39 protein-coding genes and 1 pseudogene (1 of these 40 running past the window's edge) are annotated in these 47090 nt (G+C 69.8%); 22 read left to right on the top strand and 18 right to left on the bottom strand.

Annotated elements, in window-relative coordinates; translation table 11 throughout:
* Positions 1-274, bottom strand: the 5' end (the start) of a protein-coding gene (locus AB0H42_RS12185) for an SDR family NAD(P)-dependent oxidoreductase (protein ID WP_357053809.1). 554 nt of this gene lie to the left of the window's left edge; 274 of the gene's 828 nt are visible here — the first part of the coding sequence; the start codon lies at positions 272-274; its stop codon lies off the left edge, out of view.
* Positions 275-316: 42 nt separating this feature from the next.
* A complete protein-coding gene (locus AB0H42_RS12190; protein WP_357053812.1) occupies positions 317-1888 on the bottom strand; it encodes a succinic semialdehyde dehydrogenase in 1572 nt (523 codons plus the stop codon).
* 180 nt (positions 1889-2068) lie between these two features.
* Between AB0H42_RS12190 and AB0H42_RS12195 the strand changes: the two genes are divergently transcribed.
* Entirely contained in the window at positions 2069-2776 is a 708-nt protein-coding gene (locus tag AB0H42_RS12195; RefSeq protein WP_357053815.1) for a TetR/AcrR family transcriptional regulator, read from the top strand.
* Positions 2777-2831: 55 nt separating this feature from the next.
* On the opposite strand, the gene recD is transcribed toward AB0H42_RS12195, so the two are convergent.
* Genes recD through recC form a run of 3 tightly spaced genes read right to left on the bottom strand, consistent with a single transcriptional unit; the run spans position 2832 to position 11594 of the window.
* Entirely contained in the window at positions 2832-4772 is a 1941-nt protein-coding gene (gene recD / locus AB0H42_RS12200) for an exodeoxyribonuclease V subunit alpha (RefSeq protein ID WP_357053818.1), read from the bottom strand.
* Positions 4769-8125: a UvrD-helicase domain-containing protein gene (locus AB0H42_RS12205; RefSeq protein ID WP_357053821.1), complete on the bottom strand. Its 3357-nt coding sequence runs from the start codon at positions 8123-8125 to the stop codon at positions 4769-4771. Before AB0H42_RS12205 ends, recD begins: the two co-directional genes overlap by 4 nt.
* 37 nt (positions 8126-8162) lie before the next feature.
* Positions 8163-11594: an exodeoxyribonuclease V subunit gamma gene (recC, locus tag AB0H42_RS12210; RefSeq protein ID WP_357053824.1), complete on the bottom strand. Its 3432-nt coding sequence runs from the start codon at positions 11592-11594 to the stop codon at positions 8163-8165.
* A 324-nt stretch (positions 11595-11918) separates the two neighbouring features.
* Between recC and AB0H42_RS12215 the strand changes: the two genes are divergently transcribed.
* Complete coding sequence (locus AB0H42_RS12215) at positions 11919-12131, top strand: hypothetical protein (RefSeq protein WP_357053827.1); 213 nt, start codon at positions 11919-11921, stop codon at positions 12129-12131.
* 76 nt (positions 12132-12207) lie between these two features.
* Positions 12208-13086 (top strand): serine hydrolase, encoded by an 879-nt coding sequence (locus tag AB0H42_RS12220; protein ID WP_357053830.1) that lies wholly within the window; start codon positions 12208-12210, stop codon positions 13084-13086.
* A 69-nt stretch (positions 13087-13155) separates the two neighbouring features.
* On the opposite strand, the gene AB0H42_RS12225 is transcribed toward AB0H42_RS12220, so the two are convergent.
* Positions 13156-14640 carry a cytochrome P450 gene (locus AB0H42_RS12225; protein ID WP_357053833.1) on the bottom strand — a complete coding sequence of 495 codons (1485 nt, stop codon included), beginning with the start codon at positions 14638-14640 and terminating at the stop codon, positions 13156-13158.
* A gap of 250 nt (positions 14641-14890) precedes the next feature.
* Between AB0H42_RS12225 and AB0H42_RS12230 the strand changes: the two genes are divergently transcribed.
* The 3 genes from AB0H42_RS12230 to AB0H42_RS12240 all read left to right on the top strand — a co-directional run bounded on the left by AB0H42_RS12230 (position 14891) and on the right by AB0H42_RS12240 (position 18373).
* Positions 14891-16369, top strand: a complete 1479-nt coding sequence (locus AB0H42_RS12230; RefSeq protein WP_357053836.1) for an NAD(P)/FAD-dependent oxidoreductase — start codon at positions 14891-14893, stop codon at positions 16367-16369.
* 77 nt (positions 16370-16446) lie between these two features.
* On the top strand, positions 16447-17307 hold the full coding sequence (locus tag AB0H42_RS12235) for a hypothetical protein (protein WP_357053839.1): 861 nt from the start codon (positions 16447-16449) through the stop codon (positions 17305-17307).
* Between the two features lie 178 nt (positions 17308-17485).
* Complete coding sequence (locus AB0H42_RS12240) at positions 17486-18373, top strand: hypothetical protein (RefSeq protein WP_357053842.1); 888 nt, start codon at positions 17486-17488, stop codon at positions 18371-18373.
* A 41-nt stretch (positions 18374-18414) separates the two neighbouring features.
* Here AB0H42_RS12240 and AB0H42_RS12245 read toward each other — a convergent pair whose 3' ends face one another.
* Entirely contained in the window at positions 18415-19914 is a 1500-nt protein-coding gene (locus AB0H42_RS12245) for an MFS transporter (RefSeq protein ID WP_357053845.1), read from the bottom strand.
* A 140-nt stretch (positions 19915-20054) separates the two neighbouring features.
* On the opposite strand from AB0H42_RS12245, the gene AB0H42_RS12250 reads away from it, so the two are divergent.
* Both AB0H42_RS12250 and AB0H42_RS12255 read left to right on the top strand, forming a co-directional pair.
* A complete protein-coding gene (locus tag AB0H42_RS12250; RefSeq protein ID WP_357053848.1) occupies positions 20055-21161 on the top strand; it encodes a lycopene cyclase family protein in 1107 nt (368 codons plus the stop codon).
* On the top strand, positions 21161-22072 hold the full coding sequence (locus AB0H42_RS12255) for a Ku protein (protein ID WP_357053851.1): 912 nt from the start codon (positions 21161-21163) through the stop codon (positions 22070-22072). Before AB0H42_RS12250 ends, AB0H42_RS12255 begins: the two co-directional genes overlap by 1 nt.
* A gap of 6 nt (positions 22073-22078) precedes the next feature.
* Here the strand turns inward: AB0H42_RS12255 and AB0H42_RS12260 are convergent, their stop codons facing one another.
* Positions 22079-22576, bottom strand: a complete 498-nt coding sequence (locus AB0H42_RS12260; protein WP_357053855.1) for a GNAT family protein — start codon at positions 22574-22576, stop codon at positions 22079-22081.
* Between the two features lie 174 nt (positions 22577-22750).
* Here AB0H42_RS12260 and AB0H42_RS12265 point away from each other — a divergent pair, with 174 nt between their 5' ends.
* Positions 22751-23656, top strand: a complete 906-nt coding sequence (locus AB0H42_RS12265; RefSeq protein WP_357053858.1) for a universal stress protein — start codon at positions 22751-22753, stop codon at positions 23654-23656.
* Positions 23657-23683: 27 nt separating this feature from the next.
* Here AB0H42_RS12265 and AB0H42_RS12270 read toward each other — a convergent pair whose 3' ends face one another.
* Positions 23684-24595: an LLM class F420-dependent oxidoreductase gene (locus AB0H42_RS12270; protein ID WP_357053861.1), complete on the bottom strand. Its 912-nt coding sequence runs from the start codon at positions 24593-24595 to the stop codon at positions 23684-23686.
* 168 nt (positions 24596-24763) lie between these two features.
* Between AB0H42_RS12270 and AB0H42_RS12275 the strand changes: the two genes are divergently transcribed.
* Complete coding sequence (locus AB0H42_RS12275) at positions 24764-25654, top strand: alpha/beta hydrolase (RefSeq protein WP_357053864.1); 891 nt, start codon at positions 24764-24766, stop codon at positions 25652-25654.
* A gap of 230 nt (positions 25655-25884) precedes the next feature.
* On the opposite strand, the gene AB0H42_RS12280 is transcribed toward AB0H42_RS12275, so the two are convergent.
* Positions 25885-26853, bottom strand: a complete 969-nt coding sequence (locus tag AB0H42_RS12280; protein WP_357053866.1) for an MsnO8 family LLM class oxidoreductase — start codon at positions 26851-26853, stop codon at positions 25885-25887.
* A 129-nt stretch (positions 26854-26982) separates the two neighbouring features.
* On the opposite strand from AB0H42_RS12280, the gene AB0H42_RS12285 reads away from it, so the two are divergent.
* Complete coding sequence (locus AB0H42_RS12285) at positions 26983-27315, top strand: Lsr2 family protein (RefSeq protein WP_357053869.1); 333 nt, start codon at positions 26983-26985, stop codon at positions 27313-27315.
* A gap of 287 nt (positions 27316-27602) precedes the next feature.
* On the opposite strand, the gene AB0H42_RS12290 is transcribed toward AB0H42_RS12285, so the two are convergent.
* A complete protein-coding gene (locus AB0H42_RS12290; protein WP_357053872.1) occupies positions 27603-28493 on the bottom strand; it encodes a GntR family transcriptional regulator in 891 nt (296 codons plus the stop codon).
* A 19-nt stretch (positions 28494-28512) separates the two neighbouring features.
* Entirely contained in the window at positions 28513-29772 is a 1260-nt protein-coding gene (locus AB0H42_RS12295; protein ID WP_357053875.1) for a carotenoid oxygenase family protein, read from the bottom strand.
* An 862-nt stretch (positions 29773-30634) separates the two neighbouring features.
* Between AB0H42_RS12295 and AB0H42_RS12300 the strand changes: the two genes are divergently transcribed.
* The 3 genes from AB0H42_RS12300 (at position 30635) to AB0H42_RS12310 (ending at position 33436) form a co-directional block, all read left to right on the top strand.
* The gene (locus tag AB0H42_RS12300) at positions 30635-31708 is read left to right on the top strand and encodes an alpha/beta hydrolase family protein (protein ID WP_357053878.1); all 1074 of its coding nucleotides are present in this window, start codon (positions 30635-30637) and stop codon (positions 31706-31708) included.
* A gap of 117 nt (positions 31709-31825) precedes the next feature.
* Positions 31826-32890 (top strand): fused (3R)-hydroxyacyl-ACP dehydratase subunits HadA/HadB, encoded by a 1065-nt coding sequence (locus AB0H42_RS12305; RefSeq protein WP_357053882.1) that lies wholly within the window; start codon positions 31826-31828, stop codon positions 32888-32890.
* A gap of 102 nt (positions 32891-32992) precedes the next feature.
* Positions 32993-33436 carry an SgcJ/EcaC family oxidoreductase gene (locus AB0H42_RS12310; RefSeq protein ID WP_357053885.1) on the top strand — a complete coding sequence of 148 codons (444 nt, stop codon included), beginning with the start codon at positions 32993-32995 and terminating at the stop codon, positions 33434-33436.
* 80 nt (positions 33437-33516) lie between these two features.
* On the opposite strand, the gene AB0H42_RS12315 is transcribed toward AB0H42_RS12310, so the two are convergent.
* Positions 33517-34425, bottom strand: coding sequence for a hypothetical protein (locus AB0H42_RS12315; RefSeq protein ID WP_357053888.1), 909 nt, complete (start codon positions 34423-34425; stop codon positions 33517-33519).
* 386 nt (positions 34426-34811) lie between these two features.
* On the opposite strand from AB0H42_RS12315, the gene AB0H42_RS12320 reads away from it, so the two are divergent.
* Entirely contained in the window at positions 34812-34997 is a 186-nt protein-coding gene (locus AB0H42_RS12320; RefSeq protein WP_357053891.1) for a hypothetical protein, read from the top strand.
* Here AB0H42_RS12320 and AB0H42_RS12325 read toward each other — a convergent pair.
* On the bottom strand, positions 34994-35782 hold the full coding sequence (locus tag AB0H42_RS12325) for a crotonase/enoyl-CoA hydratase family protein (protein ID WP_357053894.1): 789 nt from the start codon (positions 35780-35782) through the stop codon (positions 34994-34996). The genes AB0H42_RS12320 and AB0H42_RS12325 overlap by 4 nt on opposite strands.
* A 195-nt stretch (positions 35783-35977) precedes the next feature.
* Positions 35978-37201: a helix-turn-helix domain-containing protein gene (locus AB0H42_RS12330; protein ID WP_357053897.1), complete on the bottom strand. Its 1224-nt coding sequence runs from the start codon at positions 37199-37201 to the stop codon at positions 35978-35980.
* 168 nt (positions 37202-37369) lie between these two features.
* Here AB0H42_RS12330 and AB0H42_RS12335 point away from each other — a divergent pair, with 168 nt between their 5' ends.
* The gene (locus AB0H42_RS12335) at positions 37370-39085 is read left to right on the top strand and encodes an aldehyde dehydrogenase family protein (RefSeq protein ID WP_357053900.1); all 1716 of its coding nucleotides are present in this window, start codon (positions 37370-37372) and stop codon (positions 39083-39085) included.
* A 297-nt stretch (positions 39086-39382) separates the two neighbouring features.
* Here the strand turns inward: AB0H42_RS12335 and AB0H42_RS12340 are convergent, their stop codons facing one another.
* A complete protein-coding gene (locus AB0H42_RS12340) occupies positions 39383-39910 on the bottom strand; it encodes a MarR family winged helix-turn-helix transcriptional regulator (RefSeq protein WP_357053903.1) in 528 nt (175 codons plus the stop codon).
* Positions 39911-39952: 42 nt separating this feature from the next.
* Between AB0H42_RS12340 and AB0H42_RS12345 the strand changes: the two genes are divergently transcribed.
* A complete protein-coding gene (locus AB0H42_RS12345; RefSeq protein ID WP_357053906.1) occupies positions 39953-40459 on the top strand; it encodes a carboxymuconolactone decarboxylase family protein in 507 nt (168 codons plus the stop codon).
* Positions 40460-40681: 222 nt separating this feature from the next.
* Positions 40682-41296, top strand: coding sequence for a hypothetical protein (locus AB0H42_RS12350; RefSeq protein ID WP_357053909.1), 615 nt, complete (start codon positions 40682-40684; stop codon positions 41294-41296).
* Between the two features lie 108 nt (positions 41297-41404).
* On the opposite strand, the gene AB0H42_RS12355 is transcribed toward AB0H42_RS12350, so the two are convergent.
* Positions 41405-42103: a class I SAM-dependent methyltransferase gene (locus tag AB0H42_RS12355; protein WP_357053912.1), complete on the bottom strand. Its 699-nt coding sequence runs from the start codon at positions 42101-42103 to the stop codon at positions 41405-41407.
* A gap of 710 nt (positions 42104-42813) precedes the next feature.
* Here AB0H42_RS12355 and AB0H42_RS12360 point away from each other — a divergent pair.
* Together AB0H42_RS12360 and AB0H42_RS12365 are read left to right on the top strand one after the other, a co-directional pair.
* Positions 42814-44055, top strand: a complete 1242-nt coding sequence (locus AB0H42_RS12360) for an oxygenase MpaB family protein (RefSeq protein ID WP_357053916.1) — start codon at positions 42814-42816, stop codon at positions 44053-44055.
* Positions 44056-44229: 174 nt separating this feature from the next.
* The gene (locus AB0H42_RS12365) at positions 44230-45144 is read left to right on the top strand and encodes a cutinase family protein (protein ID WP_357053920.1); all 915 of its coding nucleotides are present in this window, start codon (positions 44230-44232) and stop codon (positions 45142-45144) included.
* Here the strand turns inward: AB0H42_RS12365 and AB0H42_RS12370 are convergent.
* Positions 45138-45263: pseudogene (locus AB0H42_RS12370) on the bottom strand (peptide deformylase); the annotation flags it as partial. The gene AB0H42_RS12365 and the pseudogene AB0H42_RS12370 overlap by 7 nt on opposite strands.
* A 513-nt stretch (positions 45264-45776) precedes the next feature.
* On the opposite strand from AB0H42_RS12370, the gene AB0H42_RS12375 reads away from it, so the two are divergent.
* On the top strand, positions 45777-46508 hold the full coding sequence (locus AB0H42_RS12375) for an alpha/beta hydrolase (RefSeq protein ID WP_357053922.1): 732 nt from the start codon (positions 45777-45779) through the stop codon (positions 46506-46508).
* 338 nt (positions 46509-46846) lie between these two features.
* A partial coding sequence (locus AB0H42_RS12380) for a hypothetical protein (RefSeq protein WP_357053925.1) occupies positions 46847-47090 on the top strand: 244 nt, incomplete at its 3' end.

Here is a 47090-nt window from a genome sequence, read left to right on the forward strand (position 1 = left end):
TCACCAGGACATCGATATCACCGGCATCGACCCGCACCGCGGCGGCGGCCGTGGCGACCGCGTCGCTGTCGGAGACGTCGACCGTGTAGGTGTGCACGGTGCCACCGGCCGCGGTCAGTTCGGCCGCGGTCTCGCGCAGCGCGGTGTCGTTGATATCCCAGAGCACCACGGCGGCGGCGCCCTCGCGCACCGCCCGGGCGGCGAAGAGTTTGCCCAGGCCCATGGCGGCCCCGGTGATCAGCACCTTCTTACCGGCCACCGTATCCAGTTTCATCGGTTTCGGATCCTTGTCGTCGCAGTGAGCTGAGGAAGTGGCCTACTTCTGGCGCAGCGTCTTCATAACTCGGAAGTAGAGTGTCATGGTCTTGGCCCACATCGCCTCCGACATCCCCGGCAACGGCGCGATCGGCAGCATCCGCTGCACCGCGATGGTCTGGGTGTCGACGTACTTCAGCAGCCCCTCCGGGCCGTGCCGGCGGCCGGTTCCGGAGATGCCCATCCCGCCCGACGGTGCGTCGGCACTGCCCCACGCGGCGATGAAACCCTCGTTCACGTTCACCGAGCCCGCGTTGATCCGCGCGGCGAATTCCCGGCCGCGGGCGGCGCTGCGGGTCCAGACACTGGCATTGAGCCCGTAGGGTGTGTCGTTGGCCTGGGTCACGGCTTCGTCGTCGGTGGCCACCTTGTAGATCGAGACGACCGGGCCGAAGGTCTCCTCGCGGTAGACCGTCATCTCGGCGGTGACATCGGTGAGCACGGTGGGTTCGTAGAAGTACGGGCCGAGGTCGGGGCGGTGGACGCCGCCGGCGAGCACCGTCGCGCCCTTGCCGACGGCGTCGTCGACGTGGGCACGGACCGTATCGAGTTGCCGCGGGAAGGTCAGCGATCCCATATCGGTGGAGTAGTCCAGCGGCGAGCCCAGCTTCAATGCTTTGACCGCCGTGACGAATTCGTCTACGAAGCGATCGTGAACGGCCTCGTGGACATAGATGCGTTCCATGGATTCGCAGAGCTGACCGGCGGAGGCGAAACTGGCCCGGACCGCGGTGCGGGCGGCCGCGACGGGGTCGGCGTCCGATAGCACCAGCAGCGGGTTCTTACCGCCCAGCTCGAGCGAGCAGCCGATGAGACGTTCGCCGGCCTGCCGGCCGATGGTACGGCCGGTGGCGCTGGAACCGGTGTAGTCGACGTAGTCGGCCCGATCGATCACCTCACCGCCGATCACCGAGCCGCGGCCCAGCACGATCTGCCAGAGGTCTTCCGGGAGCCCGGCGCGAACCGCCGCGTCCACCGCCCACAGCGCGGTGAGCGCGGTCTGGTTGTCCGGGCGGCCGACCACCGCGTTTCCCGCGACCAAGGCGGGTAGCGCGTCGGAGACGGCCAGCGCGAGGGGGTAATTCCATGGCGAGATCACCGCGACCACGCCCTTGGCCCGCTGATGCACCTGCACATCGGTGAGTACCGGCAGTACGCCGCGCGGATTGCGGCGCGCGAGCAGTCTGGGCGCGGTGGCGGCGTAGTACCGGGAGTTGACGGCGACATCGCCGACCTCGTCGAAGGCGTGCGCCCGGGACTTGCCCGTCTCGGTCTGGACGATATCGAGGATGGTGTCCTGTTCGGCGAGCACCAGGTCGTGGAAACGCCGCAGTACCGCGGCCCGCTCGCGGACCGGGACCTGCGCCCACCGCCGCTGCGCGGTCCGCGCGCGGTGGAACGCGGCCTCGATATCGGCGACCGAGGACTGCGGCAGTTCGGCGATCCGCTCCCCCGTGGCCGGCGCGTGCACCGTGACGGCCGGGGCGCCGCCGGCCGCGGCTCGCGCGAGCAGCGGTTTCACCAGATCCGGGGTCAGGGCGCCGGTGGCGGTGGGACGCTGGGCGGTCGTCATGGTCGGCGTTCTCCTGGGCGTTCGCGCGCCGCGGCCGCAGAACCACAGCGGAAATGATTAATTGAACAGTGGTGTTAGGGTAATCCTCGTGCCGTACGCCGTGTCAAGGGCTCCGTTCCGGGCAACAGTCCGGAACCACCGGAAGCTGTGGAATTTCACAGACCCGCCGGCGGCCGCGTCGTGAGCACCTCGAACACCGAACGGACACCGCGGCGCGGCCGGCCACCGCAGACCCCGGAACAGGCCGATCAGGTACGCGCCCGGATCGTGCGGGCCACCGCCGCCGTGTTCACCCGCAACGGCTCCCGGGGGTCGAGCGTCGCGCAGATCATCGAGCAGGCGGGATTGTCGCGCCCGACCTTCTACCGCTACTTCGCCAACGCCACCGAACCGCTCAACGCGGTCCTCGATATCTCCAATGCCGAACTCGTCGGCGGGATAGGGGCCGCCCTCGAGGCGTCCGGCGAAGGCGTCGATCTCGGGATCCGGCTCATCGACGCCTACCTCGACTGGGCGCGCGGGCACGGCCCCATGCTGCGGCCGCTGTTCGCCGAACTGCACGACCCCGGGTCACCGGTGTCGGAGTACCGCAACAACGCCCTGGACGGGATCCGCGCAATCGTCCGCACCAAGTTCACCGAACTGGGCCGCCCGGTTCCCGCGCCCCTCGGTCTCGACGCGGCGCTGCATGTGTGCGAATACGTGGTGTATCGGATATCGGCCGCCGCCGAACTGGGCAGCGAACCGGACCCGGACACCGTGGCCGCGGCCCGGCTGACCATGATCCGCGTGGTACTCGCCACCCTCGGCAACACCGGCGATATGCACTACGCGATGAGCCTGCCCGGAATCTTCCCCGCCGCCCCGGGGGACACCCCCGGCAACTGACCGCGACACCGGCACCCCGAGCCCCACCGCGAGGCAACGCGGCCGGGCGGCGAAGTCAGAGTTCCGGGCCGGACACCGCACTCGCGTCGTCGGGGCCGAGGCCGCTGGCGCGCAGGACGTGCCGGTCGATCGCCGCGCGAATGGCCTCCTCGGTACCCAGAATGCGTACATGCCGGCGGGCGCGGGTGATCGCGGTATAGAGGAGTTCCCGGGTGAGCAGACTCGAACCCGGTTCCGGCAGGACGATGGTCACCGCGTCGTATTGACTGCCCTGGCTGCGATGGATGGTCATGGCGAAAACCGTGACAACGGCGGGGAACTGGGTGGGATGGACCAGGAACGGCTGGTCCCCGCGCTGCAACGCCACCCGCAGCGACCCGTCCGGGCGGCACACCACCACTCCGGTGTCCCCATTGTAGATCCGGGCCTCGTGGTCGTTGGCGGTCACCAGCAGGGGCTGGCCCGGATACCAGATGCCGTACCGGTTCTCGGGGCCCGAACCCGCCGCCGCGGCCCATTCGGCGGCGGTGCGGTCCCACTGTTCGACCCCGTACGGACCGCGGCGGTGGGCGCACAGCAGCCGATGCGATTCGAAGGCGGCGAGCGCGGCCGCCGCGTCACCGGCGCGGGCGGCGGCGGTGACCTGCTGCGCGGTGGTGACGACATCTGCTCGGACGGCGGCGATCTCGTCCGGACCGACCAGCTCGAGCATATCGCCGCCGGCCCGCAGCAATTCCAGCGCGGACTCGGTATCGCCGGCCCGGACGGCGACGGCGAGATCGGCGATCCGGCCGCCGAACCGGCGGCCCCGGGTCAACCGGACGATACCGCCGCGCAACCGGTCCCGTTCCGTTTCGGTGAGCGCCTCGGCATCGGGTGGGGCGGTGTCCGTGGCCCCGGCCGCCCGGGCCGCCGCGAGTTCGCCGCCGAGCACCTCCTCGAACGACGGGTCGGCGGTCCCGGGAAACGGAGCGGCCACCATATCGGCGAGCACCGCGCCCGCGTCCACCGAGGCGAGCTGGTCCGGGTCGCCGGCGAGTACGAGCCGGGTATCGGGCCGCAGCGCCGCGAGCAGCCTGCTCATCATGGTCAGCGAAACCATGGACGTCTCGTCCACGACCACCACGTCGTAGGGCAGCCGATTGTGTTCGTGATACCGGAACCGGGTGGTGCGGCCGCGTTGCCAGCCGAGCAGTCGGTGCAGGGTGGCGGCGGACAGCTCCGGCAGTCCCAGGGCGGGCGCCTGATCCCGGACGGCCTCCTGCAGCCGGGCGGCCGCCTTCCCGGTGGGCGCGGCCAGCGCGATCCGCGGGGGCGCGGCGCCCGCGAAACCGGAGGCGTGCTGTGCGACGAGCAACGCGAGGATCCGGGCGATGGTGTGCGTTTTGCCCGTACCGGGTCCACCGGCGACGACCGTGGTCCAGTGGGTGGCGGCGAGCGCGGCGGCGATGCGCTGCCGGTCCACGACACCGGCCGGCGGGCCGAACAACCGGTCCAGTTCACGGCGCACCACCGCGGGGTCGGTGCTCGGATGGTCGGCGGCGCGGGCGGTGAGCACCCGGCGGATGATCTGCTCCTGCTGGTAGTACCGATCCAGGTAGAGCAGCGGGCCCATCCCCGCACGGGACGGATCGGTGAGCCGCAGCGGACGAAGCGGCCCGGCCGGACCGCCCAGCACCAGCGGGCTCTCCCGTAATGCCTCGATGACTCGTGCCTCCTCGGGCCACGGCAGATCCGCGGGCGCGACCAGCAGCTCCGCCCGTTCCTCGTCGGCGTCCACACCGATATCCCGCATCCGGGTGAGGTCCAGGCATACCGACCCCGACCGCACGGCGCGCACCGCCAGCGCGGCGGCGAACAGGACCAGTTCCCGGTCCTCCCCGCCGAACCGGCCCAGCCGTTCGGCCACGTGCACATCGGCCGCCGAGAGCACCCCGGCCTCGTTGAACTCGCGCAGGATTCCGGTTCCCCGCTGCGCCACCCGGATGGGGATCACGCCGCACCTCCGGCGAGTAGGTCCGACAGGGCGATGATCAGGCCGGGCGGCGGCGTCCAGTCGAAAACCCCGGCGCCCTCTGGCGTTTCGGGCCCGATCATCCCGCGCACGAAGAGATAGCGGATACCGCCGAGGTGAACCGCGGGATCGTAACCGGACAGCCGCCAGCGCAGGTACCGGTGCAGCGCGACCGAGTACAGCAGTGCCTGCAGCGGATAGTGGGAGCGGACCATCTCCGCGGCCATCCGGTCGCGGGTGTAATGAGCGACGGTGAGGTCGCCGGTGCCCAGCCGGTTCGTCTTGTAGTCGACGATGACGTAACGCCGGTCCGGGGTGCGCAGCACCGCGTCGATACTGCCGGTGAGATATCCGCGTAGTGGTACGTCCTCGAGGGTGTCGAGTTCGTCGGCGTATGCGTGGAAATCGTCGCCGGGTTCCAGGTGTGCGCGCACGGTGGCGGCGATGCGGCCCAGTGTGGCAGCCGCACCGGACGGGAGGTCACCACCGGCGAGCGGCAGTTCGAATTCGAGTTCGCACAACCGGTCCCGGCCCGGGATATCGGCGAGGGCGCCGAAACCGATCGGGGTGCGCAGGACCTCCACCAGGGCCGCGGTCAGCAGTTCCGGGTCGGCGGTGGAGAGCATTTCACCGATCGCTTCGGCGCACCGCGCGTGTACCTCGGCGACCAGATCCGGGGCCTCGGTGTCGACATGCTCGAGCACTCCGTGCACCAGGGTGCCGAATTCGGCGCCGTAGGGCAGTTCGTTCATGAGCGAGGGTGCGCCGGGTCCGGGTTCGGGTGCGGCCGGCGGGGCCGGCGCCTCGGGTTCGTCGCCGGGATCCGAGGCGTTCACCGGCTCGGATTCCGGGGCCGTCGGATGGGCGGCCGCGGTGAGTGCCGAATACGAGGTGCGCCGCCAGTGCTCGTCGATCTCCCGGTCGAAGACGGCGACGGCCACCGCACCGGACAGGGTATCGGCCGGCGGCCGATAGGCCGGTGGGTCGGCGGCGGGGTCGGCGGCGGTCACCGAGATCGACTCACCCGCCCCGGCCGCCCAGGCCCGGAGCCGATCGACCACCGCGGTGTCCTCGGCGACCGCGGCCCGCGCACTCGGCGGCGCCACCCCGGGCGCCCGGCCGAACAGCAACCGGTGCAGCGGTGCGGCCGCGGTGCCGAACGAGGGCGCCCACCAGGCGACCACCTGGCAGCACGCCCTGGTCAGGGCCACATAGCACAGGCGCAGTTCCTCACCCGCGGATTCGCTGTCGGCGCGTTCCTTGCGCGCCGCGTACCCGGGCGCGTCCGGCCCACCGATATCCAGCACCCGCGCGCCGTCCTCGTGCATCAGCAGGGTGGCGGGCTTGGGGTCGGCGGAACTGTCCCAGGCGAAAGGGAGATAGACGACCGGGAATTCGAGCCCCTTGCTGGCATGCACGGTCGCGATCTGCACGGCCGCGATATCCCGGTCGAGCCGGCGGCTGCGGCTCGGCACCGACCCCGACGCGGGATCGCGGACCCGGTCGGCCAGCCAGCGGGTGAGCGCGGTGAGACCGAGGCCCTCGGTCACCGAGATCTCGTCGAGTAGCTGGGCGAGATGCCGGATATCGGTGAGCCGGCGTTCGCCGTGTTCGACCGCGAGCAATCGCGGCGCCAGCCGGGTCCCGGTGGCCAGTTCGTCGAATACGGCGGCGAAGCCGGCCCGGGCGAACAGCCGGGCCGCGTCCCGCAGCTCGGCACTGACCCGGCCCACCAGATCCGCTCCCCCGGTGTCGATCTCGGCGGCGGTGTGCCCGAACAGCGGGGTGAGCGCGGCCAGCCGGACCCGGTCCGCGCGGTGCGGCTGTTCCAGCGCGCGCAACACCCACAGCCAGTCGGTGGCGCTGCGGGTCGCGAAAATACTGCTACCACCGGCCAGCACCACCGGGACCCCGGCACGTTCCAGCGCGGCCCGCACGACCTCGAGCTGCGTATGGGTGCGCACCAGCACCGCGATATCACCGGGGCCCACCACCCGTTCCCGGGTGCCGCCGACCGCGTCGTCCGAGGCCGCCCGGGTACCCGGCGAATCCGTCACGACCGTCCCGGATTCGAGAAGAGCGACGATATCGGCCGCCACATCGGCCGCGACCCGGGCCCGCTGCCGGTGGATATTCGGGAACCCGGAAGCACCGCGCGGGCCCGCGCCGGTCCGCGGCAGGCACCGCAGTCGCAGCGGGGTGGTCAACTCGGTGGGACCGCGCAATCGACTCCACGGCTGGGTGGGCACGACGGCGGGCACCACGATCTCGTCGTGGCCCAGTGCCGCTCCGCCCAGCAGATGTTCGAGCGCGGCGAGCAGCCCCGCGTCGCTGCGCCGGTTGGTGGTGAGCGCGCGGCGCGCGGTGGCATGGCCGACCGCGTCCAGATAGCTCAACACCTCGGCGCCCCGGAACGCGTAGATCGCCTGTTTCGGGTCGCCCACCAGGACCAACGGGTTGTGGCCGTGGAAGGCCCGGCACAAAATCTCCCACTGCAACGGATCGGTGTCCTGGAATTCGTCGACGAGCACCACCTGGTAGCGGTCCCGGATACGCCGGCACGCGGCCGGACCGCGCGCCGGGTCGGCGAGAATATCGCGCAGCAACACCAGCAGATCGTCGAAGTCCCGCAACCCCGCCAGTCGTTTCCGGCGTTCGGTTTCGGCACGGACCGCGGCCGCGAAGGCGACCCGCTGCGCCGAGGCCTCGTCGGTATCGGGCGCGAGCCGGGCCTGCCGGTCGCGCACCGCCGCGAGCGCGAACCGCTGAGCCTGTTTCACCGGGAACGGCGCCGCGGTCCGCGCGAAGCGGCCCAGGTACAGATCGTCGACGACGGTGCGGATGAGGTCGTCGGCCTCCTCCACCAGGCGCGCACCGGGCTCGAGGTCACCGGCCAGGCCGAGTTCGGCCAGCATGCGCTGGCAGAAGCTGTGGGTCGTGGCGATGACCCCGGCATCGAAATCCGAGAGCGCGGCGCGCACCCGGGCCCGGCGCGCGTGGACCTCCTCGGGTTCCGCGTCGGCCAGATGGCGGATCAATTCATCGGAGGCGGTCCGGGCCGCTTCGGGGTCGGCGAGCGCGGTGGCGACGGCGACGAACCGGTCGCGGGTGCGCATCCGTAGTTCCTGGGTCGCCGCGCGGCTGAAGGTGACCAGGAGCAGCCGCGAGATGTCCACACCGGCCTCGGCGACATAGCGGACGGCGAGCCCGACGATGGCGTAGGTCTTGCCGGTACCGGCACTCGCCTCGAGGACGGTGGTGCCGTGCGGCAGCGGGCCGCAGAGCTCGAACGCATTGCCGGGCTCGGCCGGTGGGGCGGGCGCGGTCGTGGTCACAGCTGCTCGCTTTCACGGCTCCGGGCGGCTCCGGCGGTCACGGCGCCCCCTGCTGTTCGGCGCGCAGCAGCGGCACCCACAGGCGGCGGGCGATCGACCCGAAACGGGTGTTCTCGATCGGTTCCCCGGCCGGTGCGGGAGCGGTGGTGAGGTCGCGCAGGTCGGGTGCCGGACCCCAGACGTACCGCAGATTCCGGTCGGTGTGCTCGGCGAAATCCCTGGTCTTGTCCCCACCGCCGAACTCGCGGTGGGCGGCGGCGATCGCCTCCTCCGGCGGCAGCCGCCGGTACCGCGCCTCGGCGTAGGCCGCGGTGGTGGCCGTTGAGATGGGCAGCGGTTCGGTGAGACCGGCATCGCGTAACGCGACCAGGGTGCGCAGCATCGTCGTCGCCTCGGCCGCACCGGGCGCGGTGAGTTCGGCCCGCCAGGCCGGGGTCGGGAAGCGGCCCCGGCCGGTGACCGCCGCCCGCCACGACCGTTCGTCGGTGACCGCCAGCGCCAGCAGCGACACCCACGCCGCGAGCCGGTGTTTGGGTGCGACCCGCGAATAGGTGGTGCGTACCAGCAGTTCCCCACGCACCTCGGCGACCGTGCCGGTGAGGCGGCGCCCGTCGCCCAGATCGAACGAGATATCGATATCGCGCGGCGGTTGGCTGTAATCGGGAGCGGCGGCCCGGACCAGGGTTTCGACGGTGCGTTCCACATCGTTCAGTACGGCCCGGCCGAGTTCGGCGGGCGGCAGGATCCCGCGCCGCCATTCCGCGGCCCGCAGTTCGGCCGGGTCGGCGCCGGCCAGGCGCGCCGCGAGCAACCGCTCACCCAGCGCCCAGGTCTCGAGTCCGCCGAACTCGATGGGTAGCCGGTCGGCGATATCGTCGTCCTGGTCGGGGACCCGCACACCGAGCCGCTGCCAGAGGAAACCGCGCACCGGATGTTCCAGGAAAGAGATCAGTTCCGCCAGTCCGATCTCGGTGGTCTCGGCGCCGGGCAGGGTGCGGGTGAGCAGTTCCGGTGGCGGGGTGGGTGCCGCGCCCACCGCCCGGGCGCCCGCGAAGGCGACGCTGTCGAAACTGAACGGCCGCCCGGCGGCGAAATTGCGCGGATCGTGCGCCTGCAGCGGATGGCGGGTGAGCACCTCGGCCATTCCGGCGGCACCGACGTGGGCACGCAGCACATCGAGGAGTTCGGCGACCGGCACGGCGGGCGGCCGGTAGGCGCCGGTGACAGGATCGGCGCCGGTGTGCACGACCACCAGGGTGTCGCGGGCGGCGGTGATCGCGTCCAGCAGCAGCTGCCGGTCTTCGGAGCGCGGATCGCGTTCGCCCAGTAGCGGTTCGCGGGCCGGGACCTCGTCACCGTCGATGCCCGCCCCGCGCGGGAAGATCTCGTCGTCCACGCCCAGGAGCACCACCACCCGGTGCGGCACCGACCGCATCGGGGACAGCCCGCACACGGTGAGCTCGCCGGTGCGGAAGTTCGACCGGGTCGAGGCGGAGGCGAGGCGCTCCTGCAACAGACCGGTGAGATCGGCCAGCCGCAGCTCGACAGCACCGGCATGGGCGGTGGCTGCCGTCAACTCCTGGCGCGCCTCGGTACGGATCCACGCCTGCGACTCCGGCACATCGGTCAGCAGATCGAGGGCCCGGTCCAGCACCGCGGTCCACTGCGCCGCCGGTCCGGGCCCCTGCAGATCCCGCAGCACCGAGGCCAACCGGTCGACGTATTCGGCGAACCGGCCGGCCAGGTCGATATCGTTGCTGTCCACATCGTCGAGCGGCAGCACCCGGTCCAGCCAGCTCCCGGAGGTCTCGTCCGCGGTGACCCCGAGCAGGATCCGGTCCACCGCCGCGTTCACCGTGTTCTGCTCGAAATCACCGAGGCCGAAGGCCTGCCGCTGTCGCCGGCCGATGCCCCACCGCGCGCCGGCCTCGACCGCCCATTCCCGCAACCGCTCGATATCGTCGTCGTCGAAACCGCAGGCGCGGCGCACCGGTTCAGCGGCGGCCAGGTCCAGCACCTCGGTGACGGTGACCCGACTACGGGCCAGGTCCAGCAGTGTCGCCACCACGCCGAGCAGCGGGTTGGTGACCGCCCGGCCGCGGTCGGCGAGGCGCACCCGCAACCGATGGCCCGGATGTCCGGAGCCGGCACGGGTTTCCGTGCCGGCCGGACCGGGATGCCCGAACGCGGCGCGCAGCAGCGGGGCGAATGTCTCGACCTCCGGGCACATGATCAGCACCTCGCGGGGTTCGAGCGTCGGATCGGCCGCGAAGAGGCCGAGCAGGCACTCCCGGAGTACTTCCACCTGCCGGACCGGGCCGTGGCACGCGTGCACCTGCACACTGCCGTCGGCTCCGAAAGCCCCGGGGCCGGGCGGCCAGCGGTCGTCACGGAGGTGCCGCTGAACCAGTCCCAGCAGTGTCGCCGGCGGCTCGTCCCGGCCGGCAGCGTCGTCCGCGTGCACTGCCGGGGCACCGGCTCGCACCCGCGCGCCCGCCGGTTCCAGATACCGCACATCGGTGGCAGCGGCGGGCAGGCGCAGCTGGAGCTCCCGGATATCCCGGCTCAGGCCCGCCAGCAGCGGATGCCGCACCCGAGTGGCCGAATCGTCGCGCGCCCGTTGCGGTTGCGGATCCGTGCCGGCCAGCGCGTCCCACATGGCCGGGCTGGGATGGGCCAGCCACAGATGGAGCTCGCGGTGCTCGGCCACGGCGGTGAGCACCGCCAAATGCGCGGCGGGCAGCCGGGGCGCGCCGAAGACCGACAGGCGCGGCGGAAGATCCACTGCCCCCGGATCGGCCCGCAGTCGCGCGCAGGTGGTGTGCAGCCGTTCGGCGGGATCGGGGGCGCCGACCGCCTCGCGCAGCCGCCGCCACAGGGCCGGCTGCCAGCTCAGGTCGTCGGGCAGTGGCCGGCCGGTGCCATCGGTATCCTCGCCGCGCGACCATTCGGTGATCAGGGTCGGTCGCTGGACGGTGTAGCTCTCGAACAGCGCGGCCAGCCGGGCGGCGGTCGCGTACCGGCGGCCGCGCCGGTGCTCGGGGCCGGCGGCGGGCGCGGCTCCGGCTCCGGCGGGCACCGGTTCACCGGCGTCCAGTCCGAGATGGCGGGCGAGTACGGCGCACCACGGTTCCCGCACCGATTCGTCGATCACCCGCAGCAGCGTCCATACCACCCGGTCGGGCGACCACGGGTCCTCGTGCGGACCGAAACCGCTGATCGCGGCCGATATCTCCTCGACCAGTGCGGCCGGGGCGGGGAACCGGATATTGGCCGCGACACCGTCACCGGAGGCCGCCGAGACCCCCAGCACGCCCGAGAGTTGCTGCGTCAGCCAGCGTTCCACGCCCTTGGCGGGCACCGCGACCACCTCCGCGGCGAACGGATCGGGCAGCGGTTCGGCGAGCAGCCCGGCCAGCGCGGCGACCAGCGTATCCGCGCGTTCGGCACGGTGGATGTGCAGCGCCATCTCCGCCCTTCCGCTCGGTCCGATCACCATCCTTCGTCACGTCCGCACTGCTCGGGCGGGCGTATCGTCCACCCGTTTATACGCCCGTCGTCCGACACCGCTCGCCAAGACCCCACGACGGAGCGGACAACCCCGGGACAGGGGATCATCCCCCGAATGTCCCTACCGCCAACAGCTTTTACCGGATATCGACACCCGCCGCACAGTGATTTAGCGCACATGAGTCACCGACACGCGGTCGTATGGCCGCGATCTCGCGGACGCGCTGTGTCACAGTGCAACCCCGGGAGGAACGGTTACCGCACGAAAGGCTGGTTCGCGTCGATGAAAGCGCTGGTTGTGCCCCTGATACCGAAGGACGGATTCACCGTCCGCCGGTCCGGTGACCGGTGGGAGCTCGTCAACTCCCGGCACTACGGACGCACTGTCGTACTGCACTCGTGGCCGCGCGAGGAACACACCGAAGCATTCGAGCACTGCTATCGCCTCAACAGCCGCACTGCCGCCGCACTGAAGGCCACCGCGCGGGTCCACTAGCGGTCGGGAAAAGCGGGTCCGCCGGCGGTCCGGGAAAACGTGCGCGCGGAGCGCCGATATGACAAGGTGTTTCCTCGTGCGTTACCCCCTGCTCACCGGTGCGGCTCCCCGCGTGGCCGCACCCGCCACTGTCCTGGCCGCCGCGGCGATCCTGTTCGCCGGTGTGCCCGCCGGTCTGCCCTCGGCCGATGCCGTACCGCACGCCCATACCCAGGGGTGCGCGCACGGCTTCGACTGCGATCTGTCCGCCCGAATCGAATCCGTGAACGCGTATCTGGACTCCCGCCCCGGCGTGACCGGCTACGTCGTCCGTGACCGCCAGACCGGCGCGGTCTATGCCAGCCCGCATGCCGAGGACATGGTGTTCACCGCGTCCACCATCAAACTGGCCATCGCCTCGGATCTGCTCAACCGTGCCCGGGTCGGGGCCATCGCCCTGCCGCCGGAGGATCGTCAGCTCATGGAGCAGATGATGTCCACCTCCAACGACCAGGCCACCGACCTGCTGTGGAACAAGTACTCGGGTCTCGACGGCCAGGCGTTCAACAATGCGTTCCGCGCCAACGGCATGACCAGCCTCCGGCCCGAGCCGTCGCCCAACGGGCGCCCGAACTGGGGTTTCCAGAAGACCACCGCGGCCGATCTGGACCGGCTCATGTCCAATGTGCTGGATCGGATGCACCCCGACGATCGCGGCTACCTGACCGACCTGATGCGCCGGGTCGATTCCAATCAGCACTGGGGTGTGTGGGGCGCTGGCTCGGCCATGCGACCGGGCCTGAAGAACGGCTGGTCGGAGGAGCAGGGCGGCTGGGTGGTGAACTCGGTCGGCTTCGCCGGGCCGGGTGAGCGCTACACGCTCGCGATCATGACCGCGATGAACGGTGAGGGCGGCTACCAGGAAGGCGCCGAAACCGATACGACGATCGCCGAAAAACTGCTGGCCGGACGCTGACCAACGCGACCGGTGCACTCCGGGCCCCCGTGGCGCAACGGGGGCCCGGAGTCGTTCCGCAGCCGGAACTCAGTTGAGCCGGCGCAACCGCATCGGGGCGTCGTCGCGCGGGAACGGGATAGTGGTGAAGCCCCACGGCATCCGATAGGTATCCGGGAAGCTCCACTCGTAATCGCGGACGAGCGCCGAGATGATCGTCTTGACCTCGAAGGTGCCGAAGTGCATCCCGATGCACTTGTGCGAACCGGCACCGAACGGCATCCAGGCCAGCCGGTGTGATTTGTCCTCGCGCCGCTCCTCGGAGAACCGTAACGGATCGAAGACCTCGGGGTCGGTCCACAACTCCTCGAGCAGGTGGTTCACCTGGTAGCCGAGGTCCACCGGAGTACCGGCGGGGATGTAGTGACCGAGGATCTCGGTATCGCGGACCGCGCGGCGCACCATACCGGGGACCGGCGGCATGAGACGCAGACTCTCCTTCACCACCAGATCCAGCGTGCGCAGGGTGTCCAGATCGGCGATCGTCGGAGACTGGTTGTCCAGATCCAGCGCCTGCACCTCCGCGCGCACCTTCTGCTGCCATTCCGGGTGTTTGCCCAGGTAGTAGGCCACGGCTGTGGCGGTGGTCGTGGTCGTATCGTGCGCGGCCATGATCAGGAAGATCATATGGTTGACCACATCGGCGTCACTGAACACCGAGCCGTCCTCGGCCCGCGCGTGACACAGGCCCGAGAAGAAATCCGGGGCATCGCTGCGCCTTTTCTTCGGCAGCATCGCGGTGAAGTACTCCTCGAGTACGGCGCGGCCGCGCAACCCCGCGCGCCATTTCCCTCCGGGCACACTGTGGCGCATCAGGGCCAGCCCGGCGTGGGTGCAGGCGACGAAGGCGTCGGTGAGATCCGTGCGCCGGTCACCGACCTCGACCGCCATGAAGGTTTCCCCCGCGATATCGAGGGCCAGCTCCTTGATCGCCGGGAACAGCTGTACGGTCCGGCTCGCATCCCTGCCCTCCGGCACCCAGCGACCGATACTGGCGCGCACCACCGGGGTCAGCTCGGCGAGATGGGCCTCCAGCCGTTCCCGGGTGAACGCCTGCTGCATGATCCGGCGATGGAACATGTGCTCATCGAATTCGAGCAGCAGCAGCCCGCGGCGGAAGAAGGGCCCGATGAAGTAGTCCCAGCCCTGCCCGAAATCGCGACGGCGCCGCCCGACCACCTCGTCGATGGCTTCGGGCCCGGCGGCGAACACCCGGTCCATCCCCATGGAATTGTTGATGTTCACCGGCCCGAAGCGGCGGTACTTGTCCAGCAGTTCGGCCGGACCCCAGCGCATGTAGTGGAAAGTGCGCCCCAGATACGGCAGGCCCGCGTCGCCACGTACGGCCACCATGCCGCTACCGCGGGGTGGAGTGGCCAGCGTCCGCTGTCGATCCGGCACTTTCATCAACAGCCGGTCGACCATACTTCGGTGCGGGATCTCGATGAGCGCCGAATTCTCGGTATCGGTGCGCGCACGCGCGCGATGCGCGGCGACACGGTCGACGGTGACCATGGCGAAACCTCCTGAGAGACAGCACCCATCGTATTGTCTTTGTTGCAACGGCTCGGCCTAATCCACCGAATCGGTATCATCCGGCCTCCGCCGCGACCCCGTCGCAATGGCTATCGTGGTGAGTTGTCGCACCACCGCGAGTGAACAACGGGCGTCTGACTGTGTCGTACGGGGGTACTGCTACTACCGTGTGCGTTGTCAGGAAACGATCACAGGGCAGCACCGGGCCCACCGCCGGCGAGGAGCGACCATGAGCACGCAACCTGTGGGGAACGGCCGGCACCGCGTCGTCGTCATCGGATCGGGTTTCGGCGGCCTGTTCGGCACCAAGCATCTCAAACGTGCCGATGTCGACGTCACCCTCATCTCCAAAACCACCACCCACCTCTTCCAGCCGCTGCTCTACCAGGTCGCGACCGGCATCCTGTCGGTCGGCGAGATCGCCCCGGCGACCCGGCTCGTACTGCGCAAACAGAAGAACGCCCGGGTGCTGCTGGGTGAGGTCACCGAGATCGACCTGGAGAAACGCACCGTCACCTCGGTGCTGCTCGGCGAATCGACGGTGACCCCCTACGACAGCCTCATCGTGGCCACCGGGGCACAGCAGTCGTATTTCGGCAACGACCAGTTCGCCACCTTCGCGCCGGGTATGAAGACCATCGACGACGCCCTGGAACTGCGCGGCCGCATCCTCGGCTCGTTCGAACAGGCCGAGGTGGCACAGACCCAGGAGGAGCGCGACCGGCTGCTCACCTTCGTGGTGGTGGGCGCCGGACCGACCGGGGTCGAACTGGCCGGGCAGATCGCCGAACTCGCCGACCGCACGCTGGAGGGCACCTTCCACAACATCGATCCCCGCGACGCCCGGGTGATCCTGGTCGAGGGCGCGGGCGCGGTACTGGGCCCGATGGGACCGAAACTCGGCGGCAAGGCGCAGCGGCGCCTGGAATCCATGGGCGTGGAGATCCAATTGAACGCCCTGGTCACCGACGTGGACGCGCACGGGGTCACGGTGAAGGACTCCGACGGCACCAGCCGCCGCATCGAATCGGCGTGCAAGGTCTGGTCGGCCGGGGTGCAGGCCAGCCCGCTGGGCAAGATGATCGCCGACCAGTCCGACGGTACCGAGGTCGACCGGGCCGGGCGGGTCGTGGTGGAACCCGACCTCACCGTCAAGGGACATCCGAACGTCTTCGTCGTCGGCGACCTGATGTCGGTACCGGGCGTTCCGGGCCAGGCCCAGGGCGCCATCCAGGGCGCCACCTACGCCGCGAAACAGATCAAGGCAGAGCTGGCGGGTAAGCAGACGGCGCCGGAACGCAGGCCGTTCTCCTACTTCAACAAGGGCAGTATGGCGACGATCTCGCGCTTCAGCGCGGTCTGCCAGGTGGGCAAACTGGAGTTCGGCGGGTTCATCGCCTGGCTGGCCTGGCTCGGCCTGCACCTGTACTACCTGGTCGGCTACCGCAGCCGGATCACCACGATCTTTCAGTGGTTCGTCACCTTCCTCGGCCGCACCCGCGGCCAGATGGCGGCGACCGAGCAGTGGATCTTTGCCCGCCTGGCCCTGGAGGCGGTGTACGGCGACAGCGAAGAGGGCGAGGAGATCGTGCGCGGCGCGGCGGGTCGCCGGCCCCCGGCGCCCTCCCCCGGGACTCCGGCCGTCACCGCCGAAGCCGTCGACACCGGCACGCCCGAGAAACCCGGTGTCGATCGCAAAGTCGGCTGACCGGGCCGACCTCCCCGATCCGGCGCCCTTTCGGAACTAACATCTGGCAATCAGATGATCTCCGCAGAGAGGCGACCATGGGTAAGCACAGGACAACCGTCCGGTCCCGGCGTGCCGCCGGAACGGTCGTCGCGGCGGGAGCCGTCCCGCTCATCGCGACACTGATCGGCACCGGAACGGCCCACGCCGAAGTTCACCCCGCTCCGCTCGCCCCATCCGCCGTTCCCGCGGAACTACCGGCGCTACCCCCGCTGCCGCCGCTGCCCGCCGGCCTGCTTCCGCCCGCACCCGATCCGGCCGTGAATCCGCTCGGCGCCCTCCGGGAGGCCAGCCGGGCGGTGACCGATGCCGTCACCGCGGCTACCACCCAGTTCATCCATCCGGTCCCCGGGGCACCGCTGCCCGCGGCCCAGATACCGGCGGCGATTCCCGGGATCCGGCCCGTGGACGACGATTCGGCGCCCGGAGCCGCACTGCCCGCCGCCGGCCCGGCCACACCGATCGAGACTGCGCCCGGCACTCTGCGGGTCGGCGATCTGGAGATGAGCCTGCCGTTCGATACGCGAGAGCTCAATGCCGGTGCCGATCGGGCCCAGGAGCAGCTGACGGCATTCCTGGACTCGTCCGGTATCGAGCGCAGCCGGGCGGACCGGGTCGCCGCCCAGGCCATGAGCTCCGGCCTGATCGGCGCCGGGATCGGCGCCGCGGTCGCGGCACCGGTGGCCATTCCGTTCGCGATGCTCGGCGCCGCCGCGGGTTTCGTAGTCGGGCTGCCCTTCCTCCCCACCGGGCTCGTCGTCGGACCGGTCCTCGGCGCAACCCTTGCCTATGGGGTGGTCACGGCGCCGGCCGTGATCGCCGGCGCGGCGCTCGGCGCCGCATTCGGGGCGACCGACGGTTTCACCACGCAGCCGTTCGGCCCGCTGCCGGCGCTGTAACCGGGCACCCACGGAGATCCCGGACCGCGCGCCGGCGAACCACCGGACAACCATTACCCACCACCTGGAAAACCAGCACTACCTGTTGTTGTAAGGCGGCTGAACGGACCGAACCCATCCGCGCCGCGCTCCGGAACGAATGTCTGGCAAACCGACAAATTCCCGGAGAAAGGCGACCATGGGTAAGCACAGGGCAACCGGTCCGTCCCGGCGTGCTGCCGGCTCGGTCGTCGCGGCGGGCGCGATCCCGCTCATCGCGACACTGATCGGCGCCGGCACCGCCAATGCCGAGGCACTCCCCGCTCCACCCGCGTCATCCCCGATCCCCGCCGCGCTGCCGGCGCTGCCCCCGGCCCCGATCGCCACGGTGGACCCGTTCGGCGCGGCCACCGATGCCGTGCAGGAGGCGGCGCGGGTCGTGGTCCGGTCGGCCACCGATACGATCACCGCGGCCACGGCACCGTTCACCCACACCGCGCCCGCGGTTCCCGCGGTCCTGCGGCCGGCCGTAATCGCGGACCAGGTTGCCCCGGCGCCCGCCCTCGCGACGCGGCCGGTGCCGAATCACGCCTATCTCGCACCGCAGGGTGAACTGCACGCGCCCACGCCGGTCGCGCCGGTCGCGCCGATCGAGGCGCCGCCGGGCAAACTGCGGATCGGGAACGTCGAAATGGACGCGCCGTTCGATGTGCGCGACATCAACACCGGCGCCGCGCAGACCGAAGCGCAGCTGGCCACCTTCCTGGACTCGGTCGGCATCGAACGCAGCCGCTCGGACAGGATCGCCGCGCAGACCCTGGGCTCGGCCGCCATCGGCGCCTCGGTGGCCAATACGCTGGCCTCCCCGCTCGCCGGCACCTCGGCCGTGGTCGGCGCGGTCGCCGGCTTCATCTCCGGGATCCCGTTCCTGCCGATCGGCCTCGTCATCGGGCCGGTCCTGGGCGCGGCCATCGGTTACGCGGTGATCGCCGCGCCGGCGGTCGCCGCCGGCGCGGCCATCGGCGGAGCGGTCGGCGCGGCGGACGGTTTCGCCGCCACCCCGTACGGCACCCCGCCGGCGCAGTGATCGAGGGTGGCCGGCGGTCCACCGGCCGCCGGCCACCACCCTCACCGGTCGTCGGCCGGCGAACCGGCCGGGCGGTCACCCCGGCCCACCACGAAGGCGATCACGCCCATCAGCAACAGCACGCCGGCGCCGGCCGCGATGGACGCGTGCGCACCGGTGACGAACGATTCCCGCGCCGCGGCCAGCAGTCCGGAATCGGCCGCGTACCGCTGGATCGTCTCCCCGAGGGTCGGCGCGAACTCACCGCCGGCGCGGAAAACCAGCGCCGCGAGCGAGCCCAGCAGGGCCAAACCCAAGGCGTTACCGAGTTCGAAGCTGGTTTCGGAGATGCCGACCGCCGAACCGGCCCGTTCCGGCGGAACCGCGGCCACCGCCACCTCCGAGACCAGCGTGAACACAATGCCGTAGCCGATACCGGCGATCGCCGACCCGGCCACGTACCAGCCCGCGCCGCCGTCGGCGCCGATACCGAGCACCAGCAGGTTGCCGACCGCGGCCGTCACCAGTGCCGTGACGAACGCCCACCGCACGCCGAGCAGCCGGGCCACCGCCGATCCGCTCACCGAGAAGATGAACACGGTGATCGCCATGGGGATACCGAGCACAGCCGCCTGCAGGGGGTCTCGCCCGGTCACCGACTGCAACCAGATACTGCTCAGATAGCTGAGCCCGGCCAGCGACATCATCGCGGCGGTACTCGACCCGATGGCGACCGAGAACCGGGCGCGGGTGAACAGCGACAGATCGACCAGTGGGTGGGCCAGTCGCCGCTGCCGGTATACGAACAGGGTCAGCACCGCCGCGCCGAGGAACGCGCTGACGAAGGCCTCGACATCGGGCCCGTGCTCGGCGATGTGCTTCACCGCGTACACCGCGGGCAGGATCCCGCCGATGGACAGTGCCACGCTGGGCAGATCGAGCGGTCCCAGCGCGGCGGCCCGGTGCTCGGGCAGCAGCAGCGGTGCGAACGCGAGCAGCACCAGCAGGACCGGCACATTGATCAGGAACACCGACCCCCACGAGAAGTGGTGCAACAGGACGCCGCCGATGATCGGCCCGACGGCCGAGCCCCCCGCGAAGAACGCCGTCCAGATCCCGATCGCCCGCGAACGTTGCCGCTGGTCCGGAAAGAGATCGGAGAGGAGCGCCAAACTCGACGGGAGCAGGGTGGCCCCGCCGATCCCCATCAGCGCGCGGGCCGCGATGAGCACCGCCGCACTGGGTGCGAAGGCCGCGATCGCCGAGGCGGCGCCGAATACGGTCGCGCCCGCGAGCAGCACGGTGCGGCGGCCGATCCGATCGCCCAGATTGCCCATGGTGATCAGCAGACCGGCGATGAGAAACCCGTAGATGTCGAGGATCCACAACTGCTGGGCGGCGGTCGGGCCGAGATCGGCGGTGAGGGTGGGCAACGCCAGGAACAACACCGACATATCCATGGACACCAGCAGCACCGGCAGCAGGAGTACGGCCAGACCGAACCAGGCACGCCGCCCGCCGCTCGTATCCGGTGCGGTCCGTGCCGCCTCCACGTTCGTCATCCACGTTCCTTCCGGGTCGTCGGTTCACCCAGTCGTAACACGCGTGACCGCGGCGGCTGTTCCTGGCCACGGTGGTGTGCGGCGATGATCATCACCACCCCGGCGGGCGCGGCGCGCGGCGGCCGTGTTTCTATCCGACGGTGAGCGCCGATATCGCCATCTGCGGGCTCGGGCCGGCCGGGCGCGCGCTCGCCCACCGCTGTCTGGCCCGCGGGATGACCGTGCTCGTGGTCGACCCGAATCCACGGCGGGTCTGGCGGGCCACCTACGCCGCCTGGTCCGACGAACTCCCCGACTGGCTCGACGACTCCGTCGTCGCGGCCACCGTCGCACGACCGCGGGCGCACGGCCTGCGCGATCACAGCATCTCGCGTGCGTATTCCGTACTGGACACCGCCCTGCTCCAGCAGTCCCTCGACCTCATCGGCGCCACGGTGGTGCCGGGGCGGGCGGTGGCACTCGACCGGCGCACGGTGACCCTCGACAGCGGCCGGGTCCTGCGCGCCGGCCGGGTCGTCGACGCGCGCGGGTTACGGCGCCGTCCGGGCCGGGCCGAGCAGACCGCCTACGGCCTGAAACTGACCCGCGACACCGCGTCGGAGCCCGCACTGTTCATGGATTGGCGACCGGACAACGGTGCCGCCCCGGGCGCTACCCCCTCGTTCCTCTACGCGGTACCGCTGGGTGCCGACGCCGTGCTGTACGAGGAAACCTGTCTGGTGGGCGCACCCGCCCTCACCCAGGAGGAACTCGCGCGCCGCCTGCACCACCGGCTGCGGGCACGCCATATCGCGACGGCGGGCGACGAACCGGTCGAGCGGGTGCGCTTCCCGGTCGCCGGCGGCAGGCCCGGCGCCAGCCGCTTCGGCGCGGCGGGCGGCTACCTGCATCCCGCCACCGGCTACAGCGTCGCGGCCGCACTGACGGCGGCCGAGTCCGTCGCCGCCGGCGGCTCGGGGTGGACCACCGCGGCGCGCGCGGTCCACCGGCTCCGGCAGGCCGGGCTGCGGGCGTTGCTGGCGCTGCCGCCGACCGAGATCCCGCGTTTCTTCGACGCCTTCTTCGATCTCGATATCGAACTGCAACGCGCCTACCTCTCGCGGCGCGACGATCCGATCGGCACGCTCACCGCCATGTCCGGGCTCTTTTTCGGGCTTCCGGGCCCCGTGCGGACCCGGCTCGCGGCGGCGACACTCGGACTGCGACCGATCTCGCCCCGGGGGTCCGGGTCGGTCATCATGGAGTGATGCGGTCAATCTGGAAAGGCTCGATCGCGTTCGGGTTGGTGAATGTCCCCGTGAAGGTCTACACCGCCACGGAGGACCACGACATCAAATTCCACCAGGTCCACGCCAAGGACGGCGGACGGATCAAATACGACCGCGTCTGCACGATATGCGGGAAATCGGTCGCATTCGCCGATATCGATAAACAATACGAATCACCGGAGGGGGAGAAAGTCGTCCTCACCGACGACGATTTCGCCAAACTGCCGGTGGCCGAGAGACACGAGATCCCGGTTCTGCAATTCGTCCCGTCGGATCAGATCGACCCGATCCTGTACGACAAGACCTACTATCTGGAACCGGATTCGAACACCCCCAAGGCCTACGTGCTGCTCGCCGCCACCCTCGAACGTATCGACCGCACCGCGCTGGTGCACTTCACGCTGCGCCAGAAGACCCGGCTCGCGGCCATGCGGGTACGGGACGGCATGCTGGTGCTGCAGACCCTGCTGTGGCCCGACGAGGTGCGCGCGGTCTCCTTCGAATCGCTGGAGGAAGCCGGCACACCCCGGCCCCAGGAGATCACGATGGCCGAGACGCTGGTCGAGTCGATGTCCGACGATTTCGACCCCGGCCAGTACACCGACGAATACCAGGTCGAGTTGCAGCGCCTGCTGGACGACGCCGTCGCCAGCGGTGACGGCAAGGCACCCGAACGCCCCGAGGCGGCCGCCGCGGAGTCCGATGCCGAGGTGGTCGATCTGGTGGCCGCGTTGCAGCGCAGCCTGGAGGCCAGTGGCGCGGGCGGGGGTACGGAATCCGCGGCCCCGAAAAAAGCGCGGAAGTCGCAGCCCAGAAAAACGCAACCGCGCAAGACCGCGGAGCCGAAGGCCCGGAAAACCGCACAGAAGAGGACCCGCAAGGGCGCGTGAACCGGATCAGACCGCCTGGATGAACCAGTCGAGGCGGCCCTCGGGGCCCACGCTGGTGTGGTGGTAGTGGAATCCGAGCCGGTGGGCCAGCGCCATCGCCGCGTTGTTGTCCGGGTCTATCCGCAGGACCGCCTCGTCGGCCAGATCGTGCCGGGCCAGATATCGGCACGCCAGCACGACGCTGCGTCCGGCGACACCCCGGCCCCGCCACGGCGCGTAGATGCCGAAGGCGATATCGGCCTGACGTTTCGCGAGGAATTCCTGTTCCACTGCCAAATCCAGAGTCCCTGCCAGCGCATGGGTCAGCGCGTCCACCACGCCGAAGGTCTTGCACGGGCCGTCCTGCGCCCACTGGTCGGCGCAGCGTTCGAAATCGGCCACGACGTTCGGGGTTCCGGGGCCCGGGGCGCGACGCCTCGGTTCCCGGTCCTGGGCCGCCAGATGCGCGGCGGTATCGGCCACCTCGATCGGCCGTAGCCCGATCACCCCATCCGATATCAGCACGCGATCATGATCTGCACATTCCGCCGCATTCGACAAGCCTTCGCTACGGCGCGCCGTGCACGAAAACGCAGGTAGCGCATATTGTGACGGCGAGCACAGCATGCGCATAATCCGTTTCGCCGGACACGCCCGGCGGATATCACCGCGGTTGTCCGCCGGAGGGATACTCGGCCTATGACCGCATACGAAGACGATCCGCACCGGCTCGTATCCGCTGCCGTCGTAGTGGGTGTGGACGGTACTTCCGCCGCGCATTCGGCCATCCGCTGGGGAGCGGTGGTCGCGGCCCGGCGCGGCCGGCGCCTGATCCTCGCCTACGGAATGAATTCGACCCCGGCCAAGACCTGGCTGGTCGCCTACCAGCCCATGGTCGACGAAGCCGTGCAGACGCTGAAAACCCACGGTGAGCAAGTACTGGCAACCGGTACGCAGGTGGCCAGGGAGGCCGCCCCGGGGGTGGAGGCCGACACCCTGCTTTCCGAGCAGAGCCCCGCGAAAATGCTGATCGGGCTGTCCGAATCCGCCCATATGGTGGTCCTCGGCTCGCGGCGCGGTGGCGCGGTCGCGCATCTGGGCTCGACGATCCTGGCGGTCGCCGCGCACGGCCGCGGCACGATCGTGGCGGTTCGCGAGAACGGCGAGGAGATCACCAGCGGCCCGGTCGTCGTCGGTGTCGACGGCAGCCCGGTCAGTGACACCGCGGTCGCCGCCGCCTTCGCCGAAGCCGCCGAACGCGAAACCGACCTGGTCGCCGTCCACACCTGGAGTGATCTGACCTTCACCGAATTCGCGAGTACCGGTTTGATCGAGATCCCGGCCGAGGATCTGCAGACCGCCGAACAGGCCGTGCTGGCCGAACGGCTGGCGGGCTGGCAACAGCGCTATCCGGAGGTCACCGTGCAGCGCGAGGTGTATCCGTCCACACCGGCACAGCATCTGCGTGAATGGTCCGAACGCGCGCAACTCGTCGTGGTCGGCAGCCGGGGGCGTGGCGGATTCCGTGGACTGCTACTCGGTTCGACCAGTCAGTCGCTCATCCAGCATTCCGCGTGCCCGGTCATGATCACCCGGCCGGCCTGACGCGCCACCGCCGGCCGGGGCGAGCGGTCAGCCCGTCAGCTCCGACAGCAGTGCGCGGGTGCGACTTGCCTCCGCCCCGCCGGCGAAGACCGAGGCGACGAATTCGGTGGCTCCCGCGTCGAAGACGTCGCGGATACGGGCCGCCACCTGCTCCTCGGATCCGATGATCGCCAGATCCGCCGGCCCGGCCGCGCCTTCGCGGTCCATCATCGCTCGATACGACGGCAGGGTGCCGTACATCGCGAAGGTGGTGGCCGCTCGTTCGCGGGCGCCGTCGACATCATCGGTCACCAGCACGGGAAGCGAGCAGACGATACGCGCCGGTGGCCGGCCCGCGTCGGCGGCTGCGGCGGCGATCGTCGGGGCGATATGGTCGCGAATGGTGGCCGGGCCGGTCATCCACAGCACGGTGCCGTCGGCGCGACGGCCCGCCAGCCGCAGCATCTGGGTACCGAGCGCGGCGAGCAGTACGGGAATCCGGCCCTCGTCCGGAATCCCCAGTTCCAGATTGCCGCTCAGCGTTTCGCCCTTGTACGACACCGGCTGCCGCTCCAGCAGCGGGCCCAGCACGGCGAGGTATTCGCGCATATGACGGGCCGGCCGCTCGAACCCGTACCCGTACATATTCTCGATGACCACCTGGTGCGACAGGCCGATACCGAGGGTGAGCCTGTCCGGGCCCACCGCGAGCGCCGTGGTCCGCGCCTGCTGGGCCAGCGCCCCGGGATGGCGCGGGTAGGTGGGCACCACCGCGGTACCGAGTTCGATATCGGGCACCTGACTACCCGTGACCGCCAGCGCGGTGAGCGCGTCCACGCCGAAGATATGCGAGAGCCAGGCCGAGGCGAACCCCTCCGCAGCGACCCGGCGGAGATCGTCGGCGAGCAGGCGCAGCGCGTCGGCTCCGGACCGTTCACTGAGCAGAATGCCGATACGCACGGTGTGCCTCCTCGTCGAGTGGGGTCGGATCGGATCTCCGGCCGAGCCGGCGGCTCCTCCGGGCGTCGAGCCTACCTCCGTACCCCGCGGATTCCGGGCGTGGCGACATCGCGCCGACGCGCCCGCGACATACTCGACCGGCGCCCCGCGGCGGGGCATGCTGGGACCATGGACGAGTTTGCGAGCTGGCGGTCGAGCGGAGCGCGTTTCACCCATCGCGGACACCAGATCTTCTGGCGCGCGGGCGGTACCGGATCGTCCGGGACCCTACTGTGCCTACACGGTTTTCCCACCGCGTCCTGGGACTGGCACGCCCTGTGGCCGGAGCTGTGCGAGCAGTTCGAGCGGGTCCTCGCCCCGGACCTGATCGGTTTCGGCTGGTCGGCCAAACCACAGCACTACGAGTACACGATCGCCGATCAAGCCGACCTGGCCGAACAGCTGCTCCGGGAACAAGGTGTGCAGGGATTCCACATCTTGGCCCACGACTACGGCGATACGGTGGCCCAGGAAATGCTGGCCCGGGATGCCGAACGCCGGGCGGCCGGCGACCGGTCCCTGGTGATCGAATCGGTCTGCCTGCTCAACGGCGGCCTCTTCCCCGAGGCCCATCGGCCCCGGCCCATCCAGAACCTGCTCGCGAGCCCGCTGGGTCCGCTGGTCGGCCGGTTCGGCAACGAGAGAACCTTCGCCCACAGCCTGGGCGCGGTGTTCGCCGCCGAGTCGCGGCCGGACGAGGAGCAGATGCACCAGTTCTGGATGCTGTGGTGCAGTAAGCACGGAAAGCGCAACGGCCACAAACTCATGGGTTATATGGCCGAGCGGCGCGCTCATCGGCAGCGCTGGGTCGGGGCGCTGATCCGCCCGCAGGTGCCGGTCCGGCTGATCGACGGCCTGCGCGACCCGGTGTCCGGCGTGCGCATGGTGCGCCGGTACCACCAGGTGGTTGCCGAGCCCGATGTGGTGGAACTGCCCGACGTCGGGCATTACCCGCAGCTCGAGGCGCCGACCGAGACGCTGCGCGCCTTCCGCGAGTTCCTCGCGTCCCGCGTCGGGTAGCGCCGGGGCCCCTCACCCGGAAAGGCTCGCTCGGCAGCGGAGACCCGGCGCTGGTCGGGACAGGTGATCGAAAAGCTTGCGCCGCGTCCAGCCGCCCGGCAGGATCAGCGGACTCGTCCTTGCTCGCGCCGGCCTCCGGTCACTACGTCCCCCTCACCGAACCCGAACTGGTGGTCGAGGAGATCCGGCGCTTCACCGGAGCCCGATCGGCTCCCGCCCGGCCCTGACACTCAACCGGCGATGATCCGCGCCAGTGCGGCATCGGAGGCGGCCAGCGCGGCGCGGTCGTAGGTGGAGGTGGTCGCCAGCAGTTCCTCGGCGCCCGTCCGGTCGGTGAGCTGCTCGATCCGGCGCCGCACCGTCTGCGGGGTACCCGCGATCGCACGCCGTACCGCCGCCTCGACGCGGCGTCGCGTCTGGTCGGTCCACGACGCGCCCTCGCCGACCGGTTCCAAGGGCGGGAATACGCCGGTGGACCGGGACCGCGCCATCGCCCAGGCCTCGGGCAGGACGAGTGCGCGGGCCCGCTCGGCGGTTTCGGCGACGGTGACCTCCAGCGCGAGCGTCACGTACGGCCGCTGAGCCCGCGGGCTCGGCCGGAATTTCCGGCGGTAACCGGCCAGCGCCGCATCCAGATCCGGACTGTCCAGCAGCGGACCGCCGAGCACCGCCGGCAGCCCCAGCCGCGCGGCCACCGTCAGTCCCTGTCCGGTGGCCAGAACGAACATGGGGATCGTCCGGTCGCTCACCGGATGCGCGGTAACCGGACCGGTGCCGTCCAGATAGTCGCGTAGTTCGGCCAGGTCGGCCGTGAACCCGTCGGGTGCGCTCTCGTCCTGCCGCATGGCCCGGCGCACCGGGACGGTGAACGCCGGCGAGCGGCCCAGGCCGAGATCGATACGCCCTGGGAACAGCGCCTCCAGCATGAGGAACTGCTCCGCCACCACCAGGGGCTGGTGATGCGGCAGCATCACGCCGCCGGACCCGATCCGGATCGTCGATGTCCGGGAACCCAGCGCCGCCAGCAGGACCGGCGGCGACCCGGAGGCGATCCCGGGCACGGCGTGGTGCTCGGCCACCCAGAAGCGCCGATATCCCGACTTCTCGGCCGCCACAGCCCGGTCGATGGTATGGGACAACGCGGCCGCTTCGGGTTCCCCCACCCGGGTCCGCGACCGATCCAGCAACGACAATTCCACACCTGTGGAACACCGGACTCGTCCCTGGTCTTCCGGTTCGCCGGAACGGACTCCGCTGCCGGGTTCCGGCCGGGCAAGCCCCTATGGCTACCATTGTCCGGATAGTTTGCCCACTGTTCGGAGGACTGCATGGCGCGCAAGGTGATCGTCGAGCTGGTCGACGACTACGACGGAACTTCCATCGCCGAGGAAACTGTCACGCTCGCTCTGGACGGTGTCACCTACGAGATCGACCTGTCGGCGGACAATGCCGAAAAGCTGCGCGACACAATCGGATCCTGGACAGCGCATGCGCGCCGGGTCGGCGGCCGGGCGAAGGGGAAACAGCGGCCGCAGGCCACGGGCAACAATGCCCGGACCCAGACGATCCGCGAGTGGGCCCGCAAGAATGGGCTGGAAGTGTCGAGCCGGGGTCGGATCTCGGCGGAGATCGCCGAGGCATATCAGAAGGCCCACCCGTAACTCGTCACAGTCTCGGGCGAATCCCGACCGCTGCAGATCATTACGGCTCCGCCGGAATCGGCGTGCACTCTCACTGAACATGGGAGGCGGCGATCGGTCCGGCACAGCCCCGCGCGATCGACCGGCCGGCGGCAGAACGAGCCGACCGAGCTCGCAGCGCGGCGATCCGCGGCCACGCGGCCCGATCCTGCTCCGGCCCGCATCCGGCCGTCTCTCCGCAGGTTTTGTACGACCTATCGAGTTGTCGGTTCGGTACCGCGGCGAGCGGTCGGCCCCGGGGGCCGCGTTCACGTCCGCGGTCGTCGAGTCTTCGGTGGTGTCATCACGATGGTCAGGCCGTCGAGCAACCGCTCCAGTCCGAACGCGAACAGTGATTCCAGGTCCACCTCCGTGTTCGGTTCCGTGAGCTGGGCGATCAGCGGTCGGTCGACGGCGAGCCGGGCAGCGCCCCACTGTTTGCTCGTCATTCCGGTGTCCAGTTCGGCGCGCACCTCACTTTCGATGTTCATCGCTGTGCCCCGCACGTAATTGACCAGGGTGGCATAGACGTGGAGCCGGGTGGAGGAATCCAGTTCCAGGCCGTCGAAGGCGCGTAGCGTCCACAGTCCGTAGGCGATCATCGCCGGCAGGGTGGCCGGGCGGGTGATGGACACCAGCGGCGGCACCCACGGATGACGCTGGTAGACACCCCATTGCAGGTGCGCGGCAACGCGCAGATGTGAACGCCACCCCGGGGCCGGTCCGGGGTAGTCGATCTCGGCGAACGCGGCGTCCGCGAGCAGCTGGGTGAGTTCGGCGTCGGCGTCGAGGTGGCGGCGCAGCGTCATCGTCGCGACGCCGAGTTCGGCGGCCACTGCCCGCAGGGACAGTGCTGCCAGACCGCCGCTGTCGGCGATCTGCATCGCCGCGCGCACGATCCGCTCGCGTTCGAGCCCTGCGGTGGTGCGCGAGGGCAGCCGACGCGCAGCGACCACGGCACCGACGCGGGAGGTGGACTCGATGGTGCCCGAGTGTTTGAGTGCGGCCAGGGCTTTGGTGGCTGTGGCGATGGCGACGCCCCATTCGCGGGCGATGGCCCTGGTGGTGGGAACCGGATCGCCCGGCCGCAGCTCTCCTGCGGCGATGCGCCGCTCGATCTCGGCGACGATCCGGAGGTAGGGCGGTCGGGAATCGGTCACACCATCATGCTGGCATGAGTCAGTGGTCGGGCAACCAGTTGCCGTGCAGGCCCAGTGGTACGCGGGCGGGCAGGTGGATACGCGCGACGGGTTCACCGGTGAAGTCCTGAGCGGCCAGCACGACCAGATCGGCGGCGTTGCGGCGCGGATCGTGGACGTAGGTGAGTAGATATCCCTCGTCTTCGCCCGGCCCGGTGGACACGAACGCCGCCTCGCCCACCGTTTCTTCTGCCCCGAACGCGTGCACCTCCGCGGTACCCCGCTGAAAATCGTGTTTCACCAGCGCGTTGGTGAAGGCCTCGTCCGGAGTCGCGCCCTCGGGTGCGAACGGTATCCCGTACAGTGCCGTCGCGGCGGAGTAGCCGTAGCGGTGGGGGTGCGCGGCGTAGGCGTCGTTGATGCGGGGAAAGTCCTGCGGCCGGTCATCGATGCGTTGCCGATGCACCTTGTCGGCGGTGATGGTCCAACGGTCCAGCACCGGCCGGATCGCGCCGGGATCGGCAGGGTCGAACGGCCCTTGCGCGGTGACCAGGTCGACGACGACCGAATCACCGGCGTCGTAGGCGTTGAGCGTATGACTGACATGCACAGGGTCGATCTCGTGCCAGCGCACCTCACCACCCGTCCGCGGCATCACGCCCACACGGGTGGGGTGCCCCGGCAGCCATCGGCAGTCGAATCCGTCGAACCCCAACGGAGTATCCCAGAGCACTACATGGTCGCCGGTGAGCGCGAAGTCGTGCAGAAACGGGGTCCGTGTCATCGCAATCGGCACGGTGCGAACCACCGCTCCCGCGGTATCGGTCACGATGTACTGCACGAAATCGCGGCCGGGCATATAAGACAGGGAATGCAACTCCCCCGTGCATGGGTCGTGTTTGGAATGCGCCCCCGCGGTGAAGCCCTCCGCCGTCGCACCCAGCTCGCAAAAACCCACGGTGTTCAGCTCGTCGTCCAGCAGGGCCGGTGGCAGGCCCCCCTCCGCCATCGCGAATGCCTGCCCCGCATGCCCGATCACATGCACCATGGGCGCGAATCCCGGGACACGCACGAAACGGTTGCGGTACCACTCGGCCCGCCCGTCGCGCAGCCGCACCCCGTGCACCATGCCCGGACCCATCCCCCAGACGTGGGTGCCCGGGTCCTCCACTCCCACCGGATTCGGACCGTTGCGCACATACCGGCCATCGAGTTCGGCCGGGATACGCCCGGTCACCGGCAAATCGTAAGCCGTGACCTCTACCGCTACGGGCGCGAAATGACCTTCCAGATACCTCATGAGAACACCGTAGGAACCGATACCCGAAAGGCGTTCTCGCACGAGGCGATCATCGCGCTGTGTACTAGTGCAGGCCATGGCACGCATGCCGGCCGAATACGCGCCCCTTACCAACGGCCGCACTGCTCCGTCCCATGAACAGCTATGAACGGCGACAATGCCGGTCGCAGCTGTCCAAGAATGCATCGTTGATGAAGAGAGACCTAGGACAACTTGCGCGCACACCTCCAGCACAACCTGTGAACTCGCGCCCGCCCCGTGGCCGATCATCTGCTGGAATGTCGGGCCGGCAGTGTCGCGGCCGTCGTCGCGGTTGCGGGCCGACGACAACGTGTGGCCGGTCTCGAGCCGGTCACGTCGACGAGCGCGCGGCTTCCGGGGAGCCGATTGCTCTACTGCGCGGTGGCGTGGCTGTGGGCGCGCCGAGCGGGTGTTGGTTGTCCAGCTCCGTCTCATAGCGAACAGCGCTGCCGCTGCCCGCTCGGCGAGCTCGGGCGCGTAGTCGGGGATCTGCCGGCCGACACTCACCGCTGCGCTGTGATCACCGAGTCGGTGGTCCTCGGCGAGACGGGACAGCGACCGACCGACCGACCGAAGAGCATCCTGACCTGTGCGAATACCGGAACAACCCGAACCGCGACGGCCGCTCGTGCCCGTCCGCCACGGTGATACCGGGACCCACCCCGGGGCGAATCAGATCACAGATAGGTAACGAACCCGCCTCCGTCGACGACGAACCGATCGGTATGCCGAGACCGTGGCGGGGGCCGCGCGCTGTTCGGCACCGGTCGGGATCCGTGTGACCGGCACCGGCCGGTCACCTCGACCCTGTGCTCACCCGGACGAAAGGCCCTGCTCCGCGATGCGAACCCGATTGTCTCCGGCGCCGGTGGACGCCCTGAACCGCCGCGCCCTCTGGCTGATCACCGCCGCGTTCGCGGTCGTCGCCCACACTCTCTTCCTGATCGGTGGCAGCACCGCGCCCGCCCGGGCCACCTTCGATCCCGCCGGAGCGGATTTCTGGGTCGACTCGAGTATGGGCCCGATCAAATCGCGCGTGTTCCGCGCCGCCGACGGCAATACCTCGCGGGTGGTCTACGCGCTGGACGGGATGCGCGCCCGCGAAGACCTCAGCGGCTGGGAGATCGACACCGATATCGCCCGGGAATTCACCAAGTGGAATATCAACGTGGTGATGCCGGTCGGCGGTCAGTCCAGTTTCTACACCGACTGGAATGCGCCGAGCTCCTTCCTCGGTGTAGCACCCGGCTCGGGTTCGGCCGCCGGATCCGCCTCCGGGTCGTCGTCGGGCTCCGGCGGGTTGCAGGCCCTGTCGGGCGGCCCCGGCAAGTCCTACACCTATAAATGGGAAACCTTCCTCACCCGTGAACTGCCCGCCGCACTGCGGGACCGGCTGGGCTTCGCCACCCAGCGCAACGGCGTGTTCGGTCTCTCGATGGGTGGCAGCGCCGCCCTGACCCTGGCCGGCGACCATCCCGGACAGTTCAGTTTCGCCGGGTCCTACTCCGGCTACCTGAACATTTCCGCACCCGGAATGCGGGAGGCGATCCGGGTCGCCATGATCGACGCCGGCGGCTACAACGTGGACTCGATGGCCGCGCCCTGGGATCCGAAATGGCTCCGGATCGACCCGTTCGTGGCCGCACCCCGCCTCGTCGCAAACAACACCCGGCTCTGGGTGTCGGCGGCGAGCGGTCTGCCCACCGCGACCGACAGCCCGAGCATCACCACGGTGAACGGGATGGGCCTCGAGGCGCTGGCGCTGGTGAACACGCGCGCCTTCCAGATCCGGATGGCGACCCTGGGCGCCCAGAACGTGCACTACGACTTCCCCGCCTACGGTATCCACGCGTGGAACAACTGGGCCGACCAGGCCCTGCGGATGCTTCCCGATCTCTCCGCGAATATCGGCTGACGGCGATGCCGGTATTCGAAACCGCCCGGCCGAGAGCACGATCGGCGCCGCCCCGAGTCCGGCCGTACTCACTCGCCAATCCTGCGGACGCCCGGAAAATCGGTAGAGTGAGCCGTCGTGAGTGCTGACGATACGGCCGTTTCCGAAACTCGGGAATCCCCTTCCGCACCGGGACCGGGACTGCCGGTGGGATATCGGCACCGCGCCCGCGACCACTACGTCGTCGGCCGGGAGAAGATCCGTGAATTCGCCCGCGCGGTACAGGATCATCACCCGGTCCACTGGTCCGAGGACGCCGGCGCGGAGTACGGATACGGCGGTCTCATCGCACCGCTCACGTTCTTCTCGGTGCCGGGGTTCCTCGCCCAATCGGAGATGTTCGCGTCCGTCATGACCGGCTACGACCTGAGCCAGATCATGCAGACCGATCAGGTGGTCCGCTACTACCGGCCGATCCGCCACACCGATGCGCTGTTCTTCGAGGTGCGGCTGGAATCGTTCCGCCGGGCCTTCGGCGGCGATCTGATGGGGTTCCGGACGCTGGTCACCAACCGTCACGACGAGCCGGTGCTCGTCTCGCACACCAGCATCGTGGGCCGCACCGGCGTCGAGTCGAACCTCGCCGACGTCGGCGCGGGGGTTCTCATGCACGGTTTCCGGCCGGGCGACACCGCGAGTGCCCGGCCCGCACCGCCGCCGGTGACCGGTGACCTGTGGGAGGAGCTGGCTGTCGACGCGGTGCCGTCCGCACCGGTGAGCCGCTACACCCGTGCGTTCGAAACCGTAGCCGTCGGTACCGAACTCCCGCCCCGGACCGTGCGGCTCACCGCGGGCGATCTGGTGAACTACGCCGGCGTATCCGGCGATCCGAATCCGATCCATTGGAGCGGCGAGGTCGCCGGGCTGGCGGAGCTGGACTCCCCCGTCGCACACGGCATGCTGACCATCGGTATCGGGGCCGGATTCGTCACCTCCTGGCTCGGCGATCCGGGCGCGGTCCAGGAATACGCGGTACGCCTGACCAGCCCGGTACACGTCACCGAGGAGGGGGCCGAGGTCGAATACTCCGGCCGGGTGAAGGCGGTGGATCCGGTACAGCGGACCGCGACCGTCGCACTCACCGCCCGGCACGGCGGCCGCCGGATCTTCGGGCGCGCGACCGCGGTGGTCCGGCTCCGCTGAGACGGATCCGGCGGCCGTCGCCTCGGATGCTCCGACCGGCGCGCGGGCGATCCCGGCGGGACGAGTTGACCTCGAGTCGACTCGAGGTTCGAGGATGGTGCCATGAGCACGAACGAAGCACCCACCGTCGCGGATTCCGGGACCGACCACACCGCCGATATCGCGGCGATCGAGCAATTGATCAAGGATGTCGAAACCGGTTACAACACCAACGACGCCGAACTGATGGTCAGCGGTTTCCTCGCCAACGCCTCCGCCGGGAATGCCGTGGGCACGGTGATCACCGGCCGTGCGGCACTGCTGGAGGCCGCGCGTATCGGACTGTCCGGGTTCTTGAAGGACAAGTACGTCGTCTACGAGCTCACCGATATCGTCTTCCTCCGCCCCGATATCGCGGTCGCCCACAAAGCCGCCCGCGCGCGCACCGCCGACGGCGTCCTCCTCGACCGGGATCCGGCGATGGTCGCGCTCTATGTCCTGGTCGCGGAGCACGGGCGCTGGTGGGTGGCCGCCCGGCACAACACACCGGTGCCCGCGGCAGGCTGACGAACAGGACGGCGCGCCACCCCGGCACGATATCGGCGGGCACCCACCGGGATCCGGGCGACTTTCGCCGGACGCGCCGCTCAGCCGGTGACCGGTGTGCCCGCGGCCGATTTCGGGTGGCCCGCCTCGGGCGCGGTGGCGAGCGCTTCCGGCGCGGGACCGAGCGCCCGGGGAGGCGCGCTCAGTGCCGCGGCCGCACCGATCCCCGCCCCGATTCCCGCGCCGATCCCGGCGAGCGGCGCGGCCATGAGGGCGAAACCGTAGGCGGCGCCCAGCGGCGCCGCGGCGAGTCCGATCGGCGCGAACGGTGCTCCGATCGCCAGCCCCATGGCACCGCCCACACCCGCGCCGATGAGAGCGAACGGGCTCGCGAACGCCGCCCCGGCGGCCGCGCCGATCGCCGCGGCACCGAGGGTCTGTCCGGCGACCCGGTCGGATCGGGTGCGTTCCATACCGACCGAATCGAGGAAGGTCGCCAGATTCGCTTCGGCCGACGCGGAGCCGTCGTTGATCTGGATGGCCTGTTCCCGGGGCAGCCATTCGGGGGAGTCGACCTGGACATCGCCGAAACGCAAGGCGCCCGGCGGGGGCGCGATCGGGGGCACGGGCGCGACAGGCGCCGGCGCATGCAGAGCTTCCACCGGCGCCAGATAGTCGCTCGTGGGCGCCGGCCGCGCCCACTGCAGTGAAGACAGGATGTCGTCGGGAATCCGGACGCCCTCGTACGGGCGCACATTCGGCGCTTCGGCGCCGGGCCACTGCGCGGAACCGTCCGACTGCCCCGCGGCCTCTGTGCCGGCGGTGGGAACGACCTCGTCCGCGACCGGGACGAGGTGCCCGCTCGAATCGGCCGGGCGGTAGTGACCCGGTTCGGCGCCGGCGCTGCCGGTTCCCACCAGGGTGAGCACGACGGGAACGGCGCCCGCCACCACCATGGACCCCATCCGAGTTCGACGCGGACTCACTGCTCTGTGCTTGCCGGTGCCCATCTATCACCTTCCGCCTGAAAGATATGCTGTCGTTTCACATTCGGATCCGCGCATCGATTCGGATGGGTCCGAGTTCGTCGCCGGACGGACCGGTTCTCCGGTGGCCACGGAGGCAGTGACGACCGCCGGCCCGTCCGGACGAGCATGCGAACGCGTACCGGACGGTCACAAGCGTTCCGCACCGCCACCGACGGCCGGGTTCGCGAGCGGCCGCGGCAGGCGCGATACGACCGTAGCCCGCCGGATCGGTTACCCTGCGCGTCGGCGCGCCGGGCCGGCTCGAACGCGGCCGAACCGTCGAGTTCGGCCTCGCCCGGCGGCCGGGTCACCAGCCTCTCCAGCCGGATCCGGCACAGGAGTACCGCCACGCGGTCGGCCGGCGCATTGTGCCGGATGACATCCACGCGTCTCTCACCGCCACCGGCGGTCTCGATCCGGCGGTACTGCGCCGCCTGGGCCGGAACCCGGACCGCGCGGCACGCTATCTCGCTGTCGAAGGGCACCGGGCCTTGTTCGCCAACGAACCCGTCCGCTCCCACGATGTCCTACGCTGCGCCGGACGTGGGATCTAGGCGGAGGGAGCGCCGAGATCGGTGAACGAGCCGCCACGCCCGGCGCCGGCGGTGAATCGCTCGACACCCGAGGCCGCCTCGGCCAGGGAGATGACTCCGTGCTCCCATTCGTTGGCGATCGCCTCCTGCTCGCCCAACCCCTCCTGCTGCAGCAGCGAGAGCCGGTCGTGCCGCTGACAGGTCTGCGGGAAACGCGCGATCTCGGCGGCGAGTGCTTCGGCGGCCTGCCGTTCCTCCCCGACCGGGACGACACGGTCGGCCAGGCCTATCGCGTGCGCCTCGGCCGCGTCCACGGGCCGCCCGGTGAGCACCATGTCCATGGCCCGCCCGGTACCGATCAGCCGCGGCAGCCGTACCGTACCGCCGTCGATGAGCGGCACTCCCCAGCGCCGGCAGAAGACACCGAACACCGCGTCCTCGGCGGCCACCCGCAGATCACACCAGATCGCCAGTTCCAGCCCACCGGCCACCGCGTGACCGGCGACCGCGGCGATCACCGGTTTGCTCAGCTGCATGCGGGTCGGGCCCATGGGCCCGCGGCCCTTCGCCGACAGCGGATTGGCCCGGTCGGTCCCCACGGTTTTGAGATCGGCTCCGGCGCAGAAGTTCCCGCCCTCGCCCCACAGCACCGCCACCGCCGCCGAATTGTCGTTCTCGAAGGCGGTGAACGCGTCGTAGAGGGCAGCACCGGTGGGTCCGTCGACCGCGTTACGGGCCTGCGGCCGGGACAGAACGATGGTGAACACCGGCCCGTCCCTTTCGATTCGCACGGGTGCGCCGGTCATAGTTGGTCCTTCGTTCGCGGTCACCGCTCGAGCCTATGGCCTCCGGCGTGCTCCCGGGCCGATCCACACCGATCCGGGTTCCCATTCCGCCCGCATGTGCTCGATGCGCCGCCGGACCACATCCGGCGCGGTACCGCGGATGTGAATGGAGTTCGGTGTTGTTCCGATACGCAACGGCCGACCGAGGACGCTCGGTCATCGCCCGGCGGCGCCGGGTCCCGGGAAACGGCCCCGGCCCCCGGTGGCTGCGGCGCCGAGCAGGCCGAATGCTTCCAGTGCCAGATACAGTTCGGCCGATTGGCGGGGATCGGTGGTGTCGCGGCCGGTGAGGTCGCGGATCTTGCGCAGCCGATAGCGCACCGTATTGCGATGGCAGTGCATGATTTCGGCGACGGCCGCGGCCGATCCGCCGCATCGGTACCAGCATTCGAGCGCACCGATCAGATCGTCCTGTTCCGCGACCGGAAGGTCGAGCAGCGGACCGAGGATCTGTGCGGCGGCCCGCCGCCCGGCTTCGGGCACGGCGACGAGAAGATGGGCGACCGGTTCGTCGCCGAAGCGGACCGTAGCGACCGACCCCGGCCGCACCGACCGGGACGCCAGACGGGCCTCGGCCAGCGCCGCGGTGATGGCATGCGGTGTCGTGAAGGCGGCGCTGAGACCCACCCGGTCGGTGACGCACGCCGAGATCGTGGCCGGGGCGCGTTCGAACGCGTCCGGGGAGGCCGCGGACAGTAACCCGATATAGGCGTCGATCTGGGCATCCCAGACCGACCGGATGCCGATATCACGCAGCGCCGCGGTGAGTCTCCCCGGCAGCGGCGCGGTGGGTTCGGTATCGATGGCAACCACCGCGAACGCTCCGCGTTCCGGGAGTCCGAGGGTGCGCAGGACGTCGAGGACGCGGGCGGGGTTGCCGGAATGGTCGTCGAACAGGGTCCGGATCAGCCGGCTCTGGATCTGGGAGTCGGCGTGCGCGAGCAGCACTTCGGTGTCCCGGTAGGATTCGACGGCCGCGTCGGAGTACAGGTCGACGAGCTCCCACAGTCGCGTCGCCAGCTCATGCAGCCGGGCATCCCCCGGACCGGCCGACCAGTTGGTCAGTTCCTCCCAGATGAGCCGTCCGCCCAGCCGGTAGGCGTGCAACAGGCTCGCGACCGGAATCCCCTGTTCGGCTTTGAGGCGTCCCGCATCGCGGGCCGGTTGTAGTCGCAACGGTCCGGTTCCGGCGAGCGCCCCGATCACCGCGGTCAAGTTTTCCAGGCAGGTGCGGTACAGCTGATCCGCGGTCAGCAGCCCGGACTCCCCATAGGCCGGGTCGGCCGCCGCGATCCGGCCGACCAGGACATCGGTCAGCGCTTCGACGGAATCGGCGAGCGCGGCGGCCAGTGGGGCCGCCGGCGGCGCGGGCGTGCTCATACTGGAACAGTCTAGTCACCCGACCGTGACCCGCACCACGCCAGTTTTGTGCCCGTGCACAAATCCGAGCGGCGGATGACGCAACGCCCACCCATTTCCTTCGGACACCGGCACAGCCACACTGTTCAGTACTCGCGTCACCGGATCTCAGCTACGGAGTGTGCCCACGTGCAGCCAGAACAGGCCGTCGCGGCCGACACGGTCATCGATACCGCTCTCGCCGAACTCGCCGCGGGCGAACAGAAATGGTCCCGCCTGCCGCTGGCCGGACGGCGGGCCCTCCTCGACCGGATGCGCACGCTCACCGGCCGGCACGCCCGTGAATGGGTCGAGGCCGCGGTCCGGATCAAAGGACTGGATCCCGCGTCCCCGCTGGTGGGCGAGGAATGGCTGTCGGGACCCTATGTCTTCGCGACGAGCCTCACCGCGGTGTCACGGACCCTCGAATCGCTGGAGCGCGGCGTGAGCCCGCTCGCGAACGCGACCTTCGGCACTTCCGGCGGCCGGGTGACCGTACGCGCGCTCCCCGCGGGGCTCTACGACGAACTCCTGCTCAGCGGTTTCCGGGCCGAGGTCTGGCTGCAGCGGGGCGTCGACGCGGCCACCGCCCGGGCCGGCGCGGGCCTCGCCCAGCTCGACCCCGCTCGCACCCACGGGATCGGCGCGGTGCTGGGCGCGGGGAACATCACCTCGATCGCACCGCTGGACACGATCTACGAACTCATCGCGCACAACCGCGTGGTGGCGCTGAAACTGAACCCGGTCACCGATCCGCTGCTGCCGGTGTTCGAGAAGATCTTCGCGCCGCTGATCGAGCTCGGAGTGGTACGAATACTCACCGGCGGCCCCGAGATCGGCGGGCAACTGGTGACCCACGGGCGGGTCGCCCACGTCCACATGACCGGCAGCGCCGCGACGCACGACGCCATCGTATGGGGCACGGGACCGGAGGCGGCGGAACGGAAGAAGGCCGGCACTCCGCTGCTGGACAAACCCATCACCAGTGAGCTCGGTGGAGTGTCCCCGACGATCGTGCTGCCCGGCGAATGGAGTACCGCCGACCTGGAATTCCAGGCCGAGCACATCGCTACCCAGCGCCTGCACAACGGCGGCTACAACTGTGTGGCCACGCAGGCGGTGATCGTGTCCGCGGACTGGCCGCAGAAGGACGCTTTCCTGGCCGCTCTCACCGCGGCTGTCGATCGGGCGCCGAACCGTCACGCCTACTACCCGGGTAGCGACCACCGGGTCGCCGGGGCACGGACCAGCTATCCCGACGCTCGCCGGCTCGGCCGCCGGGGCGAGCGGCTCCTGGTGGCCGGGCTGGATCCGGAAACGGACGAAGCGCTGTTCACCTCGGAGTACTTCGCGCCCGTCCTCGGCATCGTGGAACTGCCCGGGAGTGGGACAGCCTTCGCCCGCGCCGCGGTGGATACGGCCAATGAGAAGTTCACCGGTACCCTCGGCGTGAACATCGTGGCGCACCCGGACACCGTCGACGCGCTCGGCACGGAATTCGACCCGATGATCGAGCGGCTGCGGTACGGCACCGTCGCGGTGAACGCGTGGACCGCGGTCGGTTATCTGACTCCCACCGCGAGTTGGGGCGCCTACCCGGGCCATACGCTCGACGATGTGCAGAGCGGGATCGGTGTGGTGCACAACGCGTGGTTGATCGATGGGATCGAGCGCACTGTCGTGCGGGGTCCGTTCCGGCCCGCGCCGCGGTCGGTGCTGCACGGCGAGTGGTCCCTGACCCCCAAACCGCCGTGGTTCGTCTCCAACCGGACCGCCGCGCGGACCGGGCGACTGCTCACCGACTTCGCCGCCGATCCGCGCTGGTCGCGCCTGCCCGCGATTTTCGCCTCCGCGCTGCGCGGTTGATCGCACCCGGGTGATCCGTACCTAGGATGCGTCGCGACACGGGTCGCCGCACGGCGCCCGGCGCTGTGTCCGGGTTGGTCGGCCGTGCGGGTCTTGACGCTGAGATCGGCACAGTCGAAATACGCCATCACGTAGGTCGATCCGATACGCGCGACCGAGAGCGTACCGGGCGCGAAGAGCGGAGTGGACGGGTGCCGGTGGGTGGGGAACCGGCCCCACCGGCCGTCGATATGGGCCCGATTCTGCTGGGCGGCGCAATCGCCGTGGAAGAAGTCGGCGGGGTCGCGGAGCAGGCCGTCAGGTCAGTCGGCCCAGCCACCCGGCGGCGTCGAGGCGGAACGCCACCGGCGGCGCCAGGGCACGGAGATCGTCCTCCATGGCACGGATCCGGTCCTCTCCGCGCTCACGCGCCCAGTTCCCGCGCAGTTGCTGGAAGATTTCGGCCGAGCGGGCCAGCGCGTCGTAGCCCCGCGTGGTGAGCCGGACGATGCGCCGCCGGGTATCGGCCGGATCATCCGCCCGTTCGGCGTACCCGAGAGCGACCAGGCGGTCCACTGTTTTGCCGGCGGCCTGTTTGGAAATCCCCAGGCGACGGCCGATATCGCTGGCCGAGGTCTCGCCGGCACCGATCGCCTGCATGGCGAAACCGTGGGCAGGCCGCATGTCCGGATGTCCCTGTCGTGCCAATTCGGCGTGCAATTCGTCGATCAGCGTCCGGAATCCGGCGAACAGCAGGAGTGCGAGCTCGTAACCCGCGCGCGGCGAGCCGTCCGTTTCCGGATCCTCCGGCGCACCCTTGGCATAACCGTCAACCTGGTTTACCATCTGTTTATTATCGTCAACCATGTTGTCCATCTTAGGAGAGACATGTTCCGCGCCCACACCCTGGAGACCGCTCCGCACGCCGCCCGACAGGCGATGCAGGCTGTACAGAGCAGTACCGGCACGATCCCCGACGCAGTCCGCCGGCTGGCCGGATCCCCCGAACTGCTCAACGGATTCCTCGCCATGAGCGCCGGTTTCGAACGCTGCACCCTGGACCCACTGGCACGGGAGGTCGTCATCATGACCGTCGCCGTACGCAACGACTGTCATGTGTGCATCGCCATGCACACCGGAAAACTCCGCAAACTCGGTGCGGCACCGGAGCTCGTCACCGCCCTGCGTGCGGCCGCATCCCTTCCCGACGCACGCCTCGAAGCGGTCCGAATATTCACCCTCGACGTCCTCGCGACCGCGGGCGGCGTGGACGAGGGAACCCTCGCCGCACTCCTGGCGCAGGGCTACACCGAGCGCAACGCACTGGAAGTCGTCTTCGGAATCGGCACCTACACGATGTCGACACTGGCCAACCGCCTCGTACGCGCCGAATGACCGCCGACATCCCGGCGCGGCCGGGCACCGCCGGGTGACACTCCGTCGACGGGTCCGTCACCCGTCCCCTCGCCGGCAAATGGCAGTCAGCGCTCGCCAGGAGCGTCTCTGGTCGGTCTCCGAAGAACTGACCGGTGTGCGGTTCGCTGTGAGCGGAACCACTGGCATCCGAAACGGCGTAATCTTGTAATCAAGTAATCCTTGTAGCTGAGAAGGTGCACCATGGGATATGGACATCGGGGGCGCGGATTCGGCCGGCCCGGCGGCTGGCAGCAGGCCGATCTACCGGACGCGGCGGACGCAACGGACTGGTTCGCGGGGCGGCTGCCCGGCGACTGGTTCACCGGCAGTCCCGCCATCGAGATAGACCGGGACGAGATCGTGGTGGTCGGCGAACTCCCCCTGCCCGATACTGCCGCGGACGAGAAGCCCGCGGCCGATACGACGGCCGGGGGGGACGAAACCACCCGAACGGTTCCGGAGGCGACGAAACAGGGGGCGGTGGCACGCTTCCGGGAGACCACCCGGTCCGCGCGGATGCAGATCGCCGACGAGGCCCAGCAGCGCTACGGCCGCAGTGTGGCCTGGGGCGTCTCGGTCGACGGTGAGCGGATTCTGTTCACCCATCTGGCGGTACCGGTGATGACGCGTCTGCGTCAGCCGGAACGCAAGGTCCTCGATACGCTCGTCGACGCGGGCGTCGCGCGCTCCCGGGCCGACGCGCTGGCCTGGACGGTGAAACTGGCCGGCGAGCACACACAGAGCTGGCTGGAGGAATTGCGCTCCGCCATGCGCAAGGTCGAAGACCTCCGCACGGAGGGCCCGCAGGGGCTCTGAACCACGGCCCGCGGCCGGCCGCGGGCCGGCCACGACCACAACCGGCCGCATCCGGTGACGCCGCGCCCGGCGCCACCGGATCACGCACCGGCGGACGACGCGGGCCGATCAGCCCAGATGCGCCGAGAGCAACCAGGCCGGAACCGATTTGCGGCCGTTCGGTTCGTCGCGCAGGTCCTCGAACCGCAGCAGAGGTTCGCCGGCCGGAGAATCGAGGCGCTCCGGCAGATTCGCGTGGATCCGTGCCGGGGCGATCTCATCGATCACCCAGTATTCCGATACCGCGTCGCGGAGTTCGTCGGCGGTGACCGGCGCGGGTCCCGCATCGGGGAGTACCGGAAAGCCGGCCCGGTCGAACACCAGCGCGAAATAGGCCGCACCCGGGGCGGCGGCACGCGCGATCGACCGCAGATAGCCCTCCCGCGACCCCACCGGAATCGAATGGAACAACGTGCTGTCCACCACGGTGCCGAAGCGGCCGTCATAGCCGGTGAACGAGGTGATGTCGGCGACCTCGAAGGTGGCGGTACCCAGCCCGCGCCGTTCGGCTGCGGCCCGAGCCGATTCGATCGCGGTCGGCGCGAGGTCCAGGCCCACGGTGGTGAAACCGCGTTCGGCCAGATACAGCGAGATGGCACCCTCACCGCAGCCGGCGTCGAGTACGTCGCCGTGGAATCTGCCCTGATCGATGAGCGCCGCGAGTTCGGGCTGCGGTTCCCCGATACTCCACGGCGGCGCCACGTCCGGCCCGAACGGGCCGGTACCGCGATAGACGGATTCGAACTCGAAATCACCGGGTGTCGTCATACTCCACGACTAGCAGCCGATTCGGCGCATGTACATGTAACCGCCGCCGCGAGACCGGGGTCGCCCGGGCGCCCGCCCCACGGTCCGGCCGCCTGTGCCGGTGTGTCGTATGACCTCGAGCGCCGCGACCGAAGCCGCGCGGCACGCCGACGGCCGCCGGTTTCCCTCCTCCCGACGGGTGACGCACGACCCCGGCACAGACCTCGAGGGCAGGCCTCGTACCGAATGGCGTTCTACCGCCGCGGAACACACTGGCTGGGCCGGTAGCGCGACGAGGACAAGGACGATACGAACCGCACGAAATATGAGTTGATCAGTAAGGACTTCGCTGGATCCCCGTCACGCCGATCGCCGAATAGCCCATAGGAGAGGCAGGAACCCGCACCTATCCACTTCCGTCTGGGTCAGTAACCATCGGTTATCGCGTATTCCGTACTTACTACAAGGTCGGCAAGCCCGGTCCGACCAACCCGCTCGGACGTACCCGCACCCCACCCGCCCGATCCGGGAGGAGACATACCCGCAGGAAGCAGGGCACATATCGGTCGACCTGTTTCGCCAATGACCGTAGACGGCCCTGATCCACGCAAATCAACGAATCAGCGAGCAAGCCACTTGTGCAACAGTTAAGTTACTGAGTATTCTTCCAATATCAACCCGGTGACGCATCTGCGCCACCGCGATGCTCGAACTCGACGAGGAGTGGCGACATGGACCGACTCAACAGGCGGGATGCGTTGAAAGCGGGCGGGGTGCTGGGCGCGTTCGGCGCACTCGCCATCGCGACCCCGGCCAGAGCGCAACCGTGGACATGGTCGCCGCAGGGGTCGGTGGCGGGCAGCGGCGCGGGTGTCGACCCGCTCGGCGTCTGGGACCCCGAAGCCGATGAACTGGTCGCCTCCCTACTCGACCGCGGTGCGGTGCCCGCCGTCAACGATCTGCTGCGCACCTGGACCCGCAACGGTCAGCCGTTACCCGCCGGGCTACCCCCGGACCTGCGGGACTTCATGGAATACGCGCGACAGCTCCCCCGGTGGACCGATCCCGGACAGCTGGCCACCGCCGTCGACTTCAACAAGAAACGCGGTCTCTACCTCGGCGTGTTGTACGGCCTCGCCAGCGGCATGATGAGCACGGTCATCCCCAAGGAAGCGCGCTCGGTCTATTACTCCAAGGGCGGCCACGACCTCAAGGACCGCATCTCCAAGACCGCGAAACTCGGCTACGACATCGGCAGCGGAAACGCCTACGGCCCGGACGGGCAGATGGTCGTCACCTGTGTCAAAACGCGTCTGGTGCATGCCGCGGTGCGGCATCTACTACCCCAGTCGCCGCACTGGGTGAACTCGGCCGACGAGGACATCCCCATCAGCCAGAACGACATCATGGTCACCTGGCACAGCCTGCCCACCACCGTGATGCGTCACCTCACGGCATGGAAGGTGCCGATCCCCGTCCACGAATCGGACGCGTTCCTGCATTCCTGGCAGGTCGCCGCGCATCTGCTCGGCGTCCGCGACGAGTACATCCCCAACTCGTGGGACCAGGCCAACTCCCAGGCCGCGCAGGTCCTGGATCCGATCATCGCGCCGACCCCGGAGGGGGTGAAACTGGCCGACCGACTGCTGCGCCTGGGCACCAACCTCGACCTCGCTATTCTGAGCAAGGGAGTCCTCGGCTCCTTTACGCGCTTCCTGCTCGGCGACAAGATCGCCGACGATCTGGCCATCCCCCGCGAACCCGTCTGGGATCCGCTGCTGCGGTTCAGCTGGGGCCCGTTCATCGCGGTCCGGGAAGGCATACTCACCGTCGCCCCGCCGACGCAGGAGGCGTACTGGCTGTTCGACGAGTTCTTGCGCCAGTTCGCCCTGTGGTATCTGGCCGAACTCCGGATGCCGATCAGTATCGAGCTGCCGATGATGAACCGGGATATGAGCCGGCCACCGCGCTGACCCGGCAGCCCGGTCGAGCCCGCACGGACCCTCTCCGTGCGGGCGAGCGGGCGTGTGCGCCACCCCGGCATCCACCCCCGGACCCGGACCGGCGTCATCTCACGGGAGTTCCGCCGACGCGGTCTCCCGCCTCACTCGATCAGCTACACCTCGGTGTGACCAGATGGAGCAGTCATGCCCACACGATGGAAATCCGGCGTCGCCGCCTGCGTATTCGCGCTCGTAGCCGCAGTTGCCCAGGTCGGCGGAGCCCCGGTAGCGGCGGCCACACCGGCCCCGTGCCCCGATCTGTACGTCGTAGCGATCCCCGGAACCTGGGAGACCTCCGATACCGAGCCCGGCACGGGCATGCTCGCGGCGACGGTCGACCGGCTGCCGGGGAATGTGGCGGTCGACTATGTCGCCTACGCCGCGACGGCCTTCCCCTGGGAAGGAGAGGTTTACGGCCGCTCCAAGCAGGAGGCCACCGATCGGGCGCGCGATATGGTCGCGGCCGCGGCCCGGGCCTGCCCGGCGACACGTATCGCGATCCTCGGCTACAGCCAGGGCGCGCACGCGGCCGGCGATCTCGCGGCCGAGATCGGCGCCGGGTCCGCCACCGCGCCGGCGGACCGAATCGCGCTGGTGGGACTGATCGCCGACCCCCGGCGTTCGCCCGCGGACACCCTCATCGGCCCGGCGGTGCCCGGCGCCGGAGCGGTCGGGGCGCGGCCGGGCGGTTTCGGCGCACTCGGCCCGCGCACGTACACGTTCTGTGTCGAGGGCGACCTGTACTGCGCGATGCCCGACGGTGATATCGCCGGGCGCCTGGCCGGGCTCGTGGTCCAGATGTCGAATCCCGATCCGGCCGATATCGGCAGTTATCAGCGGCAGGCGGCCGCACTGCTCGGCGATGCGCTGGCCGCGGGCGGTCTCGGCCTGCTGGCCCAGGAGTTCGATTCCTCCGCCTACGAGCAGCGCCGGAAACAGATCGCCGATTTCCTGAAATCCGGCGCGCACCAAAGCTATCCCGCCTATGCCGTCGACCCCGCGGGCGCGACCGCCCTGACCTGGCTGCGGCAGCGCCTGATCGAGGTGACGAACTACTGAGCACCGGCGGCACGGTCCGCCGCGCCGGGAAGCCGGCTGTTGCCGGGCACGGTCCACTGCCGGTCCTTGATCATCCTGCGGGCTGCCCGCCGATTCCGGCCGATCAGCCGGTCCAGGTACGTCCACCACCTTTCCGTCCTCGGCGTCCCAGGAAACCGTGCGCTGCCGATCCAGCTGGGATTCGGAGGCGACCAGGAATGTGGAATCGGTGACCCTGCCTGCGAGCTAATGCCCGCCTGGACGATGCCGCCCGGCGTCGGCCGCTCTGCGTTCCGTGACACCCCGGCCAGGACAGCGACACCTGGGACCGGGCCCGCGACTGGGCGCTCTGGAAGACGCTTCTGGCCCTCGCGCACGACCCTGTCGATCGGCGAGCCCGGATATTGATCGACGACACCCTCCGAGGAGACCTGAGCGTCCAGAAAGGGATTGGTCAGGGACGGAATTCAGCCTTCGCAAAAACCTGTTGGCCGATCCCGGCGACCACTGCTAACTTTCCGGAGGCCGTGCAAGAGAACGAGGAGGTGGTACCCGTGAACGCAGTATCGACATGGGTGCTCCCCTCCGGGGTCACGGTCGGGCGATAGGTCGTCCGGGAGCGCCGCTCGAGAGCACTCCCGAAAGGCACGACAATGCAATTCACTTCCGAACAACGCCTCGACGACGGCGTCCTCGAACGCGAATTCACACTGGGCGAGATCCCCGGCATCCTGTGGACGCCCGGATCCACGGCCGGACCGGCCCCGCTGATCCTGGTCGGCCACCCCGGTGGACTACGCATGATGTACCCCCGGCTGGTGGCCCGGGCCCGGCACGCCGCGGCGGAGGGTTTCGCCGCGGCCACCATCGAACTCCCCGGAAGCGGTGACCGGCCCCGTTCCGCCGCCGCCGAGCAGGCCCGCGCCGACCTGCGCCGGGCGCTGGAGGCCGGCGAGCCGGTCGATGACGAGATCGTCGACCGGCTCGTCCTCCCCCTGGTCGAAACGGCGGTCCCGGAATGGCGGGCCACCCTGGACAAACTCCTGTCGCTGCCCGAGATCGGCGGTCCGGTCGGATATTCGGGCGGGGTGATCTCCATCGGCACCCGGCTGGCGGTGGTCGAGCCGCGCATCTCGGCTGCTGTTCTGTTCGCCGGGAGTTTCGTGCCCCGCGTTATGTTCGAGGAAGCCCGGCAGGTCACCATTCCGCTGCACGTCCTGCTGCAGTGGGACGACGAACACAACGACCGGCAACAGGCCCTGGACCTGTTCGACGCGTTCGGCTCCGCGGAGAAGACGCTGCACGCCAATATGGGCGGGCACACCGGCGTCCCGCATTTCGCGGGGGACGAGGCGAACCGGTTCTTCGCGCGGCACCTGAAGTGATACCGGCTCCCCGGGTCGGCAGCAGACGATAGAGGCTGTCGGCCGGGAAGCCACTCGCCGAGAACAGGTCCGTCCTGCCTCGACGGCGGTGACCGGCGGATACACAACCATCCCGACCGCGGCGGGGTCGCCCATCGGCGGTACCGCCGCGGTCGGGGCGGCGCTCGCACCACCCGCGCTCCGACCAGCCGAACCTCCGCGGCTGAACCCCACCGAAGACGGCAGCTCCCCGGCACTGCTGTTCGGTGTCGGCGATATCCGGCGTAGGATCATGTCGGTGGCGGCGATGGATACGGTCCGGGCCCGGTGCGGGTGTGTCCCAAGCGGAGTGGCCAGAGATGGTCGTGGTCGAACGGGGTGACAGGCTCGGCGAGGAATACCGGCGCCGCATCACCGAGGTGTACGTGCGCGCCTTCGCCGCAGATTTCGTCGCGTTCTCGCGAAACACCGATAAGTTGTCCGATGCGTTCGAGCACATGCTGTTGCTCGAATGGTTCTACATCGCGCTCGTCGACGGAGAGCCCGCCGGCCTCGCCCCCGAGCACACACGACCGGCGATCGGTGGCACGAGCCACCGATCGC

This window comes from Nocardia sp. NPDC050799, from assembly GCF_040654015.1.
In the GTDB taxonomy this organism is placed as follows: Bacteria; Actinomycetota; Actinomycetes; order Mycobacteriales; family Mycobacteriaceae; genus Nocardia.

Coding starts and splice junctions, on each gene's coding strand:
- AB0H42_RS12235 (WP_357053839.1), top strand. CDS start 16,447: ATGGGTAAGCACAGGACAACCGTCCGGTCCCGGCGTGCCGCCGGAACG.
- AB0H42_RS12360 (WP_357053916.1), top strand. CDS start 42,814: ATGGACCGACTCAACAGGCGGGATGCGTTGAAAGCGGGCGGGGTGCTG.
- AB0H42_RS12345 (WP_357053906.1), top strand. CDS start 39,953: ATGTTCCGCGCCCACACCCTGGAGACCGCTCCGCACGCCGCCCGACAG.
- AB0H42_RS12350 (WP_357053909.1), top strand. CDS start 40,682: ATGGGATATGGACATCGGGGGCGCGGATTCGGCCGGCCCGGCGGCTGG.
- AB0H42_RS12215 (WP_357053827.1), top strand. CDS start 11,919: ATGAAAGCGCTGGTTGTGCCCCTGATACCGAAGGACGGATTCACCGTC.
- AB0H42_RS12295 (WP_357053875.1), bottom strand. CDS start 29,772: ATGAGGTATCTGGAAGGTCATTTCGCGCCCGTAGCGGTAGAGGTCACG.
- AB0H42_RS12330 (WP_357053897.1), bottom strand. CDS start 37,201: ATGAGCACGCCCGCGCCGCCGGCGGCCCCACTGGCCGCCGCGCTCGCC.
- AB0H42_RS12190 (WP_357053812.1), bottom strand. CDS start 1,888: ATGACGACCGCCCAGCGTCCCACCGCCACCGGCGCCCTGACCCCGGAT.
- AB0H42_RS12355 (WP_357053912.1), bottom strand. CDS start 42,103: ATGACGACACCCGGTGATTTCGAGTTCGAATCCGTCTATCGCGGTACC.
- AB0H42_RS12315 (WP_357053888.1), bottom strand. CDS start 34,425: ATGGGCACCGGCAAGCACAGAGCAGTGAGTCCGCGTCGAACTCGGATG.
- AB0H42_RS12230 (WP_357053836.1), top strand. CDS start 14,891: ATGAGCACGCAACCTGTGGGGAACGGCCGGCACCGCGTCGTCGTCATC.
- AB0H42_RS12245 (WP_357053845.1), bottom strand. CDS start 19,914: ATGACGAACGTGGAGGCGGCACGGACCGCACCGGATACGAGCGGCGGG.
- AB0H42_RS12365 (WP_357053920.1), top strand. CDS start 44,230: ATGCCCACACGATGGAAATCCGGCGTCGCCGCCTGCGTATTCGCGCTC.
- AB0H42_RS12375 (WP_357053922.1), top strand. CDS start 45,777: ATGCAATTCACTTCCGAACAACGCCTCGACGACGGCGTCCTCGAACGC.
- AB0H42_RS12300 (WP_357053878.1), top strand. CDS start 30,635: ATGCGAACCCGATTGTCTCCGGCGCCGGTGGACGCCCTGAACCGCCGC.
- recC (WP_357053824.1), bottom strand. CDS start 11,594: ATGGCGCTGCACATCCACCGTGCCGAACGCGCGGATACGCTGGTCGCC.
- AB0H42_RS12265 (WP_357053858.1), top strand. CDS start 22,751: ATGACCGCATACGAAGACGATCCGCACCGGCTCGTATCCGCTGCCGTC.
- AB0H42_RS12285 (WP_357053869.1), top strand. CDS start 26,983: ATGGCGCGCAAGGTGATCGTCGAGCTGGTCGACGACTACGACGGAACT.
- AB0H42_RS12275 (WP_357053864.1), top strand. CDS start 24,764: ATGGACGAGTTTGCGAGCTGGCGGTCGAGCGGAGCGCGTTTCACCCAT.
- AB0H42_RS12340 (WP_357053903.1), bottom strand. CDS start 39,910: ATGGTAAACCAGGTTGACGGTTATGCCAAGGGTGCGCCGGAGGATCCG.
- AB0H42_RS12225 (WP_357053833.1), bottom strand. CDS start 14,640: ATGGTCACCGTCGACCGTGTCGCCGCGCATCGCGCGCGTGCGCGCACC.
- AB0H42_RS12325 (WP_357053894.1), bottom strand. CDS start 35,782: ATGACCGGCGCACCCGTGCGAATCGAAAGGGACGGGCCGGTGTTCACC.
- AB0H42_RS12240 (WP_357053842.1), top strand. CDS start 17,486: ATGGGTAAGCACAGGGCAACCGGTCCGTCCCGGCGTGCTGCCGGCTCG.
- AB0H42_RS12310 (WP_357053885.1), top strand. CDS start 32,993: ATGAGCACGAACGAAGCACCCACCGTCGCGGATTCCGGGACCGACCAC.
- AB0H42_RS12255 (WP_357053851.1), top strand. CDS start 21,161: ATGCGGTCAATCTGGAAAGGCTCGATCGCGTTCGGGTTGGTGAATGTC.